Source organism: Pseudoduganella sp. R-32 (assembly GCF_049913245.1).
Lineage (GTDB): Bacteria > Pseudomonadota > Gammaproteobacteria > Burkholderiales > Burkholderiaceae_D > Rugamonas.
Genome location: NZ_CP183987.1, coordinates 1,242,733 through 1,298,682 on the forward strand (window position 1 = coordinate 1,242,733; position 55,950 = coordinate 1,298,682).

At 62.4% G+C, this 55,950-nt stretch carries 51 protein-coding genes and 1 tRNA gene (2 of these 52 cut by a window edge); 28 read left to right on the top strand and 24 right to left on the bottom strand.

What is annotated here, in order from left to right:
- From ACN9MU_RS05805 to ACN9MU_RS05820, 4 genes are all read left to right on the top strand, one after another.
- Positions 1–97, top strand: the 3' end of a protein-coding gene (locus ACN9MU_RS05805; protein ID WP_426344289.1) for an RHS repeat-associated core domain-containing protein. The gene continues 4,934 nt to the left of window position 1, outside the view; only the last 97 of its 5,031 coding nucleotides appear in the window; its start codon lies off the left edge, out of view; its stop codon occupies positions 95–97.
- A gap of 8 nt (positions 98–105) precedes the next feature.
- Entirely contained in the window at positions 106–411 is a 306-nt protein-coding gene (locus ACN9MU_RS05810; protein ID WP_426341224.1) for a hypothetical protein, read from the top strand.
- 601 nt (positions 412–1,012) lie between these two features.
- Complete coding sequence (locus tag ACN9MU_RS05815) at positions 1,013–1,573, top strand: DUF805 domain-containing protein (protein WP_426336954.1); 561 nt, start codon at positions 1,013–1,015, stop codon at positions 1,571–1,573.
- 3 nt (positions 1,574–1,576) lie between these two features.
- Complete coding sequence (locus tag ACN9MU_RS05820) at positions 1,577–2,077, top strand: DUF805 domain-containing protein (protein WP_426344290.1); 501 nt, start codon at positions 1,577–1,579, stop codon at positions 2,075–2,077.
- Here ACN9MU_RS05820 and ACN9MU_RS05825 read toward each other — a convergent pair.
- From ACN9MU_RS05825 to ACN9MU_RS05855, 7 genes are read right to left on the bottom strand one after another with little or no spacing between them, the layout of a single operon-like run.
- Positions 2,055–3,359 (bottom strand): DUF58 domain-containing protein, encoded by a 1,305-nt coding sequence (locus tag ACN9MU_RS05825; RefSeq protein ID WP_426321053.1) that lies wholly within the window; start codon positions 3,357–3,359, stop codon positions 2,055–2,057. The two genes, ACN9MU_RS05820 and ACN9MU_RS05825, sit on opposite strands and share 23 nt — an antisense overlap.
- Positions 3,359–4,363, bottom strand: coding sequence for an AAA family ATPase (locus ACN9MU_RS05830; protein WP_426344291.1), 1,005 nt, complete (start codon positions 4,361–4,363; stop codon positions 3,359–3,361). The genes ACN9MU_RS05825 and ACN9MU_RS05830 overlap by 1 nt, the downstream gene beginning before the upstream one ends.
- Entirely contained in the window at positions 4,353–5,681 is a 1,329-nt protein-coding gene (locus ACN9MU_RS05835) for a DUF4350 domain-containing protein (RefSeq protein ID WP_426321057.1), read from the bottom strand. The genes ACN9MU_RS05830 and ACN9MU_RS05835 overlap by 11 nt, the downstream gene beginning before the upstream one ends.
- Positions 5,678–7,273, bottom strand: a complete 1,596-nt coding sequence (locus ACN9MU_RS05840; RefSeq protein WP_426344292.1) for a hypothetical protein — start codon at positions 7,271–7,273, stop codon at positions 5,678–5,680. Before ACN9MU_RS05840 ends, ACN9MU_RS05835 begins: the two co-directional genes overlap by 4 nt.
- The gene (locus ACN9MU_RS05845; protein WP_426321061.1) at positions 7,260–8,219 is read right to left on the bottom strand and encodes a stage II sporulation protein M; all 960 of its coding nucleotides are present in this window, start codon (positions 8,217–8,219) and stop codon (positions 7,260–7,262) included. The genes ACN9MU_RS05840 and ACN9MU_RS05845 overlap by 14 nt, the downstream gene beginning before the upstream one ends.
- Positions 8,216–8,908, bottom strand: a complete 693-nt coding sequence (locus ACN9MU_RS05850; RefSeq protein WP_426321063.1) for an RDD family protein — start codon at positions 8,906–8,908, stop codon at positions 8,216–8,218. The genes ACN9MU_RS05845 and ACN9MU_RS05850 overlap by 4 nt, the downstream gene beginning before the upstream one ends.
- Positions 8,909–8,946: 38 nt before the next feature.
- A complete protein-coding gene (locus tag ACN9MU_RS05855) occupies positions 8,947–9,732 on the bottom strand; it encodes a substrate-binding periplasmic protein (protein WP_426321065.1) in 786 nt (261 codons plus the stop codon).
- A gap of 163 nt (positions 9,733–9,895) precedes the next feature.
- On the opposite strand from ACN9MU_RS05855, the gene ACN9MU_RS05860 reads away from it, so the two are divergent.
- The 6 genes from ACN9MU_RS05860 (at position 9,896) to ACN9MU_RS05885 (ending at position 16,014) form a co-directional block, all read left to right on the top strand.
- On the top strand, positions 9,896–12,448 hold the full coding sequence (locus ACN9MU_RS05860) for a TonB-dependent receptor plug domain-containing protein (protein ID WP_426344293.1): 2,553 nt from the start codon (positions 9,896–9,898) through the stop codon (positions 12,446–12,448).
- An 84-nt stretch (positions 12,449–12,532) separates the two neighbouring features.
- Positions 12,533–13,456 carry a histone methylation protein DOT1-like protein gene (locus tag ACN9MU_RS05865; protein ID WP_426336959.1) on the top strand — a complete coding sequence of 308 codons (924 nt, stop codon included), beginning with the start codon at positions 12,533–12,535 and terminating at the stop codon, positions 13,454–13,456.
- 1 nt (position 13,457) lies between these two features.
- Positions 13,458–14,294: a GNAT family N-acetyltransferase gene (locus ACN9MU_RS05870; RefSeq protein WP_426168349.1), complete on the top strand. Its 837-nt coding sequence runs from the start codon at positions 13,458–13,460 to the stop codon at positions 14,292–14,294.
- Positions 14,295–14,339: 45 nt separating this feature from the next.
- Positions 14,340–15,071 carry a MerR family transcriptional regulator gene (locus ACN9MU_RS05875; RefSeq protein ID WP_426336960.1) on the top strand — a complete coding sequence of 244 codons (732 nt, stop codon included), beginning with the start codon at positions 14,340–14,342 and terminating at the stop codon, positions 15,069–15,071.
- Between the two features lie 89 nt (positions 15,072–15,160).
- A complete protein-coding gene (locus ACN9MU_RS05880; protein WP_426168355.1) occupies positions 15,161–15,340 on the top strand; it encodes a hypothetical protein in 180 nt (59 codons plus the stop codon).
- Between the two features lie 62 nt (positions 15,341–15,402).
- Positions 15,403–16,014 (top strand): DUF1579 domain-containing protein, encoded by a 612-nt coding sequence (locus tag ACN9MU_RS05885; RefSeq protein WP_426321072.1) that lies wholly within the window; start codon positions 15,403–15,405, stop codon positions 16,012–16,014.
- Positions 16,015–16,047: 33 nt separating this feature from the next.
- Here the strand turns inward: ACN9MU_RS05885 and ACN9MU_RS05890 are convergent, their stop codons facing one another.
- From ACN9MU_RS05890 to ACN9MU_RS05900, 3 genes are all read right to left on the bottom strand, one after another.
- Entirely contained in the window at positions 16,048–16,416 is a 369-nt protein-coding gene (locus ACN9MU_RS05890) for a VOC family protein (RefSeq protein WP_426336961.1), read from the bottom strand.
- 207 nt (positions 16,417–16,623) lie between these two features.
- Positions 16,624–18,231 (bottom strand): methyl-accepting chemotaxis protein, encoded by a 1,608-nt coding sequence (locus ACN9MU_RS05895; protein WP_426336962.1) that lies wholly within the window; start codon positions 18,229–18,231, stop codon positions 16,624–16,626.
- Positions 18,232–18,335: 104 nt separating this feature from the next.
- On the bottom strand, positions 18,336–19,988 hold the full coding sequence (locus tag ACN9MU_RS05900; protein ID WP_426336963.1) for a M28 family metallopeptidase: 1,653 nt from the start codon (positions 19,986–19,988) through the stop codon (positions 18,336–18,338).
- 178 nt (positions 19,989–20,166) lie between these two features.
- On the opposite strand from ACN9MU_RS05900, the gene ACN9MU_RS05905 reads away from it, so the two are divergent.
- Positions 20,167–22,188 (top strand): M13 family metallopeptidase, encoded by a 2,022-nt coding sequence (locus tag ACN9MU_RS05905; protein WP_426344294.1) that lies wholly within the window; start codon positions 20,167–20,169, stop codon positions 22,186–22,188.
- Between the two features lie 105 nt (positions 22,189–22,293).
- Complete coding sequence (locus ACN9MU_RS05910) at positions 22,294–24,219, top strand: PQQ-binding-like beta-propeller repeat protein (RefSeq protein WP_426321082.1); 1,926 nt, start codon at positions 22,294–22,296, stop codon at positions 24,217–24,219.
- Here the strand turns inward: ACN9MU_RS05910 and yegQ are convergent, their stop codons facing one another.
- Positions 24,220–25,515, bottom strand: a complete 1,296-nt coding sequence (yegQ, locus tag ACN9MU_RS05915; RefSeq protein ID WP_426321084.1) for a tRNA 5-hydroxyuridine modification protein YegQ — start codon at positions 25,513–25,515, stop codon at positions 24,220–24,222.
- A gap of 80 nt (positions 25,516–25,595) precedes the next feature.
- Here yegQ and ACN9MU_RS05920 point away from each other — a divergent pair, with 80 nt between their 5' ends.
- Entirely contained in the window at positions 25,596–26,102 is a 507-nt protein-coding gene (locus ACN9MU_RS05920; protein ID WP_426321086.1) for a YgjV family protein, read from the top strand.
- On the opposite strand, the gene ACN9MU_RS05925 is transcribed toward ACN9MU_RS05920, so the two are convergent.
- The 4 genes from ACN9MU_RS05925 to ACN9MU_RS05940 form a co-directional block, all read right to left on the bottom strand.
- Complete coding sequence (locus tag ACN9MU_RS05925) at positions 26,076–26,846, bottom strand: ParA family protein (RefSeq protein ID WP_426321088.1); 771 nt, start codon at positions 26,844–26,846, stop codon at positions 26,076–26,078. The two genes, ACN9MU_RS05920 and ACN9MU_RS05925, sit on opposite strands and share 27 nt — an antisense overlap.
- A 78-nt stretch (positions 26,847–26,924) precedes the next feature.
- Positions 26,925–27,401 carry a hypothetical protein gene (locus ACN9MU_RS05930; protein ID WP_426321090.1) on the bottom strand — a complete coding sequence of 159 codons (477 nt, stop codon included), beginning with the start codon at positions 27,399–27,401 and terminating at the stop codon, positions 26,925–26,927.
- 32 nt (positions 27,402–27,433) lie between these two features.
- A complete protein-coding gene (locus ACN9MU_RS05935) occupies positions 27,434–28,135 on the bottom strand; it encodes a LytR/AlgR family response regulator transcription factor (protein ID WP_426321092.1) in 702 nt (233 codons plus the stop codon).
- Positions 28,135–29,169 (bottom strand): sensor histidine kinase, encoded by a 1,035-nt coding sequence (locus tag ACN9MU_RS05940; protein ID WP_426321094.1) that lies wholly within the window; start codon positions 29,167–29,169, stop codon positions 28,135–28,137. The genes ACN9MU_RS05935 and ACN9MU_RS05940 overlap by 1 nt, the downstream gene beginning before the upstream one ends.
- A gap of 138 nt (positions 29,170–29,307) precedes the next feature.
- Between ACN9MU_RS05940 and ACN9MU_RS05945 the strand changes: the two genes are divergently transcribed.
- Together ACN9MU_RS05945 and ACN9MU_RS05950 are read left to right on the top strand one after the other, a co-directional pair.
- Entirely contained in the window at positions 29,308–30,219 is a 912-nt protein-coding gene (locus ACN9MU_RS05945; RefSeq protein ID WP_426321096.1) for a DJ-1/PfpI family protein, read from the top strand.
- 122 nt (positions 30,220–30,341) lie between these two features.
- Positions 30,342–31,289, top strand: a complete 948-nt coding sequence (locus ACN9MU_RS05950) for an MYG1 family protein (RefSeq protein ID WP_426321098.1) — start codon at positions 30,342–30,344, stop codon at positions 31,287–31,289.
- On the opposite strand, the gene ACN9MU_RS05955 is transcribed toward ACN9MU_RS05950, so the two are convergent.
- The 3 genes from ACN9MU_RS05955 to ACN9MU_RS05965 all read right to left on the bottom strand — a co-directional run bounded on the left by ACN9MU_RS05955 (position 31,286) and on the right by ACN9MU_RS05965 (position 35,881).
- Positions 31,286–32,851, bottom strand: a complete 1,566-nt coding sequence (locus ACN9MU_RS05955) for a S8 family serine peptidase (protein WP_426321100.1) — start codon at positions 32,849–32,851, stop codon at positions 31,286–31,288. The two genes, ACN9MU_RS05950 and ACN9MU_RS05955, sit on opposite strands and share 4 nt — an antisense overlap.
- A 221-nt stretch (positions 32,852–33,072) precedes the next feature.
- Complete coding sequence (locus ACN9MU_RS05960) at positions 33,073–34,653, bottom strand: isocitrate lyase (protein WP_426168392.1); 1,581 nt, start codon at positions 34,651–34,653, stop codon at positions 33,073–33,075.
- A gap of 247 nt (positions 34,654–34,900) precedes the next feature.
- Positions 34,901–35,881 carry a DUF4424 family protein gene (locus tag ACN9MU_RS05965; RefSeq protein ID WP_426336964.1) on the bottom strand — a complete coding sequence of 327 codons (981 nt, stop codon included), beginning with the start codon at positions 35,879–35,881 and terminating at the stop codon, positions 34,901–34,903.
- Positions 35,882–36,110: 229 nt separating this feature from the next.
- Here ACN9MU_RS05965 and ACN9MU_RS05970 point away from each other — a divergent pair, with 229 nt between their 5' ends.
- The 3 genes from ACN9MU_RS05970 (at position 36,111) to ACN9MU_RS05980 (ending at position 41,849) form a co-directional block, all read left to right on the top strand.
- Complete coding sequence (locus ACN9MU_RS05970; protein WP_426336965.1) at positions 36,111–38,414, top strand: diguanylate cyclase domain-containing protein; 2,304 nt, start codon at positions 36,111–36,113, stop codon at positions 38,412–38,414.
- Positions 38,415–38,566: 152 nt separating this feature from the next.
- Positions 38,567–38,941 carry a GFA family protein gene (locus tag ACN9MU_RS05975; RefSeq protein WP_426168399.1) on the top strand — a complete coding sequence of 125 codons (375 nt, stop codon included), beginning with the start codon at positions 38,567–38,569 and terminating at the stop codon, positions 38,939–38,941.
- Between the two features lie 88 nt (positions 38,942–39,029).
- Positions 39,030–41,849, top strand: a complete 2,820-nt coding sequence (locus ACN9MU_RS05980; protein WP_426336966.1) for a M16 family metallopeptidase — start codon at positions 39,030–39,032, stop codon at positions 41,847–41,849.
- A 39-nt stretch (positions 41,850–41,888) separates the two neighbouring features.
- Here the strand turns inward: ACN9MU_RS05980 and ACN9MU_RS05985 are convergent, their stop codons facing one another.
- The 5 genes from ACN9MU_RS05985 to ACN9MU_RS06005 all read right to left on the bottom strand — a co-directional run bounded on the left by ACN9MU_RS05985 (position 41,889) and on the right by ACN9MU_RS06005 (position 44,978).
- Positions 41,889–42,836: an SRPBCC family protein gene (locus ACN9MU_RS05985; RefSeq protein ID WP_426321108.1), complete on the bottom strand. Its 948-nt coding sequence runs from the start codon at positions 42,834–42,836 to the stop codon at positions 41,889–41,891.
- Positions 42,829–43,185, bottom strand: coding sequence for an ArsR/SmtB family transcription factor (locus ACN9MU_RS05990; protein WP_426168406.1), 357 nt, complete (start codon positions 43,183–43,185; stop codon positions 42,829–42,831). The genes ACN9MU_RS05985 and ACN9MU_RS05990 overlap by 8 nt, the downstream gene beginning before the upstream one ends.
- A 115-nt stretch (positions 43,186–43,300) precedes the next feature.
- Complete coding sequence (locus ACN9MU_RS05995; RefSeq protein ID WP_426344295.1) at positions 43,301–43,870, bottom strand: PEP-CTERM sorting domain-containing protein; 570 nt, start codon at positions 43,868–43,870, stop codon at positions 43,301–43,303.
- Between the two features lie 215 nt (positions 43,871–44,085).
- The gene (locus ACN9MU_RS06000) at positions 44,086–44,676 is read right to left on the bottom strand and encodes an outer membrane beta-barrel protein (protein ID WP_426321111.1); all 591 of its coding nucleotides are present in this window, start codon (positions 44,674–44,676) and stop codon (positions 44,086–44,088) included.
- Between the two features lie 226 nt (positions 44,677–44,902).
- Positions 44,903–44,978, bottom strand: a tRNA-Phe gene (locus ACN9MU_RS06005).
- Between the two features lie 75 nt (positions 44,979–45,053).
- On the opposite strand from ACN9MU_RS06005, the gene ACN9MU_RS06010 reads away from it, so the two are divergent.
- The 10 genes from ACN9MU_RS06010 (at position 45,054) to ACN9MU_RS06055 (ending at position 55,538) form a co-directional block, all read left to right on the top strand.
- Positions 45,054–46,259, top strand: coding sequence for a UbiH/UbiF family hydroxylase (locus ACN9MU_RS06010; protein WP_426336968.1), 1,206 nt, complete (start codon positions 45,054–45,056; stop codon positions 46,257–46,259).
- 13 nt (positions 46,260–46,272) lie between these two features.
- Entirely contained in the window at positions 46,273–46,995 is a 723-nt protein-coding gene (locus ACN9MU_RS06015; RefSeq protein ID WP_426168415.1) for a DsbC family protein, read from the top strand.
- Positions 46,996–47,058: 63 nt separating this feature from the next.
- Positions 47,059–47,517: a (2Fe-2S)-binding protein gene (locus ACN9MU_RS06020; protein ID WP_426168417.1), complete on the top strand. Its 459-nt coding sequence runs from the start codon at positions 47,059–47,061 to the stop codon at positions 47,515–47,517.
- Between the two features lie 11 nt (positions 47,518–47,528).
- On the top strand, positions 47,529–49,733 hold the full coding sequence (locus tag ACN9MU_RS06025) for a xanthine dehydrogenase family protein molybdopterin-binding subunit (protein ID WP_426344296.1): 2,205 nt from the start codon (positions 47,529–47,531) through the stop codon (positions 49,731–49,733).
- A 14-nt stretch (positions 49,734–49,747) separates the two neighbouring features.
- On the top strand, positions 49,748–50,365 hold the full coding sequence (locus ACN9MU_RS06030) for a nucleotidyltransferase family protein (RefSeq protein WP_426168421.1): 618 nt from the start codon (positions 49,748–49,750) through the stop codon (positions 50,363–50,365).
- Positions 50,362–52,149, top strand: a complete 1,788-nt coding sequence (locus tag ACN9MU_RS06035) for a M61 family metallopeptidase (protein ID WP_426344297.1) — start codon at positions 50,362–50,364, stop codon at positions 52,147–52,149. The genes ACN9MU_RS06030 and ACN9MU_RS06035 overlap by 4 nt, the downstream gene beginning before the upstream one ends.
- A gap of 88 nt (positions 52,150–52,237) precedes the next feature.
- Positions 52,238–52,585 carry a hypothetical protein gene (locus ACN9MU_RS06040; RefSeq protein WP_426344298.1) on the top strand — a complete coding sequence of 116 codons (348 nt, stop codon included), beginning with the start codon at positions 52,238–52,240 and terminating at the stop codon, positions 52,583–52,585.
- Positions 52,578–52,691 (top strand): hypothetical protein, encoded by a 114-nt coding sequence (locus ACN9MU_RS06045; RefSeq protein ID WP_426344299.1) that lies wholly within the window; start codon positions 52,578–52,580, stop codon positions 52,689–52,691. Before ACN9MU_RS06040 ends, ACN9MU_RS06045 begins: the two co-directional genes overlap by 8 nt.
- Before the next feature lie 102 nt (positions 52,692–52,793).
- A complete protein-coding gene (locus tag ACN9MU_RS06050) occupies positions 52,794–53,960 on the top strand; it encodes a hypothetical protein (RefSeq protein ID WP_426344300.1) in 1,167 nt (388 codons plus the stop codon).
- Positions 53,961–54,014: 54 nt separating this feature from the next.
- Positions 54,015–55,538 (top strand): hypothetical protein, encoded by a 1,524-nt coding sequence (locus tag ACN9MU_RS06055; protein ID WP_426344301.1) that lies wholly within the window; start codon positions 54,015–54,017, stop codon positions 55,536–55,538.
- Here ACN9MU_RS06055 and trpC read toward each other — a convergent pair.
- Positions 55,531–55,950: the 3' portion of an indole-3-glycerol phosphate synthase TrpC gene (trpC, locus tag ACN9MU_RS06060; RefSeq protein WP_426341273.1), read on the bottom strand. 381 nt of this gene lie beyond the right edge of the window; 420 of the gene's 801 nt are visible here — the last part of the coding sequence; its start codon lies beyond the right edge, outside the window; its stop codon occupies positions 55,531–55,533. The genes ACN9MU_RS06055 and trpC overlap by 8 nt on opposite strands.

The window sequence follows — 55,950 nt, forward strand, 5'->3', positions numbered from 1 at the left end:
AATTGAGTGGAAGGCAAACCCTTTATATGGATCCAAAGAGGCCACCGTAAAAGGTCCGATTACTCTTCGCAACCCGACTATTACTATTCAAAATTAGGTGATTACATGGAAAATTTGGTAGAAATACATAAGGATGTCATATTAAATTCTTTGGTTAACTTGAATTGGATTGACGTAAACCTATTTCGGCTCGGAACGAGTATGGGGGAAAAGAATTTGACAAAACAGGAAATTTCAGAGTTGCTATTTGATTTCTTTGTCAAGAATGATGTGGGCAATAAGCTTGCGAGTATAAAGCACTTGTTGCGAAGTGAAGTCGAGCAGTATCTGATCTATGACGATTCTGGAATTAGCGACCTCGATCGAATGTACGAGAAGAATCTTATTGAGTTTCCGCCGATGATGGAATAATAAATGTAAGCCTCGCCGTGTTAAAAGGTGGCGGCACGTTATCCGCGTTCGCCGACTCATACGCTCTGAGATTGTCCAATTCTGGGGATATTATTTGATCAGGCGGTCTTTTGTGTGACAATTTCCTGCTAGAGGAGCTGCTTGAACTGGTAAAGCAAATCAAGCCTCGCCTGGAAGGCCAAAACTCCATCTCCAAGAATCTGGCCGAGATATTCCTGGATATGTGGGGCGCGATGACTAGTTGCGGGGAGATGTACGACAGCGACGCACAGAGGGGGATCTATGGGGCGGTCGATCACTTGGCCCCGTACGCCAGAGATATCTGCACTAGCTGATGAGCATTTAAACGCTAAGGCCGCTGACGCGGCCCCCGCCGCCAGTTGATTAGCCGGAAACTTAATTCCAACGATGGACGGGGGTCCCGACGAAAAAATGAGCATCAAAAGGCTCAGGTCCGCCACGTACCCACCTTGGGACTACGTTGTTTATCCTTGCCTCACGCCAGATCGGCCAAAATTCAAGATCCCATTAGTAAAAAAGTAATGTAAAATTTTCTCGGTAGTAACTCTAATAACGATTCAATACCCCTTTAGGAGCAACCGTGAGTAATCCATATTCGATGCCGCAAGCGCCGCTGGTCGAACGCCTCAACAGCGACGAGACCTACATGCCGAAGTTCTTTTCCCTCAGTGGCCGCATTGGCCGTGTGCGTTACCTTGCATACGGTTTCGGTGCCGGCCTGTTGATGATGCCGATTGTGTTCCTGTTGGCGGGGCTGGGAGCACTGACTGGTTCCAGCGCCAATGGTGCCGGCGCGGCGGGCGCAATTGGCGGCCTGCTGGGCTACGCCCTGTATCTGGTCGCCATCCTGAGCCAGGTGCGCCGCCGCCTGCATGACCTGGGCAAGTCCGGCTGGATGGGCCTGCTGATGATTGTCCCGCTGGTCAATATCATCTTTGGCCTGTGGCTGTTGTTCGGCTCGGGCGATGAGGGCGCAAACGAATACGGCCCGGCGCCAGCACCGAACACAACTGGCGTGATCATCCTGGCGTGGATTCTGCCGATCATCATGATCGTCGGTATGATGGCTGCGATTGCGATTCCTGCTTACAGCGATTACTCCGCCAAGGCGCGCGCCGCGCAGATGCAAGACAGCCAGTAATGCATGCATAACCCTTACGCCGCGCCCCAGGCAGGGCTGGAACTGCCGTTCGCCCCTGTCGGCGAGGCGCGGCTGTTTTCCTGGAATAGCCGCATCGGGCGCTGGCGGTTTGTGGCGTACTGCATGCTGGGCGCTCCTGTTGCGCTCCTGTACGCCCTCGCACTCGGCACGGCCTTCGGCACAGCGTGGGTGCAAAAATACATTCCCCTGCAATCCGGGCTCCACGATGCCTTGAGTTTTTCAGTCCCGCTGGTTTTCCTGCTGGCGATCGTGCTGGCGACGCGTCGGCGGCTGCACGATTTCGATGTCAGCAGCTGGTGGGCGCTGTTGCTGCTGTTCCCATTCTTGCAGATCATCTTCCTGATCTACCTGCTCATCGCACCCGGTACACCGGAGGCCAACCGTTTCGGCGCGGTGCCGGCGCCGGCCGATCTGGGCGTGAAGCTTGGCGTGGCGCTCGGTTGCGCCTTGTCGCTGGCCTTTACAGCGCTCCGCTTTCTTTGATATCGAGGTAGCGGTTCAGCAGGGCGCCGGCCAGTTGCTCCGGCGCGACGTCGACCAGGTGGCCTGAGCGCAGGCCGAGGCGGCGGATCGCTTCCTGGCGCTGCTGCAGGTAATGCTCGCTGGCCGCCAGCCGCAGGGCGTCGTCGAAATCCTGCACCGGCGCCACGCTGGCGGCGTCCAGCGCGCGCTCGCGCAGGCTGGCGCACAGCACCAGGTGGCGCGAGGACAGCAGGTCGACCGCCTGGCGCAGCGCCACGTCGTCTTCATCGCGCACATTGGTCACCAGCACCACGAAGGCGCGCCGGTTCAGGCGGTTCAGCAAGTCGTTGGCGGCGCGCAGGTAATCGGGCGCGGCTTCGCCTGGCTGCAGGTCGTAGACCCCGGCCAGCATGCGGTCCAGGCCAATGCGGCCCTTGGCCGGCGCCAGCCAGCGATGGTCGACGCCAAAACTCATCAGCCCCACCGCGTCGCCCTGTTTGCCCGCCACGAAAGCCAGGGTCAGCACGGCATACAGTGCGTGGTCGAAGTGGCTGGTGTCGTCGTCGCGCGCCAGCATGCGGCGGCCGGTATCGAGCAGGAATACTACCTGCTGGTCGCGTTCGAGCTGGTATTCGCGGCTGATCGGCTTGCGGTGGCGCGCGGTGGCTTTCCAGTCGATCGAGCGCAGGCTGTCGCCGCGCCGGTATTCGCGCAGTTGGCGGAAGTCGGTGCCTTCGCCGCGCTGGCGCTTGACCAGCGAGCCGGCGGTCGGCGCCTGGCGGTCGGTGGCGCGCAGCGCCTGGCCCAGCAGGCGCGCCACGTCGGGAAATACCTTGGTGGTCTGCTGCGGCCCGATGCGGTGTGTGGCCTGCCACAGGCCCAGCGGTCCGGCCACGCGCAGCCATGGCGTGCCGAAATTGCCGTCGCCGCGGTCCAGCGGGCGCACGCGGTAGGTGAGTGTGGAAAACGTACCGGGCGCCAGGCGTGTCGCATGCGGCATTCCTTCCAGTTCCCAAGCTGCTGGGTAATCGTCAAACACCTCAAGCTGCAGCGCGGCCTTGCCCTCGTTGTGCAGGGTCAGGCGCACTTCGTGCCAGGCGCCGACCGGGAGGACACCGGCCATGCTGCGTTCCGCGCGCAGGGCAGGCCGACGCCGTGCCTGCAAGGCATCGGCGCCGGCGGCCAGCAGCAGGGCGCCGCCGAGCACTTGCCATGGCGCCTGCAGCAGCGGCCAGACGCTGGCCGGCACGCCGAGCGCGGTCAGGCCCATCAGGGCCAGGAACATACGGCGGGTTGGCTTCATCAGTTGCGCGGCGCGGCGACGGAATCGATCAGCGCAGCCAGCACGTCGTCGGCGCCCAGGCCATCGAGCTCGCTTTCCGGCGACAGGGCGATGCGGTGGCGCAGCACCGGCAGGCTGGCCTGCTTGATGTCGTCAGGGGTGGCGTAATCGCGGCCCGCCATCAGGGCCATGGCTCGCGCCAGGCGGACCAGGGCAATGCTGCCGCGCGGGCCGGCGCCGACTGCCACGCCGGGCCACTGGCGCGTTGCGCGCACCATGCGCACGGCGTAGTTGGCGACTGCCTCGTCGACGCGGATGCGGGCCACCAGCTGCTGCAGTGCAACCAGGATCTCCGGCTTGATCAGGGTGCGCACCTGTGCCACTTCAAGCGCGTCGCCGACGCGGTCCTGGGTCACCGCCAGCAGCATCGCGGTTTCTTCCTGCTCACCTGGGTAGGCGATGCGCGCCTTGATCAGGAAGCGGTCAAGCTGGGCTTCCGGCAGCGGGTAGGTGCCTTCGCTTTCCAGCGGGTTCTGGGTGGCCAGCACCATGAAGGGCGCTTCCAGCGTGTGCGCTTCGCCTTCGATGGTGACCTGGCGCTCCTGCATGGCTTCCAGCAGAGCGGACTGGGTCTTGGCCGGCGCGCGGTTGATTTCGTCGGCCAGCAGCAGGTGGGTGAAGACCGGACCTTTGCGGATGCTGAAGGTCTGCTGGCGCTGGTCGAAGACGGCATGGCCCATCACGTCGGCCGGCATCAGGTCGGGCGTGAACTGGATGCGCGAGAATTCGCCGGCAAAGGTCTTGGCCAGGGCCTTGACCAGCAAGGTCTTGCCCAGGCCCGGCACGCCTTCCAGCAGCACGTGGCCGCCGGCCAGGCAGCAGGCCAGCACCTGTTCGATCACCGTGTGCTGGCCGACGATGGCGCGGCCGATTTCCTCGCGCAGGCGTTGCACGATGTCGATCGCCTGTGCCAGGCGGTCGGCCGGAATGGCGTTGTTGGTGGAGGCGGACATGCTATCGCTCATGATGGGCTCGCAATTGTTGGAGTATTGAAATTTGTCGTGTAAAGTCGGCAGCGCGGCTGGCCGGGGCGCCAAGCAGGGCATCGCTCACTTGCGCTTCCGGCAGCTTGGCCAGGCGCGCAAGGCGGCGCGCGCGTTCGGCAGGCCCCAGGGCATGCAGTTCCGGCAGGCGCCGCAACAGCTGCTTCTCGGTACTCTTGCGCACGGCCTGCAGCAGCAGGGCGCGCCCTTGCGGCAGGCGCCACAGCCAGCGGCCGCTGGCTTCGATATGTTCGATCAGGGCGCGGCGTGCCGTGGCCGCTTCCGGCAGCATGGGGCCGAAGCGGCGCGAGGCGCTCCAGGTCCACAGCAGCAGCAGGGCGGCCAGGCCCAGCACGACCAGGCGGGCGTGCTGCCACAGCCAGGCTGCCCAGCCGACCGGCTCGTTGTGCTGCACCAGCATCACCTGGGCATTGGGCCCGCTTTGCCCGGCCAGCAACAGCAGCAGCTCGCCGTGGTCGAACTGGCGCAGAGCGTCGTTGTCGAAATAGCTGTCGGCGGCATCGACCGCCACCATGGCGACCTTGCCGCGACCTTCGCCGTACACCAGCACGGCCAGCTCGTAGGTGTCGCCCCACAGCGGTTTCGGGCCCTTGCCTTCGATGCGTTGCAGGGTATCGGAAGGGCGCGCCAGCTCGATGGTGTTGGCGGCGCCCGGCGCGTTGAGGCACACCAGGCGCGGCGGGCCGGCGGGCTCTTTCGCGGCCGCTGTTTCTTCTTCGCCTGTCTCGCTTTCCTCGTCTTCCTCGTCCTCGGCGCCTTGTTGCCCGGCCTTGGCGGCAGCGCGCTTCTCGCGGCGGCTGGCCTCCAGCGGATCGATGCGGCAAGTGTCGTCCATGCGGGTGCGGCCCGACATTGCCACGCCAAAGTGCTTGCCCAATGGGTCGGTCGACTGATCGGGGGCGCCATCCGGACCGGCCTCGCCGGCGTCGGTGTCGTCAACCCAGTCGGGGGTCATGATCAGGGTGTTGCCGCGGCGGACCCAGTCCAGCAGCAGCCTGGCCTGGCGTTCGTCCGGCGGGCGTGCATAGCGCGACAGCAGCATGACGCCGTCCGGCAACTGGTTCAGCAACTGGTAGCTGAGCACGGGCTCCACGCGCACCTTGTGGCCGCGCGCTTCCAGCAGCCGCGTGGCCGCCAGCATCGGGTTCTTTGCCTGCGCTTCGGAAATGTGGTGCTGGCCGCGCCACACCTTGTGGAAGTACAAGTGCCATAACTCGTAGCCGGCGCCGGCCAGCAGCACGGCAACGATGGCGATGATGATCGAATAGCTCCGCTTCATGCTGCCTCGCGGTCGAAGTGTGCTTGCCAGCGTGAGCACAGCGCCGCCACCGTTTCAGCGGCCGGCCAGCGCGCGCCATAGGCCGCGTTCAGCCAAAGCGTGGTGGCCTGGTCGGCCAGTGCCAGGCTGGCGCTATCGAGCGTGCCGGCGGCGTTGGCGCTGCGCGCCTGCGCCAGGCATTCGCCTTCCGTCGCGCCGTGGTGCAGCTTGAGCGACTGGCGGCTGACCAGGCGAGACAGCGTGGCGCGGTACAGCAGCGCCAGCGCGGCACGCTGCTGGCCTTGCTGCCACAAGGCGCGCACGGCGCCGGCCACATCGGCCGGCAGGCTCTCTTCTCGGATATCGAGGCCGCCCACCTCCGTGGCCAGCCTGGGCTCGGGCGCTGCCGCAAGGCTGAAGCGCAGCGGTGCGGCATAGCGCCACAGCAGCCAGGACACCAGGGCAATCGCACCGGCGATCAGGGCAAACTTGAACACGCCGGCCAGGATGGCGGCCAGCCAGCGCGGCACCAGCGGCGGGGCCTTCGGCTTTACCTGTTCCTTTTCCGGCGGAACGCGCAGCTCCCATTGTTCGCCGCAGCGGTAGCCGCGCAGGTCTTCGTGCGCGAAAACCTCGTCGAGCTGGCGGCGCACTGCGGCTTGTTGCGGCGACAGGTCGGGCCCGCGGCCGCTGTCCTGTTTCCTGAGGCCGTCGGGCGGCTCGCATGCGGGAACCACGGGAACCACGGGCGGCGCGCTGGCGGCCGGCGCGGCTGCCTGCACCGGCGGCGGCATGCCGAGCAAGGCCATGGCCAGCAGCGGGGCTGCCATCAGCACGCCGGCGACGTGGCGCGCCGCGGCCGGCCGTGCCGGAGGACGCAGCTGGCGCAGCACGATTTCGATATCCCAGGCTTCCAGCGTGGCGCGGCGGTTCAGGTACAGGGTAAAGGTGCAGGCTGTGTAGACCGGGCCGATGATGGCACAGGCCAGGCACCATGCCGCCGTGCCCAGCACCGCCTGCAGGGAGCCCTGGTCGGTCAAGCCGAACAGGGCGAAGGGATTGGGCGACTCGCCCGGCATGAACAGGCCGATCAGGGCCAGCACGCCCATCATCAGCACGAATTCGAAGGTGGCGCAGGTGCTGCCGAACATCAGGGCGGCGCCGCCGGTGCCGTTGCGGGCAATGGTGGCGCGGCGCGCGGTGGCGACCTTGCCGCGGGCGCGTTCCAGCACCCATACCGGCTGGTGCAGGCCGCGCCCGGCCATGAAGGGGCGCCACCAGGTCAGCATGCGGAACCAGCCGCCGCCCAGCTCGCGCGGCCAGGCGCGCAGGGCATCGCGCCAGCTGGTCTGTTCGCCGAAGACCTGGCGTGCCAGCACATGCAGCGGCGCACGTTCCAGCAGGGGACGCAGCCACCATGGCAGCAGCCAGCCCAGGGCCAGGTCAGGGTAGTACCAGCTGATCAGCACGGCCAGCGCCGACAGCGGCAGCCACAGGGCCAGCCAGGCGCGCCATACGTCGGCGCCGCCGGCATGCAGCAGGGCGAAACCAAGGTCCAGGCCTTGCGCATTGCTGCGCGGGCGCAAATCAAGGCGCAGCTTATCGAGTTGCATGCACGCCTTTCTCGCGGCCGGCGAAACCGAAGAACAGGAAAACCAGGGCCCAGCACACTGCGCCGACGCTGTATTTGACGGCCGGGGCAAAGGCGCTGGCCGACCAGAAGGCCTCGAAGAAGGCTGCCAGCACGGTGAGCAGGGCGGCGCCGGCCACCACCGGATACATCTGGACGCTGGCTTCCTGCAGGGCGCGGCGGCGGCTCAGGCGGCCCGGCTTGACCAGCGCCATGCCAAGGCGGGCGCCGGCCACGCCGGACAGCACCAGGCCTGTCAGTTCAAAGCTGGAGTGGGTCACCACGAAGGACCAGAAATTACTCCGGGTGGCCGGATCGAGGCTGAGCCAGGCGGCCACCACCCCCATTTTCATGCCGTTGAACAGGACGCTCAGCAAGGCGGGCACGCCGCCGAAGATGCCGCTGGCGAAAGTACGGAAGCCGATCGAGACATTGTTCCAGATGTAGTGGCCGAACATCTGCAGGTCGCCTTCGCTGCCGCCGCGGCCAGTCTTCATGCTGGAGGGGGCGTACATCTGGTGCATGCGCGTCAGTTCGTCCGGCGAGGCGAACATGAAGGCGTTGTGCGAGTCGTGCCATACCAGCGCGCCGATGGCGATGGCCGGCCCGAGCAGGCAAAACAGCACCAGCAGCAGCAGCCTCCATTCGGCGCGTACGCGGCGCGGCAGGTCGGCGCGCAGCCATTGCAGCAGCACGGTCGGGCGTTCGGCCGCCACCCCGTACAGGGCGTGGTGGCAGCGCGCCACCAGTCCGTGCAGGTAGGACACCAGCTGCGGCGAGTAGCCGCGCTGGCCAGCCAGGGCCAGGCATTGGCACAGGCGGCGATATTGTTCGGGCAGGGCTTCGCGGCCTTTGGCGCGCTTGGCCAGCAGGGTATCGATCTCGCTCCACAGGGGACCGTAAGTTGCCTCAAACTGCGCTTGCTTCATCGGACCAATCCTGCGGCCATGCCGCGCAAGCGTTCCAGCGAAGCGTCGCCCTCGCGGCCGGTCAGCGGCTCAGCGATATCGGCCAGTTCCAGCATGCGCGCGTGCGGCAGCCGGCTTTCGCGGGCAAACAGGTCGGCCAGCGCACGCTGCTGCTCCGGCGTCAGCGGAAAGGGCAGCGGCAGCGGTGCCGCATCGGGCACTGCAACGCGCTTGGGCGGCTTGTCGCGGTACACCACCTGGGTACCGGCCACGATGTCGCCCAGGCGGCGGAAATGGCGGTCGCACAGCATGGCCAGCAGGCCGGCGGCGTACAGCAGCGGCAGGAAGTCGGCCACCATCAGCAGGTTGCGCAGCACCGACTCGCGCCAGCGCACCGGCAGGCCGTTGGCGCGCAGCACCTGCAGGCCGACGATGTGCTTGCCCAGTGTGCGGCCGCCGGCGTATACCTCGCACAACACCGGGTAGGCCCAGTAGGCAAGGAAGAACACGATCGCCGTCACGCCGTTTAACAGTTTTTCGGAAGGGATGACCGCGCCCAGGATCGAGATGAGGAAGCTTGCCCCCATGCCCCAGGCAACGAAGTCGATGGCCCATGCGTAGCCGCGTGCCACCGGACCGGCAGGAACAAGCAGCAAACGCACGCCTTCGGGGGTGGTCAAGGACAGGCGTCCGTCGAGAAGGGAATTCATGCCATTTATTTAACCATAAAATTTCCTCCTTGGAAATATTAATGGAAATGTTTTATGCCTGCCGCCTCTTCGATTTGCCGGTAATCGCGTGCCTGGCGCACGCTGCCGATGGCTTGCCAGATGGCCTCGATCCGTTGCGGATCGCGCTGGTAGGCGCCGCGTCCCACCATCAGGTACAGGTTGACAGTGGAATAGGGCAACTCGGCCTGCTGGACCTTCCCCTTGAAGCGGGGATCTTCGTGCACCAGCTTGCTCGCTTCCAGTCCCTGCAGGATGGCGACGTCGAAGCTGCCCGTGGTCAGCATGCGCAGGGCGTCGGCAGCCGACTTCACGGTGTCATGGGGAATATAGCCGCGTTCACGCAACTGCTGCCCGACCAGGTAGCCGGTCTGCACGATCACGACCTTGCCGGGCGCCAGCAATTCGTGGCCGTCCCAGCTGCCTTTGCCGCCCACGCGCAGGAAGACCAGGGCGGCGTCCTCAAACAAGGCCCGGCCAGGATCTTCGCGCCCGTCGGGCAATTGGGGAATGCGCGACCATGCGCGGCGGTCAATTGCATCCGCTGCACCGACTACTGCATCCACCTGGCCAAGTTTTAATTCATTTAGGCAACGCTTCCAAGGTTTCGGTGAATAAATAAACTGTTCATTCAGGAGTAATTCAACTCGCTTCAATAATTCAAAATTCAGGCCTTTTCCAGCGGGCGTGCTCCATGGCCTCTGGTCGACATCTTCGTAGCAAAGGCGCAGCGGCGGGCCTTTCGCGGCATGGGCAGCCATGCCGGTCAGCAGCGCCAGCAGCACGCAGAGGCTTTTGTAGCTCATGCCATAAAGATTATCACGGCATTTTTATGTTCCAGGCGACTTCATAAAAAAGATCCATACATGTTGTATTTGTGCATGTAAAACGGGAAATAATAGACGGATGAAAATGTTGCATATAAATTCTTCCCTAGTTTTTTTAAATCTGTATGGAAGAGAGAAATACATGAATAAACATTTTCCGATTGCAGCATTAATGTTGTCCGCCAGCCCGTTTGTGCTGCTGGGCCAAGCCTACGCACAAGCACAGGATGCTGCCCCTATCCAGGCGCAGCAGGCTGCCGACAGCACCACCGACGAGATCCAGAAGGTGGTCATTGTTTCGACCGGTAGCCGCGGCTCGCAGCGCACCATGGTGGATACCCCGGTCCCGGTTGACGTGCTGAGCTCGCGCGAACTGACCAAGACCGGCCAAGTCACCCTCGACAAGTCGATGCAGTTCCGCGTCCCTTCCTTCAATACCGTACAGACCCCGGTCAATGACGCGACCTCGCTGCTGGACCCGTACGAAATCCGTAACATGGGCCCGAGCCGCGTGCTGATCCTGATCAACGGCAAGCGCAAGAATATGAGCTCGCTGGTCTACACCCAGACCTCGCCAGGCCGCGGCGAATCCGGCTCCGATATTTCGGCCATCCCTGCCGATGCGATCAAGCGCATCGAAGTGCTGCGCGACGGCGCCTCGGCACAATACGGCTCCGACGCGATCGCCGGCGTGGTCAACATCATCCTGAAGGACAATGCCGAAGGTGGCTCCGTCACGGCGCGTGCCGGCATCACCCACGAACACGATGGCGGCATGGGAGGCCTGAGTGTCAACCAGGGCTTCGCGCTGGGCGGCGACCGCGGCTTCTTCAACTACACCATCGATGCGTCGCGCGTGAACCTGTCCAGCCGCTCCGGCGCGGTAAGCGCAACCGGCGAATCGAGCGACTTCGGCGCGCCGCTGTCGGAAGTGCAGGCCTTCCTGTCGAAATATCCTGACGCCCGCAACATCAACGGCTCGCCGAAGACCAAGGCCTACAAGGGCCTGTTCAATACCCGCTACGATATCGGCGAAGGCGTCGCGATCTACGCCAACGCGGCGTATGTGAACAAGAAGATCAACTCCTTCGCGAACTACCGTACTCCTTACTGGCGTCCGACCGATTACGGCTTGTTGCACCCTGCAGGAACCCCGTACGAGGGCTATCAGCCAACCTTCGACGGCACGCTGGACGACTACAATGCCACCGGCGGCGTGAAGATGGACTTGGCCGGCTGGAATGCAGACTTCAGCCTGACCTACGGCGGCAACAAGCAGAAGTACGACGTCGACCACTCCGTCAACCGCAGCATGGAAGACGCCGTCCTGGCGGGTACCAGCACCGAGCACTCGCCGACCCACTTCTATGCTGGCGGCGTGGAGTTCCAGCACTACGTGTTCAACGGCGACATCTCCCGGCAGCTGACCGATACCGTCAACTTCTACGCCGGTACTGAACTGCGCCACGAGAAGTTCGAGGTGAAGGCGGGCGAACGCGCATCGTGGCAGGGCAGCGGGGCGGACTCCTTCGCGGGCAACCATCCGGACAACTCTTTCCCATCGTCGCGCTCCAACTACGGCGTGTATGCCGGATCGACCTGGGACATCAGCAAGGACCTGCTGGTTGATGGTACCGGCCGCTGGGAAAAATATACCGACTTCGGTTCCGCGTTCGTGTGGAAGCTGTCTACCCGCTACAAGGCAAACGATTGGGTGACGCTGCGCGCATCGGCCTCGAAGGGCTTCCGCGCGCCGTCGCTGGCTCAGATCTACACGCAGAAGGCGCAGTACTCCTTCGTGCCTGGCGGCGGCATCCAGGTGTCTGGCCTGGTGAACAACGTGTCGGCGCAAGCCGCTGCGCTGGGCGTGCCTAAGCTGAAGGCGGAGAAGTCCGACAACATCACGCTGGGCCTGGGTCTGAAACCGGATGAAAACACCAGCGCCACCCTGGACTACTACAACATCAAGGTGAAGGACCGCATCGTGCTGGGCAAGGAAATCGTGCCGACCGGCGATCCTTCCCAGCAGCTGGACCAGATCCTGGCGGCAAATGGCATCGTTTCCGTCAGCTTCTTCGTCAACGCAGTGAAGACCCGGACCGAGGGTCTGGATTACGTGCTGTCGCGCAAGAATATCCCGCTGGCGGACGGCAAGCTGACCCTGAACCTGTCCGGCAACTACACGCACAAGAACGAGCGTGACGGCGCGGTCAAGAATCCTACGATTGTGGCGAACGCCGGGCAGTCCGTGCTCGATGCGACCCAGGAAGCGCTGATGTTCACTTCGCGTCCGAAGTTCAAGACCATCCTCGGCGCCGACTGGGACTACAAGAAGCTGAACCTGTCGGTCAACAATACCGTGTTCGGCCCGACCCGTTTCCGCCAGGCTGGCCTGGACAGCAACCTGGAAACGAAGTTCAAGACCAAGAACGTCACCGACTTCGCCCTCAACTACAACCTGATGCCGAACGTGACCGTGTCGTTCAACGTCAACAACGTGTTCAACACCACCCCTGAGTGGGAGTTCAAGGCCCTGAACGCCGAAGGCCAGAAGATCATCGACGACCCGAACGCCAAGGCCATCCAGCGCAACCTGATCACCTTCAACGGCCGCTACGACATGGTGACCTACGACGGTTCGCATTTCAGCCAGCTTGGCCGCACCTATGCCGCATCGCTGAACTACCGCTTCTAAGCCGCAATCCGCTTGCTGCGAAAACCGCCCCCCTGGGGCGGTTTTTTTATTGTAAAGTGGATAATCAACGGTGAGGGGGAAACCATGCTTTCGATGCGGCGGGCAATCACAAGCGGCGCGCAGCACGTAAGGCCCGTTATTGACGACGCTGTGCTTGCCCGTTACGTCGAAAACGGCCTGGCGGTGCGCGAAGCGTTCCGCAAGAAGGAGCTGCGCGACACCCTGATCGCGCGCCTGAAGCCGCATCGGCGCCTGATTGCAGGCTGCGTACCGGCAGGCATCCAGCAGCACGGCATGCTGCCGGAGCGAGCGCCTTCGCACGGGCTGGCCGAGATCTCCGACGCGGATCTGGCGCAATGGCTGGTCGACGATGGCCGCCTGATTTACGGCGAATTCACGCAGCAGGAACTCGACAACTATTTCGAAGCGGTGGCACCCTGGCTGCCCCTGCACGGCCATTTCATCGACCTTGGCAGCGGCCTTGGCAAGGTCGTCCTGAGTGCGGCGCTGGCCTTGCCCGGCATGCGCTGCACGGGCGTCGAGCTGCTTGGCTACCGCAATGACATGGCGCAGGTGCGGCTGGCGCAGATGCTGGCGGCCGGCGTGGCGGAAGATCCCGCGGCGGCGGCCAGGGTTGCGGCCCGCGTGCGGCTGCTGCACCAGGACATGTTTGAAGCCGATGTCTCGGACGCGAGCATGGTCTATATCTACAGCACCTGTTTCGCGCCAATGATGGACCGGCTCGCCGGCAAGCTGGCGCGGGAGTTGCCGGAAGGGGCCCTGGTAACGACGGTCACGTTTCCGATGCCGCACCCGGCCTTCGAACTGGTGAAGCAATTCGCGCCGCCCAGCGTGGCTTGGACGACGGTGTTCCTGTATCGACGGCGTAGCGCGCTGGAAGCGGCGACGCCGGCGGCGGCCAACTTCCTGTACGAACAGGATAGCGCTGCATGGGAATATGCAGTGCGGGCCGCGTTTGCGGCTTACGATGCGGAGGATGGAGCCTGATATGGATATTCGTGCGATGACCCTGCCCGAGCTGGAAATGGTGCTCGATTGGGCCGCATCTGAGGGATGGAATCCCGGACTGCAGGATGCAGGCAGCTTTTATGCCGCCGACCCGGACGGCTTCCTTCTCGGCAAGATCGATGGCGAGCCGGTGGCCAGCATCTTCGCGGTGCGCTACGGCGCCGGATTTGGTTTTATCGGCGGCTATATCGTGCGGCCGGAGTTTCGTGGCAAGGGCCATGGCATGGCGCTTTGGCGCGCCGGCATGGCGCGACTCGAAGGGCGCAACGTGGGACTGGACGGCGTGCCGGCCCAGCAGGCCAACTACGCGCGTTCCGGTTTCAGGCTGGCGCACCGCAATGTGCGCTATGAAGGCCGGGGCAGCGACGTTCCCGCTGCCGATCGCGTGCTGCCGCTGGGACCGCACGATATGCGCGATGTGCTGGCGTATGATCGCGTCTTCTTTCCCGCCGACCGTGAGCAATTCATGCGCTGCTGGTTGCAGCAGGAAGGCAGCGTGGCGTTCGGCGTGCGTGAAACTGGCGGCGCGCTGCTTGGCTATGCCGTGCTGCGGCCGTGCCGCGCGGGCTTCAAGATCGGCCCGCTGTGCGCAGCGTCGCCGGAAGTGGCCGAGGAATTGATGCAGGCGCTGCGTGGCCGCGTGCCGGCCGGGGAACCGGTATTCCTCGACGTGCCCGAGCCGAATGCCGCAGCCGTGGCGCTGGCGGAGCGGCACGGCATGCATGCCTGCTTTGAAACGGCGCGCATGTACACTGGCGAAGACCCTGGCTTGCCGCTGGCGCAGCAGTACGGCATAACAACTTTCGAACTGGGATGAAAAAGTGCTTGACCATGACGTCGCGTCAACCTTGAGGATGGCTGCATGTTCACCGTAAAACAGCTCTCCGACATCACCGGCGTCACCGGCCGCACGCTGCGCTACTACGACAGCATCGGCCTGCTCAAGCCTTCGCGCATTGGCGACAACGGCTACCGCTATTACAACGAAGCAGACCTGCTGCGGCTGCAGCAAGTCCTGTTCTACCGGGAGATGGACGTGCCGCTGGCCGCCATCTGCGACATCATGTCGCAACCTGGCTTCGACGTCCTGGCGGCGCTGCAAAGCCACAAGCAGGCACTGGCTGCCCGGCTGCAGGAATTGCAAGGGCTGATTTCCACGGTGGACAAGACCATCCTCCACCTGAAAGGAAAACACAGCATGAAGCCAGTACAGCTCTTCGACGGCCTGCGTGACAAGCACGACAAGCACCAGTTGGAAGCGGAACAGAAATTCGGCAAGGAAGTCGTGCAGGATTCGGCCCGCCAATGGCAGGGCTACGGCGACGGCAAGCAACAAGCCCTGATCGATGAAGGCAACGCCATCTACGCCGAGCTGGCGGTCGCCATGCCGCAAGGCGCCGGCAGCGGTGCAGTGCAGGCCCTGGCGGCGCGCTGGCACGAACACATGCGCCACTTCTGGCCCGCCGAGCGCGAACACCTGCCGAGCCTCGCCGCCACGTATCGCGACGACCCACGCTTCCGCGTCAACTTCGACAAGATCCACCCCGACCTCGCACCTTTCATGGTCGAAGCCGTGAGCATCTACGCCGCCTGAGCACAACGCTTGCCCAAGCGCAAAACGCGCCGCCTGGTGCGGCGCTACTCTCGCTTTTGTGCGACGCTACCGGCTGCGGGGATTCGGTGATGAAAGATCAGCTCTTGCTTTTGATATCAGCCATTGCCTGCGCGTTTGGCGCGTGGGCATTTTGGCACTACCTGGATGCAGACGCGGTAGTCGCGTTGATGACGCTTGCATTGGTGTCGTCTGTGGCGGATAACCTGCGTTTGCGACGCAAGTTGCGCGAAACGGAGCGGCGCGGTTGACAGGGCGGCGCGGCGGCGCGGAGAATGGCCCTTCCACAACCCTGCTGGATAAGGAGGAAGCCATGAAGCTCCGTCGTGTCGCGCAGTACCTGGTTGTTGTTGCAGGATTCACCCTGGCCGGCGCCGCCCTCAGCGCTGCACCGGAAAAGAAAAAGGCCGCTGCGCCGCCTGACGACAAGGCGGCAATGGAGGCGATGAATAAAGCCGCCATGCCTGGCGAAGCACACAAGAAGCTCGATGCATTGGCCGGCAAGTTCACGGTCAAGTCGAAAATGTGGATGGACCCATCCAAACCTCCGGAGGAAACTGAAGGCTCCACAGAACGCAAGTGGATCATGGGTAACCGCTACCTGCAGGAAAACTACCAAGGCAAGTTCATGGGTCAGCCTTTCGACGGAATGGGCATCCAGGGCTATGACAACGTGACGAAGAAGTATTTCGGCAGCTGGATCGATTCCGGCAGCACCGGCATGACCCTGTCGCATGGCAGCATGAACGGCAATACCATCAAGTACAAGGGCATGATGTCCGATCCCATGAGCGGCAAGGAGGTGCCTTACACGATGAGCGTGGCCATCACCGACAACGACAACCACAAGCTGGAAATGTGGGGGCCGGGGCCGAACGGCAAGGACATGAAGTGGATGGAGATGAGCTATACCCGCATCAAGTAAGGAAAGGCCCCGCGAGGGGCCGGCGCACCGGCGCTACGCCACGCGCAGTGGCGCGCGGTGCGCAACCTCCAGCAAGATTCCCCAATCAGTGCGGCAATAGAAGCCCGGGCCGCCGCGCATCTCCTGCAACGGTGACAGCCCGTTCACGTCCGCGGCCTCCAGCTCCGCATGCTTGGCGCTGACGGCGGCTGCATCGCCGACGAGGAAGCCGATGTGGAAAGTCTTGGGATAGCTGGGCTCAGCGTGGCGGGTCAGCACGAGTACCACGCCGCCGTCGCCGGCCAGCACGGCCATGCCATGGTTGCCTTTGGTTTGCAGCAAGGTAAAGCCGAAATGGCGGGACAGGAAAGCGGAAGCCGCAGCCACGTCGGGCACGGACAGGTCGAGATGATTCAATTGCATGTGAACTCCATGGTTGGTGGGCCCAACGGGAGTGCCAGCGAAGATCGATCGGCCACGCCCAGACGAGCCCGAGACGCACGTGCGCCGGGATCGTCGTGGGTTCTCATGCAAGACTGCACATGGAGCAGAGCTCTCCGGAGAGGAGAGGGACTGGGCTTACCTTGAACCGGTCCTGCCTTTTTCGACAGGCGGGATCATAGCACGATATCAGCTGCGGCCAAGGCGCGGCGTGCGCCGCCCGGGTACGGCGGACGGTTCGGCATCGACGCGGAACACGCCAACGGCCTGCAGCAGTGCTGCCGATTGCTGCTGCATGCTGGCTGCAGCGGCGGCAGCCTGTTCGACCAGTGCGGCGTTCTGCTGCGTAACTGCATCCATTTGCGAAATCGCTTCGTTGACCTGGGCGATGCCCGCGCTCTGTTCGTTGGAAGCGGTGCTGATCTCGTTGATGACCTGGCGCACACGGTGCACGCTTTCCACCACTTCCTGCATGGTGCTGCCGGCCTGCGCCACCAGGGAATTGCCGACGCCGACCGTTTCAACAGAGGCGCCGATCAGGTCCTTGATCTCCTTGGCCGCCGCTGCACTGCGCTGCGCCAGGTTGCGCACTTCCGATGCCACGACCGCGAAGCCGCGGCCCTGTTCACCGGCACGCGCCGCTTCCACCGCCGCATTCAGCGCCAGGATATTGGTCTGGAACGCGATGCCATCGATCACGCTGATGATGTCGACGATCTTGCGCGAAGAGCTGTCGATCGAGGCCATGGTCTCGACCACTTGCGACACCACGGCGCCGCCTTTCTGCGCCACTTCCGAGGCATTGGCCGCCAGCTCGTTGGCGGTACGCGCATTGTCCGCATTCTGGCGCACGGTGGACGTCAGTTCTTCCATCGACGCCGCGGTTTCTTCCAGCGAGCTGGCCTGGCTTTCGGTGCGGGCCGAGAGGTCGCTGTTGCCGGCGGCGATCTCGCTTGAAGCGGTGGCAATGGTATCGGTTGCGTTGCGCACCGAGCTGACGATGCGCGCCAGGTCGTCGCGCATGCCCTTCAGCGCGTTGACCATGCTGCTGTGGTCATCGCGCTTGACGTCGATCGGCACGGTCAGGTCGCCGCCGGCGATGCTGCGGGCGATCGAGGAAGCGTAATCGGGTTCGCCGCCCAGCTGGCGCAGCATGCCGCGTGCGATGAACACGCCGATGCCGAGCAGCACGGCAGCCAGTACCACGGCGCCCGCGGCGAAGGTGACGGCGCGTCCGCGCACGGTGGCGTCGACGGTGTCGACGTACACGCCGGAGCCGAGGATCCAGCCCCAGGGCTCGAAGCCCTTGACGTAGGATACCTTCTGCACCGGCTTGTCGCTGCCTGGCTTCGGCCACATGTAATCGACCGGTCCGGCGCCTGCCTTCTTGACCATGTTGACGAATTCGACAAACAGGAATTTGCCGGTCGGGTCCTTGTTGCTGCTGAGGTCTTTGTTGTCGAGCTCAGGTTTGATCGGGTGCATGATCATCTTTGGCTGCATGTCGTTCAGCCAGAAGTATTCGTTGTTGCCGTATCGCAACACCTTGATCGCGTCCATTGCCTTCTTCTGCGCTTCCGCGCGCGGCAGGGCGCCGCTGGCTTCCTGCTTCTGGTAATAGTCGAGCACGCCGTAGGCCGTTTCGACAGCCTGTCGCACATTGCTGGTTCTTTCCTCCAGGATGAGGGTGCGCTCGGAAATGAGGAAGATGGCTGTAAGGATGATGATGCCGAGGATGGCGCCGGCATTCAGCACTGCGAGTTTCTTGGCAATGCTCATCGACTGCGTGAAGTTCATGGTTTGTCTCCAGCTAAAACGATCCTTTTTGTGAAGCCAGCATGGCACGCCTCGCAGAAAAAGAAAAGGCCCTCCGTGGAGAGCCTTGACTTGAGTTTGCCTTTTTATTTAGATCGTTTTGCTGCGCTTTGGTCGCGTACCGTGCGGAATTCGGAGTCGCTCGACCAGTTCGGCCAGTCCTTCGATTCGGCCAGGTCGCGGCCAAGGCCGTACAGGACACCCAGGTCGCGCGCCATGCCGGTGAAGGGCCACTTGGCATCCCACTCGTCCGAAGGCTGGTGGTAGTTGTTGTTGGTGTAAGCTTCCTGCGCTGCCTTGCCGGCAGCGACGCCGCCTTGTTCCCAATCCTCGCCGGAATCGAGCGAGAACGCAGGCACGCCGCGCTTGGCCATCGGGAAGTGGTCGGAGCGGAAGAAGTAGCCGGCTTCGGTGTGCGGGTCAGGCGTGTAGCTCACGTTGATCGCCTTGAACCTGCTGACCAGCATATCCAGCAAGTCCAGCTTGGCGCTGCCGGAAATCGTGAAGTTGCGCGCCGGGCCGTACGGGCTCAGTGCATCCATATTGATCATGCCGACGGTGGTGGCCAGCGGATAGACCGGATTGGCTGCATAGTACTCGGAGCCGAGCAAGCCTTTTTCTTCAGCCGTCACCGCCAGGAACACCACGCTGCGCTTTGGCGCTGGCGCCTTGCCGTAGGCGCGGCCCAGTTCCAGCAGGGCGGCGATGCCGGTGCCGTTGTCGATGGCGCCGTTATAGATCTTGTCGCCTTTGGCGTCAGGCAGGCCAACCCCGAGGTGGTCCCAGTGGCCGCTGTAGATCACGGTTTCGTCTGGCGCCGTCGTGCCTTCGCGCATTGCAATCACGTTTTTCGACTTGATCACTTGCGCGTCGACCGCGTAGTGGGCCGACAGGCTAACGCCTTTCAGCTCCACCGGCTTGAACTCGCGCGTTTGCGCCTGCTTCTTGAGCGCGTCGAAATCAAGGCCGGCGCGCTTGAACAGGTCGGCCGCCACGTCGCGCTGGATCCATGCTTCCATCGGCGCGTGCGATTTGCCTGGTTCCTTGCGCACGATGTCGTACATCACGTTGGTATTGGAGTTCTTCACCGTCGCCCAGCCGTAGGAGGCCGGTGCGGTTTCGTGCACGATCAGCGTGCCAATGGCGCCCTGGCGTGCCATCTCCTCGTACTTGTAGGTCCAGCGGCCGTAGTAGGTCATGGCCTTGCCGCCGAAATCGCCTTCGCCGGTTTCGAAGTCCGGATCGTTGATCAGCACCACCGCCAGCTTGCCCTTCAGGTTGACGCCCTTGAAGTCGCTCCACTTGCGCTCAGGCGCGGTCACGCCGTAGCCGACGAAGACCAGCGGCGCCTTGTCGAAGTCGACCCGCTTGGCGCCATTCATCGCGGCGCGCACCGCCAGCTGTTCGCCTTGCGCGAACGGGATGCTGTCCTTGCCGGCGTGCGCGTTCAGTACTACCGGACCCTTGATCTCGAAGCGCCCCAGCGGCACTTCCTGGTACCAGCTGCGCTTGCCTTTCACCAGGTCGCCGCCGGGCTTCAGTCCGGCTGCTTCGAATTGCTTGGCGATGTATTCGACGGTCTTTACTTCGCCGGCGGTGTTGGGGCCGCGGCCTTCGAATTCATCGGATGCCAAAGTTTTAACGTCCTGCGACAAGCGCTGCGGATCGATCTTCGGCACGTCCTGCGCTTGCGCTGCGGCTGCAGCCAGCAGCACGGTGGCCAGCATGGAATGTTTCACTGGTTACCTCCTGGTTGGGGTGAATGGATCTAAAACCCGGCAAGTATCGGTCTTGCAGGGCTGCAGGTCAATTGCCTGGCCCGTATGTAACTTAGTGTTGCTCGCTGGGCTGCGGCGGCCACGCGCAGAGCTGGCTGCGGCATACTGCCGTAAGCATTTTTTTCACCGGAGTCATCACATGAAACGCACAATTCTCGGCGGCCTGATTTTTGGCCTGGCATGTTCGCACGCCTTTGCGGCGGACCTGGGTTCAGGCATCGACGCTGCAGGCATCGACCAGCAGGTTCGCGCGCAGGACGATTTTTTCCGCTATTCACAGGGCAAGTGGCTGAGCGGCGTCGAGATCCCGGCCGATCGTTCGAGCTGGGGAGCGTTCAATGTGGCGCAGGAAAACGTGGAAGGCCAAGTGAAATCCATCATCGAAAGCGCGGAACGCGACAAGTCGCGCAAGGCAGGTTCCGATGCGCAAAAGATCGGCGATTACTACGCCAGCTTCATGGATGAAGCGCGCCGCAACGCCCTGGGCCTGAAGCCGCTGAGGGCGGAGCAGGCGCGCATTGCCGCCCTGTCCGGCAAGCAGGGCATTGCTGCCCTGGTGGCGCACCTGAACCGCATCGACGCTGGCGGCCCGCTCGACATGAGCGTGCGCCAGGATGCCAGGGACTCGACGCGCTATGTGCTTGGCATCCGCCAGGCCGGCCTGGGCTTGCCGAACCGCGACTACTTCTTGTCCGATAAGGATGCGCGCCTGAGCGAGATCCGCACCAGGTACCAGCTGCACGTGGAGAAAATGCTGGCGCTGGCCGGCCATGCGCAAGCGGCGCAGGAAGCGGCGCAGATCGTGGCGCTGGAAACCGGGATCGCCCGTGCCCACTGGACTGCCGTGGACAACCGCGATCCGGTGAAGACCTACAACAAGCTGTCGCTGGCAGAACTGAAAGCGCTGATGCCGGGCTTCGACTGGGACGCCTACCTGAAGGGCGTTGGCGTGGCAGGCAAGATCGATTCCGTGATCGTCAGCCAGCCAAGCTACCTGTCCGCGCTGGACAAGCTGATCGAAGCGACGCCGCTGCCGGTGTGGAAGGCCTACTTCGAGTTCCACATGATCAGCTCTTTCGCGCCGTACCTGTCGCAGCCTTTGGTCGACGAGGACTTCGCCTTCCGCGGCGCGGTGCTGGCTGGCACCAGGGAAAACCGTTCGCTGCAAAAACGCGCGATCGCGGAGGTGAATCGCGCGCTGGGCGAAATGGTGGGCAAGGCGTACGTGAAGGAGTACTTCCCCGCTGAACGCAAGCAGCAGGTGGCCGAGATGGCGCAGAACTTCATCGCCGCTTTCCGTGAAGGTATCGACACGCTCGACTGGATGAGCCCTGAGACCAAACTGCAGGCGCAGGCCAAGTTGGCCAGGATCAACGTCAAGATTGGCTATCCGGACAAATGGCGCGACTCCAGCCTGAAAGTGGCGCGCGACGACCTGGCGGGCAACGTGCTGCGCTCGCGCGAATTCGCGCACAACTTCAGCATCGACAAACTGGGCAAGCCGGTGGACCGCTCGGCATGGAGCATGACCCCGCAAACCGTCAACGCCTATTACAGCCCGTCGCTGAACGAAGTGGTCTTCCCGGCGGCGCGCCTGCAGTATCCGCTATACGACGCCAAGGCGGAGCCGGCGGTCAATTACGGAGCAGTCGGCATCTCCATCGGTCACGAAATCAGCCACGCCTTCGACGACAAGGGTTCGCAGTACGACGGCGACGGCAACCTGCGCAACTGGTGGACCAGGGAAGACGGCGAACAGTTCGCCGCGCGCGGCAAGATGCTGGTGGCGCAGTACAACGGCTACAGCCCGGTGCCGGGCTATCGCGTAAACGGCGAGCTGACCTTGGGCGAGAACATTGCCGACAACGCAGGCCTGATCATGGCCACGCGCGCCTACAGGATCTACATGAAAGGCCAGCCTGGCCCGGTGATCGACGGCTATACCGCCGAACAGCGCATCTTCATGGGCATGGCGCAGGCACGCCGCGGCAAGGGCCGCGAAGCGTTCCTGATCCAGCAGGTGAAATCCGACCCGCACTCGCCATCCGAATTCCGCGTGAACGGCAGCCTGAAAAACCACCCGGGCTTCTACGATGCCTTCGGCGTGAAGGAAGGCGACAAGATGTACCTGCCTCCCGAACAGCGCGTGATCTTCTGGTGATTTATTTGCGCCCGGGTGTTGTATTTTGGTTGGAAAGAAAGAAACTGTGAGAATTTGAAAATGTTTATTGCCATACCATAAGCCCTTTTTCCTGAGGGTTTTGTTATGCATCCAATCATTCGGGCTACCGCGCCCCTGCTGATGGCGCTGGCCTTGGCTGCTTGTGGCGGCGGTGGCGGTAGTCCGGGCGCAAGCTCGAGCGGTAACTCAAGCGGTAGCTCCGGCGGAACTGTCACGAACCCGGACGGCAATTGGCTCTCCTTCACGCCAAATCCGGTCCAGGTATCGGGCTACGAAGGAGAGTCGATTCCGTTCAAGATCACTGCGACTTCCAGCCGCACGTTTACCAAACCGTTCAACGTCGCCATCGTCGACACATCGGGCACGATTACTACCGACGTACAGATATCGGCCCTGAACGAGATGACCTATCAAGCTAGCCTGAGCACCTCACCCAAGCTTCCCGCAGGTCTCACCCAGGTCAATCTTGAAGTCCGCTTGTGCGAAGATGCGCCGCTGACCTGCAGCAAGCCGCTGCCTGGATCGCCATGGAAAGTACCGCTGAAAGTCAACGTGAAGTCGACGACGGAGGCGGCTAAGCGTCTTGCACTGTCGGCGCAATCACTGCAGGCAGTAACCTATGCTGGCGAACAGGTTCAACTGAACCTGGATGGCACATTCACGGGCGACCTGCTGGGTACGCAATTCCTGGTTGGCGTGTACGAGAAGGGTGGCTTGAGTAATGTCAGCTATACGCAAAGCGCGCAAGGCTTCAATGCAACGCTGAAATCAGCTGCCACCTTGCAGCCGGGTGAATACAACAGCAATGTGGAAGTTCGCTTGTGCCGCGACGATCCGGCAACCTGCCGCCTGCCGATACCTGGTTCTCCCTGGATAATCCCTCTGAAATTGACGGTCAAGAATGCAAGCAACCTGACCACGCTTTTGCGTGTGCCGGGTGTTGGCGCCTGGTCTAGCTTCCAGGGCAACGCTTCGCACAGCGGATTCATTGACGCAACGTTTGACGCGACTAAGTTCTCGCGGCGTTTCAGCTTACCGGCCAGCGCTGTGACTGAATCCACGAATAGTGTCGCCACCGATAATGGCAAGGTGTTCATGACTCTTGGCAAGAGCTTCGACAGCGAATTTGAACTGCTTGCCATCAGCGAAGCCGACGGAAGTATCTTGTGGCGCAGCAGCCTGGGCAAAGTCAATCGCGCCAACTCGCCGGCTGTCGGCAATGGGTTTGTGTTCGTGGTCACTGTCGATGTGCAGAGCAACCTTTGGGTATTTGACCAGCAGAACGGCAACCTGGTCTCCAAAACCGCATTTGGCTCGAATACGGGTTCCCGCGCACCGACTGTAGCTGGCACCGACGTGTTTTCGATGGATGGTTATGACTATGACCGCAGCATGACAGCATTCTCATCCTCGCTCTTGAGCAAGCGTTGGTCCTCTCCCATGCCAAGCGTGATGCGTTCGAGCCCTACGCCGGCTGTAGACCTTGAAAATGTTTATGTCTTCCTGGACGGGAAACTTCGCGTGCTCGATACCAGTAATGGCAATCTGAAGTGGGCGGTGTCCGGTCCCGACGCCAATACCTTGGGCGGACAGAGTGTTACGTTGTCCGGCAACCTGGCCTTGACCTACGGTTCGGTCATCAGCGCTTATGACCTTACCTTGCGCACAGTCGCCTGGTCGGTGGCGAACAGCAATGTCGTCGATATGGCTGTGGGTAACAGCATGGTGTATTCCGTAGCCGGCATGAGCACTGTGCTGGAAGCACGCTCATTGTCTGACGGCAAGCTGCAGTGGACTTCAGAAAGCCTGGGGCAGGATAACTTCCGGAGCGTAGTCGTAGTACGCAACCTGGCTTTCGTCAGCGGCAGGCTGAGGACGGTAGCGGTTGACCTCGCGACCCATAAAGTAGTGTGGAGCTACCCGCGCGGCGGCAATCTTTCGATCTCCAGCAACGGCGTGCTTTACATTATGGAAGACAACCGCTCTGTATCGGCGATCAACCTGCAGTAATCAAAGATAGCGCGACAGCAGTGCGCCATCCAGCCCTTCTTCGAGCTGGATGCGCACGATGTGGCCGCTGCCGGGCGCGATCGTGATCTCGCTGCCATCGTCCGCCAGCATGCGGGCGATGGTGATATCGCGGTTGCCGCGCGGGTGCATGACTTCAATGCGGTCGCCCACCGCGAAATGGTTCTTCACATCGACGCGCGCCCAGCCGCCGTCGATTCCCAGCACATCCCCCACATACTGGCTGCGGTCGGTCTCCGAGGCACCGCGCATGTAGTTCTGGTGCTCCTGCGTGTGGTGGCGCTGGTAGAAACCATCCGTGTAGCCGCGATTGGCCAGGCCCTGCAGCTGGCCGAGCAGGCTTTCGTCGAACGGGCGTCCGGCCACCGCGTCGTCAATGGCCTGGCGATATACCTGCGCCGTGCGCGCTGCGTAATACGCCGACTTGGTGCGGCCTTCCACCTTGAGCGAGGTGACGCCGATCTTCACCAGGCGCTCGACGTGCTCCACCGCGCGCAGGTCTTTCGAGTTCATGATGTAGGTGCCGTGTTCATCTTCGAAGATCGGCATCAGTTGGCCCGGGCGCCCGGCTTCTTCCAGCAGGTAGGTCTGGTTGGCCAGCGGGTGGCGCGGCTGCTGGTGCAGCACCGAGATGTCGCCGATCGCGTCCTGGCAGCCTTCGCCCACCTTGTAGTCCCAGCGGCAGGCATTGGTGCAGGTGCCCTGGTTGGCATCGCGGTGGTTGAAGTAGCCTGACAGCAGGCAGCGGCCGGAGTAGGCCATGCACAGCGCGCCATGCACGAAGACTTCCAGTTCCATGTCGGGACAGCGCTGGCGGATCTCCTCGATCTCGTCGAGCGACAGCTCGCGCGACAGGATCACGCGCGTCAGCCCCATGCGTTGCCAGAACTTGACGTCGGCCCAGTTGACGGCATTGGCCTGCACCGACAGGTGGACCGTCATGTCCGGCCATTCTTCGCGCACCATCATGATCAGGCCAGGGTCGGCCATGATCAATGCGTCGGGTTTCATGGCGATGACGGGCGCCATATCGCGCAGGTAGGTCTTGAGCTTGGCGTTGTGGGCGAAGATATTGCTGGCGACGAAGAACTGCTTGCCGCGCGCATGGGCGCCGTCGATGCCTTCCTGCAGCGCCTGCAGGGTGGAGAAGTCGTTGTTCCGCACGCGCAGGCTGTAGCGCGGCTGGCCCGCATACACGGCGTCGGCGCCGTAGTCGAATGCGGCATTCATTTTCGCCAGGGAGCCGGCGGGCAGGAGGAGTTCGGGGGCGGTCAGCATGGCAGGCAAAATCCGCCAGCGTAGCCAAGCCGCCGCTGTCCGGCCATGATCTGGATCAAGTCTCGCGTATGATGTCGGCCATGATGATCGACTGGTTCTCGCCGGCGCAGTGCGTCGGCTACGTAGCGTTCGTGCTGGGCGTGGGTTGTTTCCTGCAGTCCGACGACCGGCGCTTCAAGCTGTTCATGGCGGGCGAATGCCTGGCCTACATCGTGCATTTTGCCTTGCTGGGCAATCCCACGGCGGTGGCCAGCACCTCGGTTTCCCTGTTGCGCTCCTTGCTGGCGCTGCGTACCCGCTCGCTGTGGGTGGTGGCGCTGGTGATTGCGCTGAACGTTGGCCTTGGCCTCGCCTTTGCGCGGCAGCCGGGCGATTGGCTGCCGCTGGCCGCATCTTGCCTGGGGACGCTGGCCCTGTTCCTGTTGCAGGGCATTCCAATGCGGCTGGTGATGCTGTGCGGGACCTGCCTCTGGATCGTCAATAACATCAGCGCCGGCTCCATCGGCGGCACGGCGCTGGAAGTGATCGTCGCCGGCGTGAATATCGCGACGATCCTGCGCTTACGCCGCGTGCAGCTCGCCGTATAGGGCGAGGAACTCCTGGCTCAGCTTGTGGCTGCGATCGAGGTGGATCATCGGAAGGTTGCGCTCGTGCGATTCGCGGATGCGGATCGAGCTTGAGAGCTTGTTTTCAAACACCGGCAAGCCTTCTTCCTTGAGCTGGTCCACCATGCGCTGCGGCAGCAGGGCGCGCGGCTGGAACTGGTTGACCACGATGCCTTCGATCTGCAGCGCGGGATTGTGGTCGGCCTTGATCTCTTTGACGTTGTTGACCAAGGTGTAGAGGGCCTGGCGCGAGAAGTCGTCGCAGTCGAACGGGATCAGGCAGCTGTCGGCCGCGATCAGGGCCGACTGGGTGAAGAAGTTGTAGGCCGGGGGCGTGTCGACGTAGATCTCGTCGTATTCCTTTTCCAGCTCGTTGAGCGTGTCGCGCAGCTTGTAGATCTTGTGGCGCGATTCCAGCTTCGATTGCAGGTCGCCCAGTTCGGGATGGGCCAGCATGATGGACAGGTTGGCGAACGGCGTGGCATGCACGTATTCGCCGGCCGGCCTGGCGAACATGCTGAAACTGAGCATTTGCTCGAAGTAGGCGCCGAGGGTAGGCGCCAGGCCTTGGGTTGCCGCGCCGAGCAGGTAGCGGCTGCTGTTGCATTGCGGGTCGATATCGATCAACAGTGTGCGTTTGCCATGGTGCGCCGCGATGGCCGCCAGGTTTACCGCAATGGTCGATTTACCGACGCCGCCCTTCTGGTTGAAGATTACGCGTTTCATTTGCTGGCCCCCGCTGTGGCTAAGATTGCAACGATTCTAGCATGATGCGGCGCAGCAAAAGCAAGCGTTTATGCGTGTTTATGCCTTCATGCAGGCATTTGAATCCATGAGGCCGCGCAGGTAGCCACGGCGGACCTTGCCTGCCAGGATCGCGCTTTGCGCTTTCCTCGATTGGCGCTCGGCGCCGCTCAGCTTGCGCAGCCAGCCGCGGAAGGGAATCGCGCCTTCCACCGTGCGCGCCAGGGCGCCGGTGGCCGCGTCACCGATGGCTTCCTTGGAGGCGTCCAAATGGCTCTGCTTTTCTTCGGGAACGTCGAAGTCCGGGCCCAGCTCTTCATCGAGGTCTGCAACTTGCGCCAGCAGGGCCGGGCAGCTCTTGTCGGAAGGCGCCTTGTACGGGTTGCCCATGGCGTCGCGCAGGACGTCCGGGATTTCGACCTTGGCGATATTCAGGTCGCGCAGAGGGGTGGTCGAAATTTCCTGGATGCGGTTTTGATCCTTGGTAGCGCACGCGCTCAGGGCCAGCGCGGCAATGGCCAGTAACACTCGTTGCATAGCTTTTGCGGTTAAAAAAAATGCAAGTATAACTAAGTCGGCGCGATTCGTTCCACAATTGTTTTGCGGTAGCGGCGGCTCATGCGCAGGTGCTGGCCGCCTGCCAGCACGACTGCATACTCGCCGTCTTCGCGCATTTCGAGCGAGCGCACGCTTTCCAGATTGACGATGGCGGAGCGGTGGATGCGCTGGAAACCGTAGGGCGCCAACTCCCCCTCGAGCTCGGACAGGCTGCGGCGCAGCATATGCGCCCGGCCGGCGGCGTGCACGGTGGCGTAGTAGTCGCTGGCCTCGATCCAGTCGATGTCGACAAATTTCACCACGTCCAGGGTATTGCCGTTCCTGATGATGAAGCGGCGCGTTTCTCCCGGCACGCGCAGGCGCTCTTTCACGCGTTGCAGCACGTGCTCGAAGCGCTGGTCGTCGAAGGGCTTGAGCAGGTAGTCGAGCGCGCCGACTTCGAAGGCGCGCAGCGCAAACTGGTGGTGGGCGGTGACGAAGACGATGGCAAACGGCGGTGCTGTGCCCAGGCGTTCGAGCAGCCCGAAGCCGTCGCATTCCGGCATTTCCACGTCGAGGAAGACCAGGTCGGGCCGGGCCGCCGGCAGCGCCGCCAGCGCTTCTTCCGCCGAGCCGCACTGTCCGACCACCGTGATTGCTGGATCGCGCGCCAGCAGCAGGGCGACATTGCTGCGGGCCAGGGGTTCGTCGTCGATGATCATTGCGCGCAGCATCAATGCTCCCGGTAGGGCAGGGTGAGCGTGGCCTGCACGCCATGCTCCATGTCATGCAGCGCCAGCGACTGCCGCTCGCCGTACAGCGCTTGCAGGCGCTGGCGGGTGTTGGACAGGCCGACGCCTTCACGCAGTTGCGCCGCCAGTGCCGGACCTTCGTTGGCAACGGACAGCACCAGCATTTCGCCCTCCCTGGCTGCCGTCACGCGTAGCGTCCCGCCCTTGGCGCGCTTGGCGATGCCGTGCTTGATGGCGTTTTCCACCAGCGGCTGCAAGACAAGGTCCGGCACCTGTGCGGCCGCGATTTCGGCCGGTATGTCGAGCTGCCAGCGCAGGCGCTCGCCGAAGCGCACCTGCTGGACTTCCAGGTATTTGCGCTGGAAATCAGCTTCGCTTGCCAGCGGCACGAGCTGGCGTTCGGAGCGGTCCGTCACCCGGCGCAACAGGTCGCCGAGGGCGGCAATGGTGGCGATCGCTTCGCTGTCCTTCTTCTCGCGAATCAGGCCGCTGACGGCGTTCAGGGCATTGAAAATGAAATGCGGCTCGAGTTGCAGCCGCAGTGCCGCCAGTTGCGCCTGCGCCAGCAGTTCGCGCTGCTGCGACAGGCGCTTGCGGGTGGCGAAGGTGACGCTGAGCGCGGCAATCGCGCCGTACAGGATCACGTCGCCCACCAGGTTGCCGATGAACTTCGATTTCCACAGCGGCAGGAAAGGATCGGGGCCCTTGGGATAGGCGAAAGGATTGAAGGCATGTTCCAGCATGGCCGCCCAACAGGTCCAGGCGGCACCGATCGCCAGGCAGGCGCAGGCATGCACGGCCCAATTGCCCGCAGCGCGGGACGGCAGGGGAAAGCGCCGCAGCAATGCAAGCGCTACCGGCGTCGCGGCTGCCCACGCGCCCCACGACGCGACGATCACGAAGAACAGCGTCCACCAGTCATGCTGCATGCCCATGGCGTGCATGGAGACCACGGTCTGGGTGGCATCGAACAAAGCCAGTGCCAGCCAGGCGAGGAAGGGGGCGATTGCGGTCATGGCCGCAATGATAGGGGAATTCAGGGCGCCGGGCGATGGCTTTGCAGCGAAACCACGGCGCGCTGCAGCGAACTGCATCGCGCCGGGCAATGGGGCGATGGGAGACTACAAGCCTTGACAATCCAACGAGGCGAGACCATGAAAAGACGAGAGCTGTTCCGCATTTCCACCGCAATGGGCCTGGGCGCCGCGCTGCCCGCGCTGGCCGGGACCAAGGTGCCCCAAGCTGGTGCGCCGGCACCCGCGGCGCCACTGAAACCGCCGCCGGAAGGCAGCATTCCAGTGGCCTTCCTGCTGTCCGATAACGCCGTGGTCATCGATTTTGGCGGACCATGGGAGGTGTTCGCCAACGCCAGCGTGCAGGGAAGGTCGGGTGAAGCGGCGTTCCAGCTGTATACGGTTGGCGCGACGGCGGCGCCGGTCACGGCATACGGCGGCATGAAGATCGTGCCGAACTACACCATCGCCAACGCGCCCCCGCCGAAGGTAATTGTGGTCCCGGCGCAAACCGTGGGCGATCCTGCCGTGCTGGAGTGGCTGCGCCAGACCTCGCGCACGGCAGACTTGACAATGTCGGTCTGCACCGGTGCGTTCATCCTGGCCCATGCCGGCCTGTTGGACGGAAAGTCGGCAGTCACCCACCACGGCGCCTTCAAGGAATTCGCCATGAAGTTCCCGCGCGTTCGCCTCAAGCGCGGTGCGCGTTTTGTCGAAGAGGGCAATATCGCCACTGCCGGCGGGCTGTCCTCCGGCATCGACCTCGCCCTGCGCGTGGTGGAGCGCTATTTCGGCCGCGCTGTGGCAAGCAGCACGGCCTATACCATGGAGTACCAGGGCCAGGGCTGGCTGGACCCGAACTCCAACAGCATTTACGCCATAACGCGCCGCTCAACCGAGCAGCATCCGCTGTGCCCTGTTTGCGAAATGGACGTCGACAAGTCGGCCTCCTTGTCCACCACTTACCGCAAGCGCAACTATTACTTCTGCATGGAGGAGCACAAGAAATTGTTTGATGCGAACCCGGCGGGCTTTATTGCGTCGCTTCCCTGAGCAGCCAGTCGCGGAAGGCCGACGTCGGGGGCAGGCCCGCGCAATCGGCACGGTGCATCATGTAACTGTTGTTGGACGAATGAGGGTATATCATGCACTTAGTTTCAACGATTGGACTATGCATGCTTATAGCGACTCACAGCGGCAAGTTCCACGCAGACGACGCGTGGGCTGTCGCTGTATTAAATGTTTTATATCCCGGCGCCGACATCATCCGCACGCGCGACCAGGCCATCATCGATACGGCTGACTTTGCAGTCGACGTGGGCGGTGTGTGGGATCCGGCCGCGGGCCGCTTCGACCATCATCAAAAAGGCTTCGATGTGGCGCGGCAGAGTGGCGTGCCTTATGCCAGCGCCGGCCTGGTATGGCGCGAGCATGGCGCGCGCTGCGTGGCTGCGCTGGCCCTTGCCCATACCGGGCAGCAGCTGGCGGAAGCGCAGGCACGCGAAATTGCTTATGCCATCGATGCGGACGTGGTGCAGTACCTCGACCTGTCGGATGTGGGCGCCGCGAAGAGCGCGCCGGGCAGCTATGGCTTGTCGGCGGTGATTTCCGGCTACAACAGCAACTGGCTCGACGAGCAAAGGCTCGGCTATGGCGGGCCATCGGATGAATTCCGGCTGTCGCAGTTCCGCCGGGCGATGGACGTGCTGACTGACGTCATGGTCAATGCCGTCAAGTACCGGGTCGGCGCCTTGCTGGCCGTGGAGCAGGTGCGACAGGCAGAAGTGCTGGAGGGCGGCAAGGTCCTGTTCCTGAAAAATGGCGCGCTGCCGTGGAGCCAGGTGGTGCGCAAGGAGATGCCCAAGGTGCTGTTCGTGATCAGCTACAGCATCGCCGAGCAGCGCCACCTGCTGCATACGGTTCCGCTCAGTACCGAAAATTTCGATGCGCGGGCAGACTTGCCGGAGTCCTGGGCGGGCTTGCGCGATGCCGAACTGGCGGCAGTCACCGGCGTGCCGGACGCCGGTTTTTGCCACAACGGCAGGTTTATCGCCTCCGCCAGGTCGTACGAGGGAATCCGCGCCATGGCATCCCTCGCCCTGCAAGCCCTGAACCCCGCCTAGTTGTTGCAGCCCATGCTATGGAGGCGGTCATAGGCGGCCTTGGCTTGCACCAGGCCATAACCGTAGTACGGGTCGCGGCCGGCCGCGCCCAGGTCAAGCGCGGTCTTGTCCAGCGTGCTGCGGATCTGGGCCGCGCTGCATTTCGGGAAGTAGCTCCACACCAGCGCTGCCACTGCCGACACGTGCGGGGTTGCCATTGAGGTGCCGTTGAAGAGCGCGTAACTGCTTGCGTTCACTTGCAGCACCGCCGGCTGGCCCAGTTGCTGCAGCAGGCTGGCGCCCACCGTATCCGATACGCCGACCGAAGGAATGCTGGTGGCCGATCCACCCAGCGTGCCATTCAGCTCGCCCGCCACGTTGTTGTACACGACCGCGCCAATGCCGCCGCTGGCCTGGCAGTTGGTGACCTTGGCCGCGAACGAGACCGAGCCGCGCTGGATCAGGCAGATCTTGCCGGCCATGGCGCCATCGACCGCCGTGCCGAGCCCGAAGTTGGCCAGCATGCCCGAGGCGGTGCCGGGCGGCGTGCCATCCATCGGAATCGGCGTGTAGACGACATCGCTCACCTGCAGGGTGGCGCTGCGGCCGCTGCCCATCGGCACCGTCGACAGCACGCTGACGCCCGGCGCCGACAGTTCAACCTTTGGCGTGAACTGGGAGAAGCTGGCGACCTGCCGGTTTTCGTCCAGGGCGCCGATCGACATCACGCTGCTGTAGCCGGCTGGGTAGGACTGGGTATTGTTGCCGTCATTGCCGGCGGCGGCAATCGATAGCACGCCGCGCTTGGCCAGCCCGGCGAAGGCGAGTTCTTCGGCGATGCTCGGGTCGCCGCCGCCAAGCGACATGCTGATCACATTGGCGCCGGCCGCGCCGCACTTGTTGGCGGCGCCGATCAGGGTCGAGGTATAAGTCCATTCGTCGGCACTGAACACCTTGACGATGTGGATGTTCAGCTGGCGGCCTGGATTCACGCCGACCACGCCGACGCCGGCATTGTTGATGGCGGCGATGGTGCCGGCGACGTGGGTACCGTGATGCAGTTCGTCGGTGCTCCAGTTACCGGTGCCGGGATTGCTGTTGCCGGTGAGGCGGTTGCCGTTCAGGTCTTCATGTGCCCGGTCGATGCCGGAGTCGATGATGCATACGGTGCGGTTGCTGGCATAGGTGTCGGGCAACTGGTCGGCCTGGACCATGCTGATGCCATACGGGACCTGCTGGCCCAGCAAATAGGGGCTGCCGGTGGACGGCGTGCTGACGGCGAAGGGATAGCGTTTCCTGTCCTCTTCCACGAATTCGATCTGTGCGTTCTTGCGCAGCGTGGCCACTTCGCTGCCGGGAACCTCGGCTGCCGTGGCGTTAATCTCCGCCAGGTCCTGTACCACCTTGCCTCGCGCTGCCGCGATCGCTGCTTTGGCGCCTGACGCGCCGCCGGCCTTGAAGCCGATGATGACGCGCACGTCGCCGGTCGCGGCGCCGGCAATGGAGAACTGGGCACTGACGGCCGCCGCCAGCACGGTCATGGCGAACCTGGCGCGGGAATTTCTGCTCTGTTTTTTGAACATGATGAGTCCTGGGATCGAGTGTTGAATGAGTGGCCTTGGACAACAGAAAAAGACAGCCGCTGGTGGCGGCTATCGAAAGTGATGCTAGGTTGCTTCAATCGCAAGGTCAACCGGAATACTGGCTTTCTTCGCAAAACTGACCTGGAAACCACACAAATTCCATGCAGAAACAGGCAAAAAAAAACGCCACCCGAAGGTGGCGTTCAGCCTCAGGAGGAAGCTTAGAACTGGTTCATGGTGTTGTCTTTGCCGGCCGCTTTCAGGGCAGCCTCGCCGCTGAAGTATTCCTTGTGGTCGTCGCCGATGTCGGAACCGGACATGTTCTGGTGCTTGACGCAGGCGATGCCCTGGCGGATTTCCTTGCGCTGCACGCCGGCCACATAGCCCAGCATGCCCTGGTCGCCGAAGTATTCCTTGGCCAGGTTGTCGGTCGACAGGGCCGCGGTGTGGTAGGTCGGCAGTGTGATCAGGTGGTGGAAGATACCGGCTTCGCGGGCTGCATCAGCCTGGAAGGTGCGGATCTTCTCGTCGGCTTCGATCGCCAGCGGGGTGCCATCGTATTCAACGCTCATCAGGGCGGCGCGGTCGTAGGCCGACACGTCCTTGCCTTCCGCTTTCATGCGGTCGTAGGCTTGCTGGCGGAAGTTCAGGGTCCAGTTGAACGATGGGCTGTTGTTGTACACCAGCTTGGCGTTCGGGATTACCTTGCGGATTTCGCTGACCATGCCGCCGATCTGGGCAATATGCGGTTTCTCGGTTTCGATCCACAGCAGGTCGGCGCCGTTCTGCAGCGAGGTGATGCAGTCGAGCACGCAACGCGCTTCGCCGGTGCCGGAGCGGAACTGGAACAGGTTGGAAGGCAGGCGCTTTGGACGCAGCAGCTTGCCGTCGCGCTTGATGATCACGTCGCCGTTGCCCAGGGCGTCGGCCGACACTTCGTCGCAATCCAGGAAGGAGTTGTATTGGTCGCCCAGGTCACCCGGTTCCTTGGTGACGGCGATCTGCTTGGTCAGGCCGGCGCCCAGCGAGTCGGTACGGGCCACGATGATGCCGTCGTCCACGCCCAGTTCCAGGAAGGCGTAGCGTACCGCGCGGATCTTGGCCAGGAAGTCTTCATGCGGCACGGTGACTTTGCCGTCCTGGTGGCCGCACTGCTTCTCGTCGGATACCTGGTTTTCGATCTGGATGCAGCAGGCACCGGCTTCGATGAACTGCTTGGCCAGCAGATAGGTCGCTTCGGCGTTACCGAAACCGGCGTCGATGTCGGCGATGATTGGCACCACGTGGGTCACGTGGTTGTCGATCTTGTCCTGGATGGCTTTCTTGGCGTCGCCGGTGGCGGCGTCCAGTTGGCGGAACAGGCCGCCCAGTTCACGCGCGTCAGCCTGGCGCAGGAAGGTGTACAGCTCCTTGATCAGGGCCGACACGGCGGTCTTTTCGTGCATCGACTGGTCAGGCAGCGGGCCGAACTCGGAGCGCAGCGCGGCGACCATCCAGCCCGACAGGTAGAGGTAGCGGCGGTCGGTGCTGTTGAAGTGCTTCTTAATCGAGATCATTTTTTGCTGGCCGATGAAACCGTGCCAGCAGCCCAGGGACTGGGTGTACTGGGACGGGTCGGCATCGTAGCGGGCCATGTCGGCGCGCATGATCTTGGCGGTGTAGCGGGCAATGTCCAGGCCGGTCTTGAATTTGTTCTGGGCGCGCATGCGGGCGGCCGCTTCAGGGCTGATGGCGTTCCAGGCGCTGCCGTTGCGTTCCTTCAGGGCTGCGATGGCTTGAATGTCGTCTTGGTAGTGGGACATGGTCTATTCCTAGCAAAAAAGCGGATTAAAAAAGGCGAAGCACTTGGAATAATGATAGGCCGTTCTTTTGCGTCGCACCATGTCTTATATAAGACATATAAGCTATATTTTTTCCTTTTTATTCAAATAGTTAATTTTAATTTGTCATGATATGAAATCGCTTTTCGCAAAATGAACTGTTCGGTATGGTGCGCCGCCAAGCAATTTTCTACGATATGAGATCTGGTTTTCGCAATGTGGAATATGCTCACTTGGGCAGCACGGGCATCACGCCATCCTGGTGCTCGCCTTCCTCGACGTTACCGAAATGGACGTTGAGGTCCTTGGCCGGGCGGAAGTTCGCCAGGCGCACTTGGTAGGTGAGCGCGTTGATCTTCTTGAACGTGCCGGGGAAGCACAGGCTGACCAATTCATCCGGCTTGCGCTTGATGATGTTGAGGGTGAAATCCTCGATCCCGTTCTTCCAGGTGTTTCCCGTCTTGAGGATGTAGGACACGTTATGGGTATTGACGTAGCCATTGCTGCGCGCCGCGACCTTGGCACGGGCATTCAGGTAGCCCTGGTCGGTGCAATAGGTCGCCGCGAAGCCGTCGTACATGGCCGTCGCACCGGGGCCGCCTTCGAAAAAGGGGCGGTAGTCGTGGTGAACGCGCACGATCTTATTGGCCGGGAATTTCTGGTGCCAGACGTAATTGACTTCCACCGTCCAGGTCGGGTCCCGGCTCTCCTCATCCAGCAGGCCCAGCTTGATCAACTGCCTGGCTTGCTGCTCGGTGAAGGCAGCGACCTTGCCGGAGGTTTCTGCAAACGCTGGCGTGTAGGCGATCTCTTTGTTGCTGAAACCGAGTTTCTTCAGCTGCGCGGTGACGTCCTCGCCTTCGGGCGAGCGGGCCACCAGCCTGCTCTGGAAGGTAACAGGTTTGCCGTCAACGCGGATGGAAAATCCGTCCGGCTGGCCATAATACGTGTCACTGCCCTGCATTGCGGCAGGGTAGGGCGGCAGGGGAAACACAATGGTTTCCTCGACATCGTTAGCCGACTCATTCAGGAATTCGTAGTCGACGCTGATCAGGTCATGGCTGATGTTCAGCACTTCCTTTTTCATCGCAATGGCGTCGGTTTTGCCGAACACAATGCCGCCAACGCTGACCGAGGCAATGCCGTCGTTGGCCAGGACCGTCGCTGGAATCGTGCATGCCGCAAAGGCGAACTGGAAGATTCTTTTCATGGATTAATTACCTATTGGAAACTCAGAGAAGTGCGGCATATTATATTGATAACGCGCGGTGGGGCGTACGCAACACCGGCCAACCGCTTCGATTGCCGTACGGCATTTGTGTTACATCTCTGTGGTAATCTGTTTGCACTTGCCGCGCTCGCGGCCTTCGGTCCCCGACCGTATCGTTTCCCCTTCCTCGCCCCCGAAGGTCCGTTTTTCACATAGATCAAGGGAAATCATGATTTCTCTCTTTGCCAGGACACGCACAATACTGGCCCGGCTTGGCCTGCCCGCCGCAGTTTTTGTGGGCGGGGTGCTGGCGTCAGCTTACCTGTATGTCGCAACCGTCCAGCATAGCCAGGAGGAGCAGCTCGCTGACTTGCAGGAAAGCGCCAGGTATTACGAGGCACTGTTGCGACATCGACTGGGGCAGTACATGGACGCTAGCCGTTCGATGGGTGCGTTCTTCAGTGCATCGGGCCGCGTCGACCCGGAAGAGTTTGAGAAGTACATGGCAGCCAGCCGCTTGTTCGAACGGCTGGAAGGCAGCAGTTCCTTCGGTTACCTGCCGCGGGTGGAGGCTTCCCAGCTTCAGCGCTTCGAGGCCGAGACGGCGCAGACGTTTGCCGGCTTCCGCGTTTCCAGTCCGCGCTACGGTGCCGATGCTTTTTATCCCCTGCTGTATGGCCAACATGCGACGGATGCAAATCGCGCAGACCGCTTGCGCGGCTTTGACTTCTCGTCGGTCCCGGACCGTTGGCAAGCGATGCGCGAAGCGGATATGCGCGATGCACCGGTGGCCAGCAGCCGCCATTCGGCTCTGCAGCATGCCGGAAGGGCCCAGGTTGTCATGCTGTTTACGCCTGTCCGGGGCGCGCGCGCCGGAACGAGCGCGAAGCCTGGCGCCGACCTGAAGGGATTCGTCTTTTCATCCATGTACGTCGATCGCCTGTTCCAGGGTTTCGACCATGGACGCCTTGCCCAGCTCTTCGACCTCGAGGTGTTTGAAGACCGCGTGGCCGAGAGCACGGTGTTGTTCGACGCCGACCAGGTGCCGCACGTGCTGCAGCCTGAATCGGCCCACGTGCTGGCACACCGGGTGGAATTGCAGTTTGCAAACCGCAATTGGTTGATCTTTTTCTATGCCAAAAAGGCTGTGCTCAACCCGAAAGCGACGCAGGCGGGGGCGCAAATGTTTGCCATCGGCCTGCTGCTCTCCCTGGTCGCCAGCTATGTCGCGGCTGCGTGGCCGCGTTACCTGGTGCGCAAGCGCGCGAGGCGCGACTTCAGCGAACGCTTCGCCGGCTTTTTCGAAGGCCATCCTTTCGCCGTGTATGCGCTGGACACCGAACGGCGCATCATCCACGCGAACCAGCAGCTGGCGCGAGAACTCGGCGTGAGCCGCGAAGCCCTGGTCGGGGCCTCTGTGGACAGCTTCATCGTGGACGAAAGCCGCGCAGTCGCGGCAAGGCGTTTCGAGGAAGTCCTTGCCGGCAACGCCGTGGCCTATACCAGCCGGGTCGTTGCGCCCGATGGCCGCAGCTCGGACATGTCGATCGTGCTGATACCGATGAGTGCAGGCGGCACCTTGACCCATGTACTGGGCTTTGCAGAAAACATCACTGAGCGCAAACAGGCGGAACTGGCCCTGCACGAGTCGCGCCAGATGCTGCGCCACATCATCGACAATATTCCACAGAGCGTATTCTGGAAGGACCTCGACAGCGTCTTCCTTGGCGGGAACCGGTCCTTGCTCGAGGATGCCGGCCTGGACAACGTGGACGAGCTGGTTGGCAAGACCGATGCCGACTTGCGCTGGAAGGACCAGGCCGAGCACTTCAGGCAGGTGGACCTCGACGTGATGCGCTCCGGCCTGCCACGCCTGAAAATGCAGGCAACCGATCATCGTCGCGACGGCTCGCCGTGCTGGATCGAAACCAGCAAGATCCCGCTCAAGGACGAGCAGGGCAAAGTGGTCGGGGTGCTGGCAGTGACCGAGGACATCACCGCGCGCAAATACATGGAGCAGGAGTTGTTCCGTCGCGCGAATTACGACATCTTGACCGGCCTGCCGAACCGGGGCTTTTTCGATAGCCACCTGGGCGAGGCTGTCAAGCGGGCACAGCGGCAACCAGGGCTGGCGCTGATGTACTTCGACATTGATCGTTTCAAGCACATCAACGACAACTATGGACACGATGTCGGGGACGAGGTGATCCGTATGTTTGCCAGCCGCACGCGTGCGGTGCTGCGCGAGTCGGACTTTATCGCTCGTCTTGGCGGTGACGAATTCGTGCTCGTGATCGAAGGCCTGGCCGAAAGGGAAGATGCCGCCGTGATTGCGGAAAAGCTGGTTCTTGCAATGGTGCCGCCGTTCCTTTTGCCTGGCGCGCAACTGCAGGTGAGTACCAGCATCGGCGTGGCCTATTACGAAGCCGGCATGGCGGCCGAAACCTTGGTCAAGGCCGCCGACCAGGCCATGTACCAGGCCAAGCGCGCCGGCAGGAATTGCTTCCGGCAGGCAGAAGCCCAGCGTGCCTGAGACGCGCCAGGAAGTGGCGCTCAGGGGCGCGCAAGCCGAGGTCGGCAAGTTGCAGCGCAATAGGACGGGGAACGGTAACGCCGCCTTATGGCATTTGGCGCTACATTGACCGGGTCCCGCGCCAAGCGGATTCTTGATGAAGGAGCCCGGCCATGACTATCAAAGGACGTTGCCACTGTGGCGCCGTTGCGTTCGAGATCGATGGCGAAATTCCCGCCCAGCTCACACGCTGCACCTGTTCGTTTTGCGCCAAGCGCGGCGCTTTGCTCGCCTATTTTTCGCCTGACCAGTTCCAGCTGGTGCCGGCGCCGTCGGGCGATAGCGCCTACCGCTGGAAAACCAGGGCGGTAGCGCACCATTTCTGCCCCTTGTGTGGCTGCGCGACCTTTTCCGATTCACCAGCCTTCGAGATGGATGGCAGTTGGGATGGCCATACCCGCCGCATAGGTGTCAATGCGCGCCTGTTCGACGATTTCGACGCCGCCACGGCCGACGTCACGGTGATCGACGGCAAGCACTTATGGTGATGCGCGGGCGGCCGACTTAAAAAAATCATCACGGCAAGTTCCGGTTATATAATTTATAACCTTTATGTTTATATAGGATCTACCCAGAGTGAAGCTACTTACCGCCATCATGCTCAGCGCAGGGATCCTGTCGCCAGCGTTCGCCGCTGCGCCAGCCATCCCCGTCAAACCTGCCGCAAGCAAGGCTGCCGCAGTCGAGGTCACCTCGGTCGAGGGGATTACCGAATACCGCCTGGCCAACGGCCTGCGCGTGCTGCTGTTCCCCGACGCGAGCAAGCCGACCCTGACCACCAACATCGTCTACATGGTGGGTTCGCGCCACGAGAACTATGGCGAGACCGGCATGGCGCACTTGCTGGAACACCTGCTGTTCAAGCCGACCGCCAACTTCGGCATCAAGAAAGGCAGCAAGACTCCGGTGGAAGTGCTGAACCAGACCGGTGGCCGCTTCAACGGCACGACCTGGTACGACCGCACCAATTACTTCTCGACCTTCCCGGCCAACGACGACAACCTCAAGCTGATGCTGGAGCTGGAAGCCGACCGCATGGTCAACTCGCCGATCAGCCAGGACGACCTGTGGAACAACAAGACCCAGAAAGGGGAGATGACGGTCGTACGTAACGAATTCGAACGCGGTGAAAGCGATCCGTTCCGCGTCACGCTCGAGCGCACCATGTCGGTCGCCTTCGACTGGCACAACTACGGCAAGTCGACCATCGGCGCCCGTTCCGACATCGAAGGCGTGAACATCGAGCGCCTGCGCGCGTTCTACCAGCGCTACTACCAGCCCGACAACGCGATCCTGATGGTGGCCGGCCGCTTCGACGAAGCCAAGGTGCTGGCCCAGATCAACGAACTGTTCGGCAAGATCCCCAAGCCAAGCCGCGTGCTGGCCCCGACCTATACCGCCGAACCGACGCAGGACGGCGAGCGTGCGGTCACCATACGCCGTAGCGGCGGCACCCAGATCGTGGCTGCCGGCTACCACGTTGCCCCGGCCAGCCATCCGGATGCGGCGGCCCTGCAGGTGCTGGGCCGCATCCTGTCCGAGGCCCCAAGCGGTCGCCTGCACAAGACCCTGGTGGATGCCAAGCTGGCGTCGTCCGTGATGGATCTCGACTTCAACCAGATGGAACCGGGCTACCACCTGTTTGCTGCCGTGGTGCCGAAGGACGGCCAGACCATGGCGGTGGAAGAGGCGATGCTGAAAGCGCTGGAAGACATCAAGTCCAATCCGGTCACCGAAGCTGAAGTGGAGCGCGCCAAAGCCTCGATCGCCAAGGACATCGACCAGACTGTCAACGACACTGCCCGCTTTACCATCGCCCTGACCTCGGCGCAAGCGGCGGGCGACTGGCGCCTGTTCCACCAGCGGCGCGACCAGGTTGAGAAAATCGACGTGGCGGCCGTGCAGGCCGCGGCACTGAAATACCTGAAACCTGCAAACCGTACGCTGGCACGCTTCATCCCGACTGACGCTGCCGACCGTACCGAGGTGCCGAAGACGCCGGACGTCGCCGCACTGGTCAAGGACTACAAGGGCCGCGCGGCAATCGCACAGGGCGAAGTGTTCGATCCCAGCCCCGACAATATTGAAAAACGCACCCAGCGTTCGGTGCTGGCCAACGGCATGAAGCTGGCGCTGCTGCCAAAGAGCACCAAGGGCAACACCGTCAGCGCGTCGCTGCAACTGCGCATGGGAACGGCCGAGAACCTGATGGGCAAGGCCGTCATCGGTGACCTGGCCGCCTCGTTGCTGTTGAGCGGTACCGAGCGCCTGTCGCGCCAGGAAGTCAAGGATGCCCTCGACAAGTTGAAGGCAAATGTGAACGTCAACGGCGGCGCCGAAGGCGTGACTGTCAACGTGACCACCACGCGCGACAAGCTGGCGGCAGTACTGGACCTGCTGGGTGAATCGCTGGTCAAGCCGGCATTCACGGCAAAGGACTTCTCCGAGCGCCAGCGCGAGATGATCTCCGGTACCGAACAGCAAATGACCGAGCCGCAACCATTGGCCGGCAACGCCATGCAACGCCTGACCAATACTTTCCCGGCGGGCCACGTGCGCTACACCATGACCTTGCCGGAGCAGCTGGCGGAACAAAAAGCCGCGACCCTGGAGCAAGTCAAAGCCTTCCACAAAGCCTACTACGGCGCGGGCAACGCGAGCCTGTCCGTGGTGGGTGATTTCGACGCCGCTGCCGTGCAGGCGCAGGCTGCCAAGCTGTTCGGCAACTGGAAGGCGGAGCAGCCCTACGTCCGCATCGCCAGCGAACTGAAACAGGTGGCGGGCCAGAGCATTTCGCTGGAGACACCGGACAAGGCCAACTCGGTCCTGTTCGCGATCCAGCCGGTGCCGATGAAAGACGACGCTGCAGCCTACCCGGCCCTGTTGATGGGTAACTACATGCTCGGCGGCGGCGCCCTGCGCAGCCGCCTGGCCGACCGCATCCGCCAGAAGGAAGGCCTGTCCTATGGGGTGGGCTCGCAACTGTCCGTGCCGGCACGCGATCCGGCCGGCTTGTGGCTGGCCTTCGCGATCAGCGCTCCGCAAAACACCGTCAAGGTGGAGGCCGCGCTGCGTGAAGAGCTGAACAAGGCGCTCAAGGAAGGCTTCACGGAAACCGAACTGGCCGACGCCAAGAAAGCCTGGCTGCAATCGCAGCAAGTGGGCCGTACCGGTGACGCGGGCCTGGCTGGCCGCCTGGCCAACTACCTGAGCTTCGACCGCACCATGGCCTTCGAAAAGGACCTGGAAGCCAAAGTCAGCGCGCTGACCGTGGCCCAGGTCAACGAAGCACTGCGTGCGAACCTGAAGCCGGAAGCCGTGTCGGTCATCAAAGCCGGTGACTTTGCCAAGGCAGCGGCGGGCGCGGCTGGTGTAACGCCAGCCTCCAAGCCGTAAGTGATGCCACCCCCGCCGCGCTGCGCGGCGGGGCTTCCGTCAAGCGCTGAGCAGCGCTTCCAGCTTGTCAAAGGACCCGCTCCATCCCTGCGTCATGCTGGCACGGTGTTCAAGGAAGGCTGCCAATTCTGCCGCCGTGGCTTTGCCTTCCACTTCCCACGTCACGGTAACCCTGGTGCGCTCAGGGGTTTCGGCAGCGAATTGCACCGTGGTGCGCATGGTTTCCGGCCATACCGGCGCCATCGGGTGGCGTGCGATCTTCTCGTTCTCGTCGCAGAATTGCTGGGTGTAGACCAGCAGGTTGGGGCGGCGGATTTCCTTGTAATGGGCGCGGCCATACATGGTGATGGCCGCATTGCTCATGCAGTAAAGCGACTCGCCTCCGGTGCGGATGTCTGCGCGCAGGAAGCGCATTTCCATGCCGGTTGGCGGAAGCCAGCGGGCCAGGTGCTCTGGCCTGGTCCACATGTCGAATACAGTCTCCAGTGGCGCTTCGAAGCTGCGATTGATGACGAACTTGTCTTCGTCCGCCAGGCGCTTGCCCAGGTATTCCGCCAGCCGGTCCCAGGTCGAATCGCCGTTGGCGTGCCTGATGAACTGGCGGGTCTGGGCGGCGGCTTCCGCATCGGCCAGGGCCATGGTCATGTCCATGCGGGTCCTGCCATCGACCTCGGCGAACAGCACCGTGACGCGGAACAGCGGCGGCGTGTCGTCCGTGGCGCCGTGGTCGTAGACCAGCTTGTGCAGCGGCTCCACCACATGGTAGGTGGTCTTGTTCGGGAAATCGGTACCGTCCGGGCCGTGCATGGTGTAGCGCCACGTGCCGCCGACGCGCAAGTCCTTGCTGTGCGTGGTCAGCGTAAAGCCGCGCGGCCCCCACCATTGCGCGACCTGGGCCGGATCGGTCCACGCATCCCATACCGCCTGCACCGGCGCGTCATAGGTGCGGATAATGCGAATCTCATTCGGGGCGCTGAATTCAGCCATTTTCGTCTCCTTTAGGTGGGTTTTTTGCGGTAACGGTTTTCAGGTAGGCATCGAGGCGGTCGAAACTCTCTTCCCAGAACACGCGGTATGGCTCCATCCAGTCGGCGGCATCCTTCAGGCCATCGCCATTGATTTTGCAGGAGCGCCACTGCGCCTTGCGCGTCTTGGTAATGAGGCCGGCTTTTTCCAGTACCTGCAAATGCTTGGTAATGGCGGGCAAGCTCATCTCGTCCAGGAAGGGCTGGGCCAGGTCGGAAACGTTGGCCTCACCCTGCGACAGCCGCGCCAGCATGGCACGCCGTGTCGGGTCTGCCAGGGCAGAAAAAGTTTGGCTGAGCGCGTCTTGCATCGAATTTCACCAATCATTTAATTAACCGATTGGTTTAATATAAGTCGGAGAACGGGCGCCGTCAAGAAAGAAAAACGCCGATCGCGAGGATCGGCGTTTTCAAGGAGCGTTCAGCTTACTTGCGAGGCTTGCGGCGCGAAACGGCGATTCCCGCCAAGCCCAGGGATAGCAGCAGCATGCTGGCTGGCTCTGGCACGTCATTCGGTGTCGTGGTGTTGGTGAAGGAGAAGCTCAGGTCATTGAACTCGAACGGACCGTTGTCCAAGTCTTCGAAGCTCACCAGCGTGGTGTTGGGAAGCCAGTTGCCCTGGACGCGCGCATGCAGCGCGCCGTCAGGATTGCGGCTGGCCAGGCCCGTGAAAAAATCCGTGTTGGTATTGTTGACGTGCAAACGGAAGACGAGTTCGCTACCCGTGGCAAAGCTGCCCAGGTTCACAGTCGCGCCAACGGCGGAGCCGTGATTGTTGAACAGGAAAATGTCATTGCCGGCGATGCCGTCGTCGGTAAAGAGGTAGAGGTCGTTGCTGTAAGAAGCGGAATTGCCTTCGTACCGTGCAATGATGTTGGCAGTATTGCCGACCAGCACAGGATTTCCCTCGTTACCGGAAGCTGCAATCGGGAAGGCAAAGGCGGAAAGTGGGGCAATCAGTGCGATGGCAGCCAGGAGCTGGCGAACAGGTTTCATATTGAGTCCAAAAAGTTAAAAAAGACTCAACAGGCTTAGCACATATCATGCCATAACAACAACGTTACCGTTTTCACTTGTAGTTACAAGCGGTCACGATTTGTTTTACTCATCAAATTCGTTGCTTTACAGTTAATGTGTAAAGTATTCCGACATCTTCGCCCACGCTCGCAGACCGGGGCGATCCGCGAGTGATGGGCGAATGCCGATTCACATCAGAAGTAGTAGTTGCCCGAAATGCCAACGTGGTTGGCTTTCACTTCAACTTTGTTGTAGCGGTTCTTGACTTCAAATTTCTCATTCACGTAACGCAGTTTGATGCTGATGTGCGGCGTGAACAGGTACTCCCCTTCCACCACGGCGCTCAGGGTGTTGTCGAACTTCACGTCCTCGATTTCGGCCGCGCCGCTGCCGCTCAGCTTGGCGCCCGTGACGTAGCGCAGGCCGGTGCCAATCTTCCATTGCGGGTCGATATGGTAGAAAGCCAGGGCTTCGATCGGGAAGCGGTTGAAGTGCAGGTCGCCGTTGCGCGCAGACTGGTTATCCACGTGGAAGTTGACGCTGGTTTGCGCCGAAAACTGCTCATTGATGCGGAAGTCCAGGCCGCCGGTGAAATAGACGCCGGAGCCGGCACGGATGCTGGCGGTATCGCCATTGGTGTACTCGGCAGTGGCCAGTTTGTCGCCGCCAGCGCTGGCGCCGAGGCCGACGAAGGGACGCACGGTTTGAGCCGGGGCAGCAGCGTCCTGGGCGTAGGAGGAGGAGGCGATTGCCAGTGCGGCGAGGGCGAATACAGCTTGTTTCATGCTAAAGATCTCTTGTTTTGAAAGTGTGGGAAAAGGCATTACCCAGGGGTACTGAGGTAGCTTGCCATCCGGCATATCGGTCATATTATTTGCCGGGAGGAAAGTAAGCGCGAGATAGTATCATGTTGATACCTTTGGAAAATGCGCTAATTCTCACAAAGTCAAAAGGCGGGCGCACAAAACGAAAACGCCGACCACTAGGGTCGGCGTTTTCACTTTTTATTCTTGGTGGCCCGGGGCGGAATCGAACCACCGACACAAGGATTTTCAGTCCTCTGCTCTACCAACTGAGCTACCAGGCCAAGAGGCAGCATTATAGCAGGGAATCCTTGGTTTGCAATAGCCTTTTTCCATTGAGGGAAAGCTATAATGCGCGGATGAACAAGCCCACGCATCACCATGTGCAGACCGCGGTCTGCATCGTCGGCAATGGCGCCATAGCCAAGACGGCAGCCCTTGCGTTTGCCCAGTCCGGATTGAGCGTAACTGTGCTTGGCCCACCCCCGGCGCCGATGCGCCCGGACGAGGCGAGCTGGGACGTCCGCGTGTTCGCCCTCAACCATACTGCCCACCGCCTGCTCGATTCGCTGAAAGTATGGGGAGCGATGGATCAGTCGCGCATCGCCCCGGTCGACGCCATGCTGGTCAATGGCGACGGCAGCAAGGCCGGCGCGCTGAACTTCGATGCCTACGGCGCCCACACCGGCACCCTGTGCTGGATCGTGGAAGACCGCAACCTGAACCAGGCCCTGGATGCAGCGCTGCGTTTCGCGCAGAACGTGCATTTCGTGCAAGGCAAGGCCGTCGCGCTGAAGCATGACGAGCAGGGCGCCGTGATCACCCTGGACGATGGTTCCCACCTTGGCGCTTCGCTGGTGGTTGGCGCCGACGGCGCCCAGTCCTGGGTGCGCGGCCAGTGCGATATCGGCCTGGATTACCGTCCTTATAACCAGAGCGGCGTGGTGTCCAACTTTGCCTGCGAATTGCCGCATCACGGTGTCGCACACCAGTGGTTCACCGGCGAGCAGGGCATTGTCGCCTTGCTGCCGCTGCCGGGCAGGCAGGTCTCGCTGGTATGGTCGGCGCCGGACATGCTGGCCGATTCCCTGTGCCGCGAAGGTGCTACAGCGCTGGCCGAAAGGCTGGCTGCTTTTGCGCAAGAGAAGCTGGGCAAGCTGACCCCGCTGCAGCCGGAAGTCGTCAAGGCCTTCCCTTTGCGCTTGATGCGCCCCCATGCGATGGTGGCGCCGCGCGTGGCCCTGGTGGGGGACGCCGCCCACGTGGTGCACCCGCTGGCCGGGCATGGCATGAACCTGGGCTTCGGCGACGTGCAGGAACTGGTCAAGGCCGTGGCGGAGCGGGAAGAACATCGCTCCATCGGCGATGACCGCGTGCTGGCGCGTTATGCCCGCGCACGCAAGGAAGAAGTGAGCCTGATGCTGGCCACCACGGATGGCCTGGAGCGCCTGTTCGGCACCGATCTCGAACCGGTGCGCGCAGTGCGCAATTTCGGGCTAAACTTGCTGGATAAATTGCCGGGCGTAAAGCGCCGGCTGATTTCACATGCCCTCGGAAAGCTGTAAAGCGGAGAACTTAATGAATAAGAGTAAGCTGGTATTGGCATTGGCTTCGGTCATGCTGATGTCCTGTGCGGATGCGCAGAACGCAAAAGAAGAAGCGCAACTGCGCAAAGCCCTGGCCGAGCGCCTGAACGGCGTCAAGATCGACTCCGTCAAGAAGTCTCCGATCCCTGGGATGTACGAAGTCGCCATCGGCAATGAGGTGCGCTACGCGGACCCGAGCGGCCGCTACCTGGTGGAAGGGCATATCCTTGACCTGCAGACCCGGACCGACCTGACCCAGGCCCGCATCGATGACCTGAACAAGATCAAGTTCGACGACCTGCCGTTCGAACTGGCGCTGAAGACCGTCAAGGGCAACGGCAAGCGCGTGATGGCGATCTTCGAAGACCCGAACTGCGGCTATTGCAAGCGCTTCCGCCAGACGACGCTGGCCAATATGGACAATGTGACCGTCTACACCTTCCTGTACAACATCCTGTCGCCGGATTCGTTTGCCAAATCGCAGAACATCTGGTGCTCGGCCGACCGCAACAAGGCATGGGATGACTGGATGTTGAACGGCAAGGCCGCGCCGGTTGCGCCGAACGGCTGCACCGCGCCGAACGACAAGGTACTGGCCCTGGGCCAGAAAATGAGCATCAATGGCACGCCTGCGATCTTCTTCGCCGACGGCAGCCGCATTGCAGGAGCAGTTGACCAGCGTACGCTGGAAGCAAAGTTCGCCACCATCAAGTAAAAATGCGGGCTCGGGTCCGGCAACCGGACCCGAGCCCGGAGATACCTTAACTAGGGAGCTGGCATGGTCACATTGAACATCAACGGGCGCGACGTACAAGTCGACGCCGACCCTTCTACGCCTATCCTGTGGGCCTTGCGCGACAACCTCAATATGACCGGCACCAAGTTCGGCTGCGGCATGGCGATGTGCGGTGCGTGCACAGTGCATCTGGAAGGCCAGGCAATCCGCTCCTGCGTGACGCCGATTTCGGCGGCGGTGGGCCAGAAGATCACCACCATTGAAGCCATGTCTGCCGACAAGGTGGGCAAGGCGGTGCAGGATGCCTGGGTCAAGCACGATGTACCGCAATGTGGCTACTGCCAGAGCGGCCAGGTGATGAGCGCAACGGCCCTGCTGCGCACCAACAAGGCGCCGACTGACAGCGATATCGACAATGCCATGTCGGGCAATATCTGCCGCTGTGGCACCTATCAACGGATCCGCGCCGCCATCAAGGACGCCGCGAAATCCATCGCTTAAGGGAGGCGGCCATGCGCAAAGAATGGTTCATGGCAGCTCAAGCGGACGGTGCGGCTCCTGAAGGGGTGTCGCGCCGTACTTTCCTCAAGGCCGGCAGTGGCCTGATCCTCGGCTTCTACGTGGCCAGCAACGGCGGGCGTTTCGCCCGGGCGCTGGCCGCCGACGCGCCGGCCAAGCCGCCGGTGGCGCCCAATGCCTTCCTGCATATCGCACCGGATAATACCGTCAGCATCCTGGTCAACCGGCTCGAATTCGGCCAGGGCGTGCATACGGCGCTGCCGATGCTGATCGCCGAGGAGCTGGATGCGGACTGGTCGCAGGTGCGCTCTTCGCTGGCGCCAGCCGGCGACCCCTATAAAGACCCCAACTTCGGCATCCAGATGACGGGCGGTTCCACCGCCGTCAAGCATTCCTGGCAGCAGCACCGTGAAATCGGCGCCCGTGCGCGCGCCATGCTGGTTGCCGCGGCGGCCGAGCAGTGGAAAGTGCCAGTTTCGCAGGTACGCGCGTCGAAAGGCTTGCTGACCGGACCATCCGGCCAGAGCGCGACGTATGGCGCGATGGCCGATGCGGCGATGAAGCAGCCGGTGCCGACCGAAGTCAAGCTGAAAGACCAGAAGGACTTCACCATCATCGGCAAGCCGACGCCGCGCCTGGATGCGCGCGCGAAGTCGACCGGCACGCAGCAATTTGGCATGGACTTCAAGCCGGAAGGCACCAAGGTTGTGGTGGTGGCGCGTCCGCCTGTCTTTGGGGGCAAGGTGAAGAAGTTCGATGCGGCCAAGGCCAAGGCCATTCCGGGCGTGATCGACGTGATCAAGGTCGATACCGACCGTGGCGGCAGCGGCCTGGCCGTGGTGGCGAATGGCTACTGGCCGGCCAGGCAGGGGCGCGAGGCCCTGGTGGTCGAATGGGATACCGAGGGCCTGGAAAAAGTCAGCAGCAAGAAGCAGCTGGCCGAGTACAAGGCCCTGGCGAAGAAGGCCGGAATGCCGGTGAAGAAGGCCGATATTGCGGCCATCGCCAAGGCGCCGAAAAAGATCAGCGCGACCTATGAATTCCCTTACCTGGCGCACGCGCCGATGGAGCCTTTGAACTGCGTGGTCGACCTGAAGGGCGACTCCTGCACCATCTGGGCTGGCAGCCAGTTCCAGACGCTGGACGCGGTGGCAGCGGCCAAGGCGGCCGGCCTGACGCCGGACAAGGTCACGTTGAACACCATGATGGCCGGCGGCGGTTTCGGCCGCCGCGCGGTGCCGACTTCCGACTACATCGTGGAAGCCGTGAACGTGGCCAAGGCTTGGGGCAAGGGTCCGGTCAAGCTGATCTGGAGCCGCGAGGACGATATCAAGGGCGGCTACTACCGTCCTTCGCATGTGCACCAAGCCGATATCGGCTTCGACGCCAAGGGCAATATCGTGGGCTGGAATCATGTGATCGTTGGCCAGTCCATCATTACCGGCACGCCGTTCGAGCCGATGATGGTCAAGGATGGCGTGGACGCGACGATGGTCGAGGGCATGGGCGATCCGTACTCGGTGCCGATGAACCTGAGCGTGCATAACGTGAAGGCCAATGTGCCGGTGCTGTGGTGGCGCTCCGTGGGCTCGACCCACACCGCCTTCGTGATGGAGACGCTGATTGACGAAGCGGCGCATGTCGCCAAAATGGACCCGGTGGAGTATCGCCGCAAGCTGATCGATCCCAAGCATGCGCGCCAGTTGGCGGCGCTGAACCTGGCGGTCGAGAAGTCGGGCTACGGCAAGACCAAATTGCCGAAAGGCCAGGCCTGGGGCGTGGCGCTGCATGAATCGTTCGAAACCTCGGTGGCCTACGTCGTGGTGGCGTCCATCAGGAATGGCCAGCCCAAGGTGCACAAGGTGACCGCAGGCGTGCATTGCAACCTGCCGGTGAACCCGATGACCATCGAAGCGCAGGTGCAGGGTGCTGCGCTGATGGGACTGGGCACCACCTTGCCTGGCGCGGCGATCACGCTGAAGGATGGCGTGGTCGAGCAGTCGAATTTCAGCGACTACACGGTGGCGCGCATGACGGACATGCCGGCGGTGGAAGTGTTCACCGTCGCATCGACCGACAATCCTACCGGCATGGGCGAACCGGGCTTGCCGCCGCTGGCGCCGGCGCTGGCCAACGCAGTGTTCAAGCTGACCGGCAAACGCGTACGCAAGCTGCCGTTCGACCTGGCCAAGGCGTAAGGCAGGCATAGCACGTGGCCGCTTCCGCCCCCGCCCGCGCGTCCGCCGCTGTTGCGGACGCAGGCGCCGTTGCAGGCATCTTGCTGGCTGCAGGCCGCGGTAGCCGTTTTGATCCGACCGGCGAGCGCTATAAGCTGCTGCAGGCGCTGCCGAATGGCGAGCCGGTCGTCGTGGCCAGTGCCCGCGCCTTGCAGGCCGCGGTGCCGCGCGTAATAGCGGTAGTTCGCGCGGAAGACGCGGCCACGGCCAATCTTTTACGCGGCCTTGGCTGCGAAGTTGCCGTTTGCGAAAACGCGGGCGAGGGCATGGCCGCCTCGCTGGCATGCGGCGTGCGGCGCGCGCAGGACGCCGGGGGCTGGCTGATTGCGCTGGCCGACATGCCTTATGTGCAGCCGGCCACGATGGCGGCGCTGGCGGATGCCGTGACAACCGCAACGACGATCGCAGCGCCGGTGCACGATGGCCAACGCGGCAACCCGGTTGCCTTCGGCCGCGTCCACCTGCATGCCTTGCTGGCGCTGGCCGGAGACCAGGGCGCCCGCAGCATCTTGAAGAACAACCCGGTTAACGAACTAATGGTGGACGATCCCGGCATCTTGCAGGACATCGACACGCCATCCGACATCCAATGAAAAACAAAAAAATCAGCTACACCATCGCCGCCAAAGACCCGGCAACCCATATGTTCCAGGTCACGATGACCATTGAAGCGCCGGCGGCGGAAGGCCAGGTCCTGGTGCTGCCAGCTTGGATCCCCGGCAGCTACATGATCCGCGAATTCTCGCGCAACATCGTGCAGATCCGCGCCGAGGCAGGCGGCCAGCCGGTCGAACTGTCGAAGCTGGACAAACACTCGTGGCAAGCCGAGCCCTGCAAGGGCAAGCTTACCGTGCATTACGAAGTCTATGCCTGGGACCTTTCGGTGCGCGCCGCCCACCTTGACCAAACGCACGGCTTCTTCAACGGCACCAGCGTGTTCCTGCGCGCCCTTGGTCAGGAAGGCGAGCCGCACGTGGTCGACATCCAGCGGCCTGCCCATGAAGCAGCGTCCAAATGGCGGGTTGCCACCGCATTGAAGGAATTGAAAGCCAGGCGCTACGGCTTTGGCACTTACGTCGCGCAGGACTACGACGAATTGATCGACAGCCCGGTGGAAATGGGCACGTTCGAGATGGCCAGCTTCAAGGCGCTGGGCGTGCAGCACGACGTGGTGTTCACCGGACGCGTGCCAAACCTCGACATTGCCCGCGTTTGCGCCGACCTGAAGCAGATCTGCGAGACGCAGATCGCCTTCTTCGAGCCACGCACGAAGAAGGCGCCGATGGACCGCTACGTGTTCATGACGATGGTGGTGGGCGACGGCTACGGCGGCCTGGAACACCGCGCCTCCACGGCGCTGTTCTGCTCCCGTGCCGACTTGCCCACCACAGCGCAGAAAGGCAAGGAGCCGAGCGAAGGCTATATGAAGTTCCTGGGCCTGTGCAGCCACGAATACTTCCACACCTGGAACGTCAAGCGCATCAAGCCGGCGGTGTTTGCTCCTTACAATTACCAGGCAGAGAACTACACTCCGCTGCTCTGGCTGTTCGAAGGGTTTACCAGCTACTACGACGACCTGTTGCTGGTGCGTGCCGGCCTGCTGTCGGAAGAAGGCTACTTCAAGATGCTGGGCAAGACTGTCGGCGCCGTGCTGCGCGGCAGCGGCCGCACCAAGCAAAGCGTGGCCGATTCCAGCTTCGACGCCTGGGGCAAGTACTACCGCCAGGACGAGAACTCGCCGAATGCCATCGTCAGCTACTACGCCAAGGGCTCGCTGATCGGCCTGGGCCTGGACCTGACCATTCGTGCCAAGACTAATGGCAAGCGCTCGCTGGACGACATCATGCGCGCGCTGTGGCAGAAGTTCGGCCGGGATTTCTACAACGGCAAGCCGCGCGGCGTGACGCCGGAAGAAGTGGAAGCGCTGTTCGACAACGTGGCTGGCTTCAAGCTGAAGACTTTCTTCGACAAATACATCCGCGGCACCGAAGACGTGCCGCTGGCCAAGCTGCTGTCTCAATTCGGCGTGGGCTACAAGGACGAACGCAAGTCGTCCAAGCCTGGCCTGGACGTCAACCTCGGCCGCGAAGGCGCCGACTGCAAGCTGAGTGCCGTGCATGATGGCGGCGCCGCGCAGAAGGCCGGCCTGTCGGCCAACGACCTGCTGGTGGCCATCGACGGCCTGCGCGTCAGCGGAAACCCGTCCAACGTGGATGGCCTGCTGTCGCGCTACAAGGTCGGCGAAACCGTGCAGGTGCATGCCTTCCGCCGCGACGAGCTGATGGCCTTCGACGTGGTGCTGCAAGGCGATCGCGTGCCGGGCATCACCATCGCCGTGGAGCAGCAGAAAACCAGCCTGCGCCGCCCGACCGCCTGATGGCGCCGTGAAGTTCGCGCTGGATCCGTTCACCATCCTGTTCACCACCACGCTGGCCTGCGCGTGCTGGCGGTAGGCATGGTATTCCATGCTTGCGAGCTTCCGGCGCGAGGTCGCCGGCGTTGGGCACTGGGCCTGCGGGCTGCTTTGCATGGTTGGCGCAGGTGGGCTGTTCCTGTCGCGCGGCATGCTGCCCGACGAAGCGGTACTGCCTGCGGCCAATACCTTCCTGATGTGGGGCATCGGCTTGTCGATGGGTGGGGACGCGGCGCTTTTTTGGCGAGCCGCCGGGATGGACGATATTCCACGCGGCGTGGCGGCCATGTTAATCAGCGGCCAGGCGGCGGACCCAGTCGCAATTGCAGGAATGTTAACAGCCGGGATTTCCAAATTGCACAATCAGCATCGGTATTGCCAGCCAGCAAACTTTGGGTGAGTCCCTTGACAGCTTGTCGTCGCGCGCCGACGCCGCCCTGTACCGCGCCAAGGCAAACGGGCGCAACCGTACTGAAATCGCGGCCCCTACACCTTTGGCGGCCTGACTGTCGCCACGTTGGCGGCTGTCGTTTTCATGCCGCACAGACTATTCTTTTGCTCGCCGGTAATTTACCATCACTCATTACGAGTTTGGCTACGTTTAATTTATGACTTATCTACTGCACATCGTCGCGCGCGAAGTTCCCGCCAACGATGCGGAAGTTCTCCCATTCCTGGAACAGATTGCCGGCGCAACCATCAGTATTGCGCCATCCCAGCAGTTGAAGAGTTTTCGCGACGCCATCCTGAAGCTGTTCCCCTGCCTGACCAGCTATGGCGCCGGGGACAAGGCCGTTGAGAACTGCCCCTGGGCGGACGGCCCGCTGGCAGACAATTTCAAAGGCGGTTATGGCAGCGTGGCGATCTCGCGCCGCCATGACGAAGTGATTCCTCACGTGCTGCGTATCGCCAGCGACCTGGGCGTGACGGTGGTGGACGAGCAAAGCGGCGCGGTGCACCGCCCGCAGGCTTACCAGGTTGTGCTGGAAGGGCCGCTGGAGGGCGTGGAAGTCGAAACCGCCGCGACCCAGCTTGCGGAGTTGATGAACCAGCCGCTCCCGCAGATGGTGCTGCTGCTGCATTCGCGCCGCCGCACCCTGGTCAAGAAGGGCCTCACCCGCGCACAGGCCGAAGTCTATGTGACTGCCTTGCGCGAGCGCGCCAACTGCCGTGCCACGATTTCGGCGGAGCCGCGCAAGGCCGCGGTCAAGACCGGTCACAAGGCCCCGGGTAACGTTGCCTCGAGGGCGCCAAGTCCGCCGCCGGCGCGCGTGGCGCAAGTGCCTCAGGCGCCCACCTTCGACCAGCCGGAAATCGTCGGCATCGAGCCTGACGAGCAAATGTTCCAGGCCGCCGAATCCCAGCGCATGGCCGCCGCATCGCTGGTTGGCAGCATGGTCCTGCTTGTGCTGGTCATGGTCCTTCGCATCAAGTCGCCGTTCATGATGTCGTTCGCGCTGGCGATGAGCGCGCTGGGCGCCATTGCGGTGGTCCGGCTTGCCCAGGCGATCGGTTCCGGCCTGCTTCGCACCCTGGTGTTTGCGATGCTGGCATTCGTACCGGGCCCGGGCACCCTGATGGTCGCGTGGACCTATTTCCGCGCGGCGGGTGTCTTGAAAGAGAATGGCCTTACTACCCGCAACTCCTTGCTGGATGCGGACGAGGTGCGTGAGCTGGGCGGCCGTGACGGCATGCTGCCTTCCACCAAATTACTGCTCGCACTGCTGGTTCTCGCAGCAGTTGGGGGCTACGCCTTCATCAACCAGATTCTTTGAGATCGCGGTGGCTGGCCAGCGTTACGCGGCCAGCCGTTCCTGCTTTCGCAGCGCATGAGTTACCAGATTCAACTGGCGTCGGTCGCCACCCCGGAAGCGGACCTGGACGTTTTTCCCTTCATGAACAGGTTGCGGCAAGAAAGCGGCGAGCAGCCGCCATCCCCCTTGTTAAAGCGCTTTCACGACAAGCTGACAGCCCTTTTTCCGGATACACCCTGGTCGGATTGTCATTTCGCCGGCGATGCCGGCCGCTTGACCGTGGACTACCGCAAGCAGGAAGTGGTTCCGCATGTGCTTTACCTTGCCGGCGAATTAGGCCTGACTGTGGTGGACAACCAGTCTGGCGCAGTACATCGTCCTGCGACTTACCAGGTAGTGCTGGAAGGACCCGCGCCGGGCGTGGCATTGGGCGAAGCTGCCAATCGCCTTGCCGCCTTGATGCAAAAGCCGGTAACGGAAATGCTGGCGCTGTTGTCTGGAGGGCGGCGCAAGATCGTCAAGAAAGGGGTGCTGCGGTCGCAGGCTCACTACTATGTGGTTGCGCTGAAGGAGCGCGCCGGCTGCCACGCGACGATGGCGCTTGAGCATGACCGTGTCGTGCATCCAGAACCTCCGCCGCCAAGCCCGCCCCCGGCGCGGCCTGCCGCTGCAGGGAAAGCTGCGGTAGTGTCGGGCGTATCCGTGGCGCCGGTCGACGTCAAATCGGCCATGCCGCCGCGATTGCGCCGCGGGCCGGAACCGGAACCGGAAACCAATTCATTGGCCGGCGCCGACCCGCGCCTTTTCATGCTGGCCGATGGCCTGCGCCTGACGGTGTACGCGACCGTGCTATACCTTGTCACCGGATACTTCTTCCGCGACCTGGCCGGTTGGCCGAAGCTCTTGCTGGCGCTGGGCGTTACCGTCCTGGCAATGGCTGCCGTCTACCGCCTGGCCAAGGGAGCCGGGTCGAATATCGTGATGCGGCTCCTGGCGATGGCCCTGATCATCATCCCGCTCGCCAATATCCTGGTGCTGCTGCTGATGATACGGCGCGGTAAAGTGACCTTGCGTGACAACGAAATCGGGGCCGGCTGGTTTGGCGCCGCCTACGACGACATGGTCCGCCTGCGCGGCGGAGACAGCGGCTTGCTGCCATCGACCATGATCGGCCTGCTCGCCGCGTTGGGCGTGGCTGTCCTGATCGGCTTGGGGAAGCAGGCGGCTGAAAAATATATCGACGCCGCGCTTGGTAGTCATCCGCAGCCTTGCGCTATAGTCGGCATATGGGAGTCCAGCAAACTCGGCCCGAATGGCAGGGTGGTGATGCAGGATGACGGCAATTTTTCTGTCCTGCCGCTGCAAGGCCAGGAGGACAAGGTCAAGCAGGAGCAGGGCGAATGGGCTGTGCGCAACCGCACCTTTGTTTGGCAGGTGCCACTGGCGGACAAGCCTTGGATGAAGGTAGAGCACATCGAGACCTTCAAGCTCAGTCTCGATGGCCAGACCCTAACCATTTTCGAGCCAAGGTCGATGGGCCTGTTTACTGAATGGCGCCGCGCTGGCGCCATGAAATCGCAGCGTTGCGGCTTTAATTGAACAGCTTGCGCAGCTCGGCTCCCGGGTCGGGGGCGCGCATGAAGGCTTCGCCGACCAGGAAGGCGTGCACGTTGCGTTCGCGCATGCGCTGAACGTCGGCTGGCGTCATGATGCCGGATTCGGTGATGACCATGCGTTCTTGCGGAATGCGCGACAGCAGGTCGAGCGTGGTGTCCAGCGTAACGTCGAAGGTGCGCAGGTTGCGGTTGTTGATGCCGATCAGGCGGCTCTTGAGGTTCAGCGCCGCGGCCAGCTCGTCGCCATCGTGCGATTCGATCAGAACGTCCATGCCCAATTCGTGGGCGCAGGCTTCCATTTCCGCCATCAGGCCGTGGTCCAACGCGGACACGATCAGCAGGATGCAATCGGCGCCCATGGCACGCGCTTCATAGATCTGGTACATGTCGACCAT

What these genes read in the sequence shown, in the direction of transcription:
- ACN9MU_RS05810 (WP_426341224.1), top strand. Translation starts at nt 106, where the DNA reads ATGGAAAATTTGGTAGAAATACATAAGGATGTCATATTAAATTCTTTG.
- ACN9MU_RS05820 (WP_426344290.1), top strand. Translation starts at nt 1,577, where the DNA reads ATGCATAACCCTTACGCCGCGCCCCAGGCAGGGCTGGAACTGCCGTTC.
- ACN9MU_RS05825 (WP_426321053.1), bottom strand. Translation starts at nt 3,359, where the DNA reads ATGAAGCCAACCCGCCGTATGTTCCTGGCCCTGATGGGCCTGACCGCG.
- ACN9MU_RS05830 (WP_426344291.1), bottom strand. Translation starts at nt 4,363, where the DNA reads ATGAGCGATAGCATGTCCGCCTCCACCAACAACGCCATTCCGGCCGAC.
- ACN9MU_RS05835 (WP_426321057.1), bottom strand. Translation starts at nt 5,681, where the DNA reads ATGAAGCGGAGCTATTCGATCATCATCGCCATCGTTGCCGTGCTGCTG.
- ACN9MU_RS05840 (WP_426344292.1), bottom strand. Translation starts at nt 7,273, where the DNA reads ATGCAACTCGATAAGCTGCGCCTTGATTTGCGCCCGCGCAGCAATGCG.
- ACN9MU_RS05845 (WP_426321061.1), bottom strand. Translation starts at nt 8,219, where the DNA reads ATGAAGCAAGCGCAGTTTGAGGCAACTTACGGTCCCCTGTGGAGCGAG.
- ACN9MU_RS05850 (WP_426321063.1), bottom strand. Translation starts at nt 8,908, where the DNA reads ATGAATTCCCTTCTCGACGGACGCCTGTCCTTGACCACCCCCGAAGGC.
- ACN9MU_RS05855 (WP_426321065.1), bottom strand. Translation starts at nt 9,732, where the DNA reads ATGAGCTACAAAAGCCTCTGCGTGCTGCTGGCGCTGCTGACCGGCATG.
- ACN9MU_RS05860 (WP_426344293.1), top strand. Translation starts at nt 9,896, where the DNA reads ATGAATAAACATTTTCCGATTGCAGCATTAATGTTGTCCGCCAGCCCG.
- ACN9MU_RS05865 (WP_426336959.1), top strand. Translation starts at nt 12,533, where the DNA reads ATGCTTTCGATGCGGCGGGCAATCACAAGCGGCGCGCAGCACGTAAGG.
- ACN9MU_RS05870 (WP_426168349.1), top strand. Translation starts at nt 13,458, where the DNA reads ATGGATATTCGTGCGATGACCCTGCCCGAGCTGGAAATGGTGCTCGAT.
- ACN9MU_RS05875 (WP_426336960.1), top strand. Translation starts at nt 14,340, where the DNA reads ATGTTCACCGTAAAACAGCTCTCCGACATCACCGGCGTCACCGGCCGC.
- ACN9MU_RS05880 (WP_426168355.1), top strand. Translation starts at nt 15,161, where the DNA reads ATGAAAGATCAGCTCTTGCTTTTGATATCAGCCATTGCCTGCGCGTTT.
- ACN9MU_RS05885 (WP_426321072.1), top strand. Translation starts at nt 15,403, where the DNA reads ATGAAGCTCCGTCGTGTCGCGCAGTACCTGGTTGTTGTTGCAGGATTC.
- ACN9MU_RS05890 (WP_426336961.1), bottom strand. Translation starts at nt 16,416, where the DNA reads ATGCAATTGAATCATCTCGACCTGTCCGTGCCCGACGTGGCTGCGGCT.
- ACN9MU_RS05895 (WP_426336962.1), bottom strand. Translation starts at nt 18,231, where the DNA reads ATGAACTTCACGCAGTCGATGAGCATTGCCAAGAAACTCGCAGTGCTG.
- ACN9MU_RS05905 (WP_426344294.1), top strand. Translation starts at nt 20,167, where the DNA reads ATGAAACGCACAATTCTCGGCGGCCTGATTTTTGGCCTGGCATGTTCG.
- ACN9MU_RS05910 (WP_426321082.1), top strand. Translation starts at nt 22,294, where the DNA reads ATGCATCCAATCATTCGGGCTACCGCGCCCCTGCTGATGGCGCTGGCC.
- yegQ (WP_426321084.1), bottom strand. Translation starts at nt 25,515, where the DNA reads ATGCTGACCGCCCCCGAACTCCTCCTGCCCGCCGGCTCCCTGGCGAAA.
- ACN9MU_RS05920 (WP_426321086.1), top strand. Translation starts at nt 25,596, where the DNA reads ATGATGATCGACTGGTTCTCGCCGGCGCAGTGCGTCGGCTACGTAGCG.
- ACN9MU_RS05925 (WP_426321088.1), bottom strand. Translation starts at nt 26,846, where the DNA reads ATGAAACGCGTAATCTTCAACCAGAAGGGCGGCGTCGGTAAATCGACC.
- ACN9MU_RS05930 (WP_426321090.1), bottom strand. Translation starts at nt 27,401, where the DNA reads ATGCAACGAGTGTTACTGGCCATTGCCGCGCTGGCCCTGAGCGCGTGC.
- ACN9MU_RS05935 (WP_426321092.1), bottom strand. Translation starts at nt 28,135, where the DNA reads ATGCTGCGCGCAATGATCATCGACGACGAACCCCTGGCCCGCAGCAAT.
- ACN9MU_RS05940 (WP_426321094.1), bottom strand. Translation starts at nt 29,169, where the DNA reads ATGACCGCAATCGCCCCCTTCCTCGCCTGGCTGGCACTGGCTTTGTTC.
- ACN9MU_RS05945 (WP_426321096.1), top strand. Translation starts at nt 29,308, where the DNA reads ATGAAAAGACGAGAGCTGTTCCGCATTTCCACCGCAATGGGCCTGGGC.
- ACN9MU_RS05950 (WP_426321098.1), top strand. Translation starts at nt 30,342, where the DNA reads ATGCTTATAGCGACTCACAGCGGCAAGTTCCACGCAGACGACGCGTGG.
- ACN9MU_RS05955 (WP_426321100.1), bottom strand. Translation starts at nt 32,851, where the DNA reads ATGTTCAAAAAACAGAGCAGAAATTCCCGCGCCAGGTTCGCCATGACC.
- ACN9MU_RS05960 (WP_426168392.1), bottom strand. Translation starts at nt 34,653, where the DNA reads ATGTCCCACTACCAAGACGACATTCAAGCCATCGCAGCCCTGAAGGAA.
- ACN9MU_RS05965 (WP_426336964.1), bottom strand. Translation starts at nt 35,881, where the DNA reads ATGAAAAGAATCTTCCAGTTCGCCTTTGCGGCATGCACGATTCCAGCG.
- ACN9MU_RS05970 (WP_426336965.1), top strand. Translation starts at nt 36,111, where the DNA reads ATGATTTCTCTCTTTGCCAGGACACGCACAATACTGGCCCGGCTTGGC.
- ACN9MU_RS05975 (WP_426168399.1), top strand. Translation starts at nt 38,567, where the DNA reads ATGACTATCAAAGGACGTTGCCACTGTGGCGCCGTTGCGTTCGAGATC.
- ACN9MU_RS05985 (WP_426321108.1), bottom strand. Translation starts at nt 42,836, where the DNA reads ATGGCTGAATTCAGCGCCCCGAATGAGATTCGCATTATCCGCACCTAT.
- ACN9MU_RS05990 (WP_426168406.1), bottom strand. Translation starts at nt 43,185, where the DNA reads ATGCAAGACGCGCTCAGCCAAACTTTTTCTGCCCTGGCAGACCCGACA.
- ACN9MU_RS05995 (WP_426344295.1), bottom strand. Translation starts at nt 43,870, where the DNA reads ATGAAACCTGTTCGCCAGCTCCTGGCTGCCATCGCACTGATTGCCCCA.
- ACN9MU_RS06000 (WP_426321111.1), bottom strand. Translation starts at nt 44,676, where the DNA reads ATGAAACAAGCTGTATTCGCCCTCGCCGCACTGGCAATCGCCTCCTCC.
- ACN9MU_RS06010 (WP_426336968.1), top strand. Translation starts at nt 45,054, where the DNA reads ATGAACAAGCCCACGCATCACCATGTGCAGACCGCGGTCTGCATCGTC.
- ACN9MU_RS06015 (WP_426168415.1), top strand. Translation starts at nt 46,273, where the DNA reads ATGAATAAGAGTAAGCTGGTATTGGCATTGGCTTCGGTCATGCTGATG.
- ACN9MU_RS06020 (WP_426168417.1), top strand. Translation starts at nt 47,059, where the DNA reads ATGGTCACATTGAACATCAACGGGCGCGACGTACAAGTCGACGCCGAC.
- ACN9MU_RS06025 (WP_426344296.1), top strand. Translation starts at nt 47,529, where the DNA reads ATGCGCAAAGAATGGTTCATGGCAGCTCAAGCGGACGGTGCGGCTCCT.
- ACN9MU_RS06035 (WP_426344297.1), top strand. Translation starts at nt 50,362, where the DNA reads ATGAAAAACAAAAAAATCAGCTACACCATCGCCGCCAAAGACCCGGCA.
- ACN9MU_RS06040 (WP_426344298.1), top strand. Translation starts at nt 52,238, where the DNA reads ATGCTTGCGAGCTTCCGGCGCGAGGTCGCCGGCGTTGGGCACTGGGCC.
- ACN9MU_RS06050 (WP_426344300.1), top strand. Translation starts at nt 52,794, where the DNA reads ATGACTTATCTACTGCACATCGTCGCGCGCGAAGTTCCCGCCAACGAT.
- ACN9MU_RS06055 (WP_426344301.1), top strand. Translation starts at nt 54,015, where the DNA reads ATGAGTTACCAGATTCAACTGGCGTCGGTCGCCACCCCGGAAGCGGAC.